Below are 50,404 nucleotides of genomic sequence, written 5' to 3'. Positions count from 1 at the left end.
CCATCGTGGTTGACGGGGCCTGATAGATCAAAATCAAAAGCAGTGCAACAGCAACAGCAAGATCAAAAGCTGTTGGATTTAGTGCGTATCCACCAGCCCCAATTCCCGCGCTTGCGCAATCGGATCGCTGATGGCTTTGATGCGGTTGGCTTCCGTAATCAGGCGTGCGCGCTCAGCCGCCGGAATATCGTCCAGCGGCAAGCTGGCCACCCGTTGTTCGTAACCCGCCAACACCAGCACCAACAACTCATTACGCTGATGCCGTGGCAACGCGCGGGGCGATTGGGTGACGGGGGCGATGGTGTCCAAGGCCTGCTGCGCCTGGCCGCCAAGGGCGTAGGCCAGGGCCAGGTTGCAGCGGCTGTCGAGGTCGTCGGGTTGCAGGCTCAGGCTTTTGGCGAACGCGGTTTGTGCCGCGACGGCCTGGCCGTTCAACACCTGGGCAATGCCCAGTCGGGTGTAGGCGACCGGCGACTGGCTGGCCTCGGCGGCCTGGCCCAGGGCGGTCACGGCGCGTTGGCTTTTGCCAAGGCGCAGTTGCGCGGTGCCCAGTCCCAGCAGGGCGTCGGCGTTGTGCGCCTGGAGGCCGAGGGCCTGTTGGAAGGCGCGCTCGGCACCGACCGCGTCGTTGCCGTCGAGCCGCGCCTGGCCGAGTTTGAGCCACAAGTCGATGCTTGCGCCTGGTTGCTGGGCCGCACGTTCGTACAGCGCCGCCGCGCTGGCGTAGTCGCCGCGTTTGTTCAGGTCGTCGGCCAGCTTCAGCGAGCGGTCGGAATCGCTCGGCGCAGTATTGGAACAGGCAGCCAGCAACAGGCTGCCGGCAAGCAAAAAGTGTTTGGTCATCGTCACAACTCGTTGGGCGAAGGCGGACGTCATGTAAGCATATTTTCCATGGCGCTCCTATGTCTGTCGGTGCTGTTGGGTGCCTCGATCGCCCACGCCGACGAAGAGCCCGAATGGTTCGCCAAACCCTACGCCTATGTGCTGGTGGACCAGGACGTGCGCGCCGCCCTCGAAGAATTCGGCCACAACCTCGATATCCCGCTGGTGCTCTCCGACAAGGTCCGCGGCAAGGCCCGCAGCACCGTGCGTGCAGCCACCGCCGGGGAGTTTTTGCAGACGCTGTGCAGCACCAATGGCCTGACCTGGTATTTCGACGGCAACCTGCTGTACCTCAATGCCAGCGATGAAATCACCACCAGGCTGTTCAAGGCCAACGCCCTGAACCTGGATCAGTTGCAGGCCTATCTGAACAACCTCGATGTGTTCGGCCAGCAGTTGTCGATGCGTAACGGCCCCGAGGGCGATGAAGTCTTCGTCTCCGGGCCGCCGCCGTACCTGGCGCTGGTCCAGCAGCATGTGGATCACCTGCAGCCCAAGGCCGCCGCGCCGGTGGTGGCGCGCGAGCACGGCGTGCGGGTGTTTCGCGGCGCCCAGGTGAGCACTGAAACCCCTTGATTCACCCCAACCCCAGTAAAGGAGCATGACCATGTCCGTAACCGCCGTAGACAGCAACCTCGCCCCCGGTGGCGCCAGCCCTGAAGCCAAGTTCAACGCCGCGGTGGACAACGCCAAGAGCGCCGATAAACCGGAGATGACCGACGCCGAATTCACCGATGCCCTGATCACCCAGGCGGTCACCATCGGCGGCCAATTCATCATCATGCCCAAGGCCCAGGAAATGCTGAATGACGCCATGTCCGATGACGACGAAGAGTAGGGCGCACCCATGACCATCAGTCTCGCTGCCAGCGCCACGGCCTTGCCGCCGTCCGCCGGCGCGGGGCCCGCCGGGGCCTCGCAGAATCTGTTCGAGCACATGGCCAATACGGCCAAGGGCATGCCCGAGGGCGCCAGCCCCCATCAGATCGGCTCGGGGCTGATGGAGCGCCTGAACAGTTTTATCGACCGCTCCCGGACCTTTTCCGAGCGCGCCGATTTGCTCACCAATAACCCCTCGGCGCCGCCGCAAGTGGCCGCTGCGGATATCCGCACCTCGGGTGCCTCGCCCACCGCAGAACCGGGCAAGAAAGTCGCCGAGCAGCAGGTCGACCAGATCGTCCATTCACTGGGCAAGATGTTCGACTACTCCATCGAAACCCAGATGGTGGTGCGCGGTGCGACGCAGATTTCCGGTTCCGCCAACACGCTGCTCAAGGGTCAATAACGCCATGCCAAGCCCGAATCGTGCCCTGCGCCTGCTGCTGATCGGCGTGCTCGCCAGCCTCTTGCAGGCCTGCGACATGGACCTCTACACCAACCTCAGCGAGCGCGACGCCAACGCCATGGTCGCGGTGCTGCTGCGCGACGGCATCCCGGCGACGCGCAAGGTGCAGGACAACGGCCAGTTGAAAGTGGTGGTCGACGAACAGCGCTTCGCCGAGGCCATGACCCTGCTGGACAACGCCGGCCTGCCGCAGCAGAGCTTTTCCAACATGGGCGAGGTGTTCAAGGGCAATGGCCTGGTGTCGTCGCCGGTGCAGGAGCGGGCGCAGATGATCTATGCCTTGAGCGAAGAACTGTCCCACTCGGTGTCGCAGATCGACGGCATCGTCTCGGCGCGGGTGCACGTGGTGCTGCCGGACAATGACCTGCTCAAGCGGGTGATTTCGCCGTCGTCGGCCTCGGTGCTGGTGCGCTACGACCCGGGCACCGACATCAACACGCTGATTCCGCAGATCAAGACCCTGGTGGCCAACGGCATTTCCGGCCTGAGCTATGACGGTGTGTCGGTGACGGCGATCAAGGCCGCGGTGTCCATCAGCCAGAACCCGGCGCAACCGCGACTCGCGCGTTTCATGGGCCTGTGGCTGTTGGAAGACAACCTCAACCAGGCGCGGTTGCTGTTTGGTGGCTTGCTGTTGCTCGCCCTCGGCGCGGGTGGTGTGTTGGCCCGCCAGCAATGGGCGCGGCGCCAGGCCCAGGCGTTGTATGTGCTCAAGGAGGGTGAATGAGCCTGGTTGAGCGTTGGCAGGGGCTGATCGCCCAGCCGTTGCAGTTTGTGCGCGAGCAAAGCCTTGGCGAGTGTTTTGGCGAAGGCCTGCCGGTCGAGGTGCTGCAAGCCCTGCATGGGCAGCCGCGTTTTCGCTCGCGGCTGGAGCAACTGCTGGCCAGCCATTATCAGCTGGCGCCGCTGGCGCATCTGGTCACGCCGCCCGCCGCTGATTTGCCGGTGCTGCTGCTGAGCCCGGCGCAATTTGCGCGCCTGCCCAGGCTGTGTGGTGCGATCTGGCATGGCTCGACCCTGAGCCGGGAGATCCGCCGCGAAGTGGTCAATGAATTGCGCGAGGGCCTTGGCCAGGAAGCCTTTGCCCTGGCCCTCGCGCACCGGCAGTTGGGCGGCGCGGCCGACCTGCTGCGCGAGCCCGCCGAGTTGATCGACGCCATCGACCGCGATGGCCTCACCTGTGTCGCCGCCTGGCTGCAAGCCCAGCCTGCCGAGTTGCAAGGCTGGCTGCCCCTGCGGTTTGTCGCACCCAAGGGCTACAGCGGGCGCTTGCCCCGCGACCTGGAGATCGTCCAGACCGTCGCCGCCCGGTTACTCGCCGAGGAGCTTGCCCATGAGTGAATTACCCAGCCGTCCGGCCGCGCGGATTTTGCGCGCCGATGAAGCGGCGTTATGGACCGATGGCTTTGCCTTTGTGCAAGCCGCCAGGGCGCACGCCGAGCAGATCAAGGCCGACAGCGACCAATGGCTGCACACCGCCCGCGCCGAAGGTTTTGAAAGTGCGCGCCGCGAAGGTGCCGAACAGGTTGCACAGTTGCTGCTGGAAACCCAGGCCCAGGTCCAGCATTACCTGGCCGGGCTTGAGGCGTCGCTGGCGGACCTGGCCCTGGGCATCGTGCGTGAAGTACTCGGCGAACTGGACGACACCGACCGCGTGGTGCGTTGTACACGCCAGGCCCTGAGCGCGTTTCGCCAGGGCCAGGCCTTGACGTTGTGGGTGCCGCCCGCCGACGTGAATGCCCTGCGCCCACAGTTACTCAAGGACGGCATCGCCGTGGAGGCCGATGCGCAACTGGGCGCCGGCCAGGCCCGCCTGAGCAGCCCGGCGGGTTCGGTTGAGCTGGGGCTGGAGGCGCAACTGCAAAGCCTGCGCCGCAGCCTGTTGCCCTTTGCCGAAGAGGGCGTGGCATGAACCTCGATCAACTGCTGCCGCGCCTGACCGAGCGGCTGTCCCAGGCCCGCTTGCGTCCGATGCAGGGCACGGTGCTGAGCATTCGCGGGGTGTTGCTGCGGGCCAGCGTGGCGGGCGCGAGCATCGGTGAGCTGTGCCACCTGCGCGACCCGGTCAGTGGTCGCAGCCTCAGCGCCGAAGTGATCGGTTTTGATGGCGACGAAGCGATCCTGTCGCCCATCGGTTCCATGGAAGGCCTGTCGACCCGCACGCAAATCATTGCCACCGGCGAAAGCCTGGGTGTGGCCGTGGGCGATGCGCAATTGGGGCGAGTGATCAGCCCCATGGGCGAGTTTCTCGACGGAGACGGTGTACCGCCAACCCTGAACCTGCAGACCTACCCCTTGCATGCCGAGCCACCGGCCCCGTTCTCCCGGCAATTGATCGTGCGCTCCATGGCGTTGGGCATCCGCTCCATCGACGGCTTGCTGACCCTCGCCCAGGGCCAGCGCATGGGCATCTTCGGCGAGCCCGGTGTGGGTAAATCCTCCTTGTTGGCGAGCATCATCCGCAACAGCGAGGCCGATGTGATTGTCATCGGTTTGATCGGCGAGCGGGGCAGGGAAGTGCGCGAACTGCTGGACGTGCAACTGGACGCCACGGCCCGCGCACGCACCGTTGCTGTCGTCGCCACCTCCGACCGCCCGGCCGCCGAGCGGGTGCGCGCGGCATTTGTCGCCACCACCCTGGCCGAGTACCACCGCGACCAGGGCCGCAATGTACTGCTGTTGATGGACAGCCTCACGCGGTTCGCCCGCGCCCAGCGCGAAATCGGCCTGGCCGTGGGTGAACCGCCGACCCGCCGCGGTTATCCGCCGTCGTTTTTTGCCACCTTGCCCAAGTTGCTCGAGCGCGCCGGCCCGGGCCCTGCCGGCAGCATCACCGCGCTGTACACCGTGCTCACCGAAGGCGACGCCGCCAGCGATCCGGTGGCGGAGGAAGCGCGTTCGATCCTCGACGGGCATATCGCCCTCAGCGCCGAACTGGCGCAGCGCAACTATTTCCCGGCGGTGGACGTGCTGCGCAGCCGCAGCCGCTTGATGGAGCAGGTCGCCGGTGACGAACACAAGCGCCTGGCGATGCGCATCCGTGAATTGATGGCGCGCTACGGCGAGATCGAAATGCTGATCCGCGTCGGCGAGTACTCCGCCGGCAGCGACCCGCTGGCCGACGAAGCGATCACCCGCCATGGGGCAATCGAAGCCTTCCTGCGCCAGAACGCCGACGAACCCAGCAGCCCCGAACACACCTTGATCCGCATGCGCCAGGTGCTGGCATGAGCCCGAAAGCGCAGCAAGCTCCAGTGTGGGAGCTGTCGAGCTTCAGCGAGGCTGCGATGGCGTCAGCACAGCCAACATCAATGTTGCCTGACCCACCGCTATCGCAGCCTCGCCGGGGCTCGACAGCTCCCACATTCGATCTTCATGCACTCAGTGAGTGCGCTGTTGGTATGACGATGGAGAAAAGAACCGATGAAGACTGAACAACTGCGCACCCTGCAAACCCTGCGGGTGCTGCGCGAACAGCGGGCGGCGAGCCAGTTGGCGGCGCAACAGCAACGCTGCGCGCAAACCCACGGCGCCTTGACCGACGCCAAGGAACAACTGCGCCTGCACCGTGAGGCCGTTGCCCATGAAGCCGGCGAGATTTACGCTTCCCTCACCGAAGGCCTGTCGGTGGCCAGTTGGCAGGCCGCCCAGGATCGCCTGCGGGGCTTGGCCGACGATGAGCAGGTGCTTGAAGGCGACGTCAGCCACGTGTCCAGTACCCTGCAAACCCAGGAGCGCGAGCGTGAGCTGTTTCGCCAGGAGCGCCTGAGCCGCCAGCGCCAGTCCGATGCCTGGCAAAGCCTGCTGGACGGGCGTGAAAGCAGCGAACGGGTGGCCGGCGAGCTGCGTGAAGAACAAGGAATCGGCACATGATCGTGGCCCTTGCCGACCCGTTGGCGCCCTGGCTTGAGCACTACGACCCGGCGCTGCTCACGCTGCATAACCAATTGCACCGCCGGCGCCATGCGTGGCAGGGCCGCTGCGCCGGGCAGGATCTGAGCGTCGCCTGGGCCGCCGATCCCCAGCCGCTGAAAACACCCCGGGATGTGTTGCTGTTGCTTGGCCAGTCACCGGTGCGCTTGCGACTCTCGGCTGCCGCCCTGGAACACGTACTGGTGCCGCTGGCGTTGCAGTTCGACGCGCAAGTGCTGCCGGCATTACCGCGTTCGCTGCTGCTGGAACTGGCCGTGCTGGACCTGATCGAGCGCCTCGAACCGTTGCTCGGCCACCCCGTGCAACTGCTCGAAACCAGTGACGACCTGCGGCCTTATGCAGTGCATCTGGCACTGACATTGACCTTCGGCAACCACCCGCCAATGGCCGCCCAACTGGACTTGAGTGAAAGCGCTGCAGTGCTGGTGGGCCAGTTGCTGGAGCAGCACGGCCAGATCGACGCCGACCCGTTGCCGGCGCTGCGCCACACGCTGTCGGTAGTGGCCGGGCGGCAATGGTTGAGCCTCGGCGAGCTGCGCAGCCTGCAGCCCGGCGATGTGCTGATGCTCGAACCCGGCAGCGGCTGGCTGCTGGACCTTGAGGGCCGCCTGCAAGCCCGCTGCCAGCGCGACGGCTCGTCGCTGCAGGTGCAGGAACCTCTGAACACGCCCCTTTTGGACATGGAGAACACAATGACTGACGTCGATGCCGCCGCGGCCCTGGACGATTTGCCCCTCAAGCTGGTGTGCCAGGTCGGCAGCCTGGAACTGACCCTGGCGCAACTGCGGGAACTGGGGGCGGGCAGCCTGCTGCAACTGAATACGCCGACCGTGGATGGCGTCGACCTGATGGTCAACGGCCGTCGCGTCGGCCAGGGCCAACTGGTGAAAATCGGTGACGGCCTGGGCGTGCGCCTGCTGAGTTTCGCCACCCCATGACCGGTTATCAGCCGAACCTGATCGAGATCATCCTGGTGGTTGCCACCATCGGGTTGATCCCGTTGGCGGTGGTGACCCTCACCGGCTTCATGAAAATCTCGGTGGTGCTGTTCCTGATCCGCAACGCCCTGGGCGTGCAGCAGACGCCGCCGAACCTGGTGCTGTACGGCATCGCGCTGATTCTCTCGGTGTACGTCACCACGCCGTTGATTGGCGACATGTACCGCCAGGTAGAGGGCCGCGACCTGAATATCGAGCACGTCGAGCAACTCAAGGACCTCGGCGACGCCCTGCGCCCGCCGCTACAGGCGCACCTGGCACGGTTTGCCAACGAGTCCGAGCGCGGCTTTTTTGTGCAGGCCACCGAGACCATCTGGTCGCCGGAAGCCCGTGCCGACCTGCGGGATGACGACCTCGTGGTGCTGATCCCGGCGTTTGTCAGTTCGGAGCTGACCCGGGCCTTCGAGATCGGGTTCCTGTTGTACATCCCGTTCCTGGTGGTGGACTTGCTGGTGTCCAACGTGCTGATGGCGATGGGCATGTCGATGGTCTCGCCGAACCTGATTTCGATCCCGCTGAAAATCTTCCTGTTCGTGTCATTGAGCGGCTGGTCGCGCCTGATGCACGGTTTGATTCTGAGTTACGGCTGAGGCACGACCCATGGGCCAGGACGTTTTCCTGTCATTGATGAAACAGGCACTGATGACCGTGCTGATGCTCTCCGCGCCTGCGCTGGGGGTGGCGATCATCGTGGGTTTGAGCGTGGGCCTGTTCCAGGCGCTGACCCAGATCCAGGACCAGACCCTGCCCCAGGTGGTGAAGCTGGTGGCGGTATTGTTGACTATCGTGTTTCTCGGCCCGGTGCTGGCCGGGCAAGTGGCGGAACTCGGCAGCCAGGTGCTGGACAATTTTCCCTTGTGGACGCGCTGACCGCCCATGGATGCCAGCCTTACCGCACAGTTTCTCGAAGTCGCCTACCCGGTGATCAGCTCGGCCTCGCTGGCGGCCTGCCGGGCCATGGGCGTGGTGGTGATCACCCCGGCGTTCAACCGCCTCGGGCTCACCGGAATGATTCGCGGCTGCGTGGCCGTGGCGATTTCGATCCCGATGTTCATGCCGGTGTTCGACGCCATGACCTCGATGCCCAACCACGGCAGCCTGTTTATCGCCGGGTTGCTGATCAAGGAATTCCTGATCGGTATCCTGATCGGCCTGTTGTTCGGCATTCCGTTCTGGGCGGCGGAAGTGGCGGGGGAGTTGATCGACCTGCAGCGCGGTTCGACCATGGCGCAACTGGTGGACCCGTTGTCCACCGGGGAGTCGAGTGTGATGTCCACCTTGCTGACGGTGATGTTGATCACGCTGTTCTTCATGTCCGGCGGTTTTATCCTGATGGTCGACGGTTATTACCACAGCTACCAGCTGTGGCCGGTGACCGCGTTTACCCCGGTGTTTGCCAGCTCGGCGTTGCTGGCGGTGCTGTCGATTCTCGACCAGATCATGCGGGTCGGGGTGCTGATGGTGTCGCCGCTGATCATCTCGCTGCTGGTCACTGATTTGATGCTGGCGTACCTGTCGCGGATGGCGCCGAACCTGCATATTTTCGACCTGTCGTTGCCGGTGAAAAATCTGTTTTTCTCGATCCTGATGGTGATCTACATCGGCTTCCTGATTCCGTTGATGCTGGACCAGTTGGCGGAATTTCGCGGCACGGTGGAGCTGCTGAAAACCCTCGCGGGCATGGAGTAGCGCATGGGCGATACCAGCGAAGAGAAGTCCCAGCCGGCCACGGATAAAAAACTCAAGGACGCGCGAAAGAAAGGCCAGGTCGCCAAGAGCCAGGACCTGGTCTCGGGCATGGTCATCCTGTTCTGCACCCTGTGCATTTCCATCCTCGCGCCCCGGGCCCAGGCCCAGGTCACGGCGCTGATCGACCTCACTGCGCAGATCTACATCGAACCCTTCGCCACGGTTTGGCCACGGGTGCTGGACCATGCCGAGCAACTGGTGATCGGCATTACCCTGCCGGTGATGGCGGTGACCACCGGGGTGGTGATCCTGACCAATATCATTACCATGCGTGGCTTTGTGTTTTCCGTGGAGCCGATCAAGCCGGAGTTCAAGCGTATCAACCCGGCGGAAGGCTTCAAGAAGCTGTTTGCCCTACGCAACTTTGTGGAATTCATCAAGGGCCTGATCAAGGTGCATGTGCTGGCCGTGGCGTTCTACGTGGTGGGGCGGCATGCGTTGCAAGCGTTGATGGAGTCGTCGCGGTGTGGCGCGGGGTGTATCGAGTCGACGTTTTTCCTGGTGCTCAAGCCGCTGGTGTTTACCGTACTCGCGGCCTTCATCCTGGTGGGCGGGGTGGATGTGTTGATGCAACGCTGGCTGTTCGGCCGCGACATGAAAATGACCCGCAGCGAGACCAAGCGCGAGCGCAAGGACATTGACGGCGACCCGTTGATCAAGAGCGAACGGCGGCGCCAGCGCCAGGAGATGCAGGCGCTGGCCACCAAGCTGGGGTTGGGCCGGGCGTCGATGATGATCGGCACCACCGATGGCTGGGTGATAGGCGTGCGTTATGTGCGTGGTGAAACGCCGGTGCCGGTGGTGGTGTGCCGCGCTTCGCCGGAGGAAGCGTTGGGGATGTTGCAGGAGGCGTTTGATTTAGGGATACCGCAAGCGCCGGACAAGGGCTTGGCGGAAGCGATTGCGCGCAAGACGGTGCCGGGGGATCCGGTGCCGGATGCTTCGTTCCAGGCGGTGGCGGACTGGTTGGTGGCGGCGCGGTTGATCTGACGATCTTGAGCCGAACACCGATCAAAATGTGGGAGCGGGCTTGCTCGCGAAGGCGGTGTTTCAGTCACTGAAAATGTTGACTGACCCACCGCCTTCGCGAGCAAGCCCGCTCCCACATGGGTTCTGCCGGGTGTCAGTACGTTCAGTTATGGCTTGTCCACATCATGGTACTCACCCCCATACCCATCCCCCACCCGCCAGATAATGTCGTGGTTCTCATTGGTCCATTCCGACGGTTTCAGCGAGTACTTGTAGTCCTCTGAGTTACGGTTATTCCCGTCCCCGATAAAGTCCGGGTGGTCCCGCCGATGGTCGCCCCCGCGGATACTCGACCGCGCATCCCACTCTTCCTTGCGGAAATCAAAAATGCTCTGGTCCTGCGGCGCATCCCGCTGGCCCCAGTCGGACAGGTAGGTCTGCAACCACACGTACGCTTCATCCCCGTTGGGCTTGAGCAGCCCGTCCTGCTTGAAGTCCTGGATCTGGTCCCAGTTCTGCATCGAGATCTTGTGCAGCTTGTGGGACTGCACCGTGCTCAAGATCGCCCCGACAAACGACAACGCGCCGGAGATCAAGAAACCCACCGGTCCCAGGAACGGAATGATCCGCCCGGTCACCCCCAGCGTGCCCAGCACGCCGCCGGCCGCGCCCACCAGGCTGCTGACTCCACCGGCCATCGACAGTGAGCCCGAGGCGATTTTCACCGGGTCTTTCTCGCGCACACCATCACGCAAGGTAAACGCCGCCTGCACCACACTGATCACGCCGCCTGCCACGTCGGTGGCCATGCCGATCACCTTGATCGCGCTGCTGGCGAACTTCGCGCCAAAACCGGCCTCGGCCACGCCGCCGCGGCTGGCAATGCCTTTTTCAATGCCTTCCTGGATCTTCGCCGCACCTTCGTCGCTCCAGCCGCCGCTGTTGAGGGCCTTGCCCACGTCCTTGCCGTCGTCCATGGCCTGGTCGACGATGTCGAAGTACTTTTTCTGCACCGCCTCGGCGTCCTTGGGCAGCGCGTGGTACCCCTCGCCGGGCTTGGCCCACAGGTCGGGCAGGGAACGGTCGAAGCCCATCAGCTTGTAGGCATTGGTGCCGCGCAACTTGTCGTAGACCTTCAGGCCCAGCGTGGCGAAGTGCGAGCCGGTGCCGAGGAAGCCGAGGAAGTCGTTGGCGATGCCCAGGCGTTTCATCGGCGTATCCGCCAGCTTGCCGCCTTGTCCGGCGAGTTGGTAGACGATACGGCCCATGCCGATCGCGCCGCCCACTGAGCCGAGTACGCCGTTGTCCTTGAGGAAGTTGAGGTTCTTCACGAACGAACTGCGGTTCTCTTCGCTGAGGCCCGGCATGATCTCCTTGCTCACGGCCTTGTCGATGTCGCTGAAGCTGATCACGCCGTTTTTCTGCCAGGTGTCGCCGAGGGAAATCATCGCCTTGCCGAAATCGGCGGCGGCGTTTTTGTCCTTGAGCAGTTGGTCGACGAACTTCGAATACACACCCAGCGCCTGGCGCGGCAGGCCGTCGGCACTGCCCTTGAGCATCGACAGGATTGCCATGGTGTTGTCGGTGGTGGCCAGGGCGGTGTTGTCGTCGGAGATCTTGGTGGGATCGTCCATCAGCTTTTCAACGGCATCGGTGTAGCCGTCGATCTGCAGGTTTTGCAGGAAGTTGTCGGCCTTGGCCGGGTCGATATCGGCCAGGGCGGTGTAGGCGGTCTGGATTTCCTGGGTGGCCAGTTCGGTCTTGCCGCTGTCCTGCAGGGACTTGATGTACTGGGTGAAGTTCTCCGAGGAGGTGCTGTCGATCAGGCGCTGCCTGGTCTCATCGACCTTCGCCTGGCCGCCGTCGACCTTGCTCAGGGCTGCGTCGTGGTTGGCCTTGATGTCGTGCTGGATGGTCGAGTCGCCGAGCAGGTCGTTGATGGTCTGGTCGATGGCCTTGGTGTCGAAAATGTTGTCGCGTACATCCCGCGAGGTCACGTCGATGGGCGTGGTGGCGATGCCCTGGTTGCCGAAGCCGTGCTCGGGAATGATCGACATGCCATTGTCGGCCATGCTCCTGGCTTCCACCGCCCGCAGGAACTTGGCGCGAGGGTCGTCCTTGCCGATGCTGCCGTCTTTGACCCCGGCGCGGTAGCTGTCCACCAGGGTTTTCATCGACAGGTCCTGCACCGACAGCGGGTTGCCGCTGTCATCTTTCTCGGTGGTGGTCAGGTTGTCGACGGAGACGTCCTTGAGGGGCGGCAGGCCGTTGTCGGTGCGCAGCTTGTCGACGTCGGTGGTTTGCGCGGCGATGTCGCTGCGGTAGCTGGAAATCTGCTCGAACATCTGTGGATTGCTGTCTTCCGACACCACGATTTTCTCTTCGCTGCCCCCCGGCTTGTGCTGGGTGAAGGCGATCAGGCCCGGGCCATAATCACCGGCGCCGCCGACGCTCATGATGTCTTCGGTGGAGGCCAGGTAAGCGTCCGGGGCGGCGAGGGTGTAGCCGTCGCCCTTGGCCTTTTCGATGCCGGCCAGGGTTTGGCCCTTGCTGGTGTAGGCGGCGAAGGCTTCGGGGGTGATGTCCTTGGACACCACCAGCAGTTTACCGTCGGCCTGGTTGACCACCAGGATGCCGTCCATGGGCGCGTCGACCTTGCTGATGTCGCCCAGCTTCAGGCTGGCCTCGTCCTTGCGCAGCAGTTCCTGGCCGGGCAGGGACTGGGCGTTCTTGATGTAGTCGAAGGCCTGCGAGCCTTCGCTGGCGTGCACGGCGTGGAGGAAGCTGTAGAAGGTGCCGCCCGCATTGGGGTTGGGGTTGCCGAGGTCGGCGCCGGGCTGCGGCAGGTCGGCTTCGGACTTGCTGATCGCGTACTTGTGGCCCTGGTGTTCGAACAGGATCACCCCTGCGTTGCTGTCTTCGGACACCACTTTCAACTGGCTGAAATCGAGGTCGCCCGGCAGGCTGGTGACTTCTTCATAACCTTTGGATTTGCCGTCATTGAGGGCTTCCTTGGTCACCCCGGCCTGGGTGTAGGTGCTGAACGCCTGGGGCGTGAGCAATTCGGAAATGACCAGAGTCTTGCCGTTTTCAAGGCTGACCTTGAGGATGCCGTCTTCAGCCTTGCCCACGGATTTGATGTTGGCCAGGCGCACGCCGTCGCCGTCTTCGCGCAGCAGTTGCTGGTCGGGGTTCTTCAGGCTTTCGACGATGGCCTTGCCGGCCGGGGTGCCCTGGGTTTCGGCCAGGGTCTGGAGGAAGGTGTACAGCGGGGTACCTTCGTCGGGCCCGCCCTGGTTGACCGGGGCTACGGCATGGCCGAAGCGCAGGTTCTTCAATACGTCGAAGCCGTCCTGGGCGTTGGCCGCACCCTCGGCGCTGATCTTGTATTTGGCGCCGTCCTGTTCGAAGTAGGTCACCCCGGCGTCCTTGTCTTCGGAAATGACCTTGAGCTTGTCGATGTCGAGTTTGGCCGGGAGGGCGGTGACTTCCTTGTAGTCCTCGGGCTTGAGGGTTTTGTCGCCCGGCCCGGTGCTGGCAAGGATTTTGGCTTTGTTCAGGACGGCGTCGAAAACCCGCTCGGGAGCGTTGGGTTGATCGACGCGGGGCGACGCGGATTTTTCGGGGCGGGTGATCATCGGTTCAGTCCATGTGAGGGGCGCACGAGGACTCGATAGTAGGGGCTGCAAGCGAGTGAAAACGGGTTCGTTGGCAACAAGTCACAAGCTTTCACAGGTGTGAAATTCACGTCCCGGGGTAGCGCGTCTCCATCACGACGGACAATGCATCCGGACGCCAGAATTCCTGGTCGAACTCCACCGGCTGGTCATCCTCGCCGAAGTTCAAGCGTTCCAGATACACGCTGGTGGAACCGGTGGACAATTGCAGCAACTCGGCCTGTTCTTCATTCACCGTGCCAATGTGCATCTCCAGCTCACACCGCGACAGCACCCGGGAAAACCGCTCCCGCAGCAGTTGGGTCAGCGAGGTATTCAAGTCGGCGTCCAGCAGCCCAGGGCACCAGCTGGCCAGCAGCGCGTTGAACTCCAGCAACACCGGCCGCCGGTCGATCCAGCGCCGCCGTTGCAGGAAAAACATCGGCTCATCCGCCGACGCGAGGCCCATCCGCCTGGCCAGCCAATCGCCTGCCGGGCGCAACTGCGCGTGCAGGCATTCGGTGCGCGGCGTGCGGCCCTGGGCATTTACGTAATCCATGAAGCCGCTGATGCGTGTTGGGTCATAGCGGATGCGCCGGGGGCTGACAAACCAGCCGCGACGGTTTTCCCGGTACACCAGGCCCTCGGCTTCCAGTTGCTGCAAGGCCTGGCGCAAGGTGACCCGGGTGCAGCCGAAGCGCTCGATCATCTCCCGTTCGGACGGGAATTTCTCATCCGCCTGCGGCACACCCGCCGCGATATCGTGGGCGATCTGTTCGCGAATGCGCTGGTAGTGCGGTGAAATCGGGTCGAAAGGCATCCTGGGGTTCCGTGTGCAGGCCTGGCGTGGGCGTGACTCTACCGTTCCTGTTGGCGCAGGTCACGCAGTGCCCACCAGCACCTTACTCAAAGCGGAACGAAGCCCCATGGGCCGAGGTTGGCAAGCGGTCACTGCCGTCGGCGCTGAGCCGCGAACGCAGGGTGCCGGTCTGCGGCGTGGTGCGATACAGCCCACGTTTTTGCAGGGCCGGGATCACCAGTTCGACAAAGTCATTCAGCGAGCCGGGGCTGATCAACGGGTTGAGCATGTAGCCGCTGGTGCCGGAGATTCTGGCGTGTTCCTCGATTTTTCCCGCCACCTGCTCCGGCGTGCCCACCAGGATCAGGTCGCTGCCCCGCGTCACGTTGGCGAAGCGTTGCTTGACCTCGCCGGCGGTCAGCGGTTTACCGCTGCCATCGGGTCTCATCACGTAGGAGGTCATGCCTTCGGTGTGAGTGGACAGTGCTTCGCTGTCTGCGTAGCGGCTGATATCGATACCGGTGTCGCCCGCGTAGCTCACCAACTGCGCCTGCAGGTGATAGTTGCTTTGCAGGGTCTCGTATTTCTTTTGTGCTTCGATGGCGGTGGGGGCCGTGATGATGCGCAACACGGTCAGGGATTTGACGTCTTGCTGCCTGCGCCCGCGGGCCTCGGCCTGGCGCCAGATATCTTCCAGCCCCTGGCGTATCTCCAGCGGGTTGGATTTGGCGATAAACACCAGCTCTGCATGTTTGGCCGCGAACTGCCGGCCACGGCCCGACCAACCCGCCTGGATCAGCAGCGGAGTGCGTTGCGGTGAGGGGGACGTGAGGTGCGGGCCGGCCACCCGGTAATGGTCGCCGGCATGCTGGATCGGTCGAACACGCGTGCCATCGGCATAGGTGCGTGCGAGTTTGTCGGCGAGCACCGCGTCATCGGCCCAGCTGCCTTCCCAGAGCTTGTACACCACGTCGAGAAACTCTTCGGCGCGTTCGTAGCGGTCGTCGTGCTTGATCATCTGCTCCAGGCCGAAGTTGCGTGCGGCGCTGGACAGGTAAGAGGTGACGATGTTCCAGCCGATACGCCCATCGGACAAGTGGTCCAGGGTGCTGAAGCGCCGGGCGTGGGTGAATGGGTGTTCATAGGTGGTGCTGACCGTGACGCCAAAGGCGAGCTTTTCGGTCAGGGCCACCAGTGCGGGAATGATCGTCAGCGGGTCGTTGGCCGGCGCTTCCACCGCCCATTTCAACGCCGCCGCTTCGGACCCGCCAAACACATCGTAGAAGCCCAGCACATCGCCGAAGAACATCAGGTCGAGGTTGGCTTCATCTGCCGTGCGGGCCAGGTTCGACCAGTACTTGAGGGTGTTGATGCCCAGGCGTTCATCCGCCGGGTGGGTCCACAGGCTGGGCGCGCCGCCGCAGCCGACACTGGCTTGTTCGTACAGGCCGAATAACAACGGGGTTGGATCAGACATGGTGCTTCCTGCAGGTAAAAAGCGGTTATCGCCCGTGAAGGTAGGCCTTGCCGTAGTGCCGCTCCAGGCGTGCCTGTATCAGTTCCAGGCCAATGGAGAGCAGCCAGTAGATGACGGCAGCGGTGGTGAGCATTTCGATATAGCGGTATGAGGAGCGCCCGTAGGACTGCGCGAGGAACATCACTTCCCAGACGCCCATGACCGAGACCAGCGATGAGTCCTTGAGCATCGAAATGAACTGGCTGGTGGTCGGTGGAATGATGGTGCGCATCGCCTGGGGCAGCACGATCTGCCAGAACGTCACCGCCGGGCCCATACCCAGCGCCGCCGCTGCATTCCGCTGGCCCTGGGACACTCCGATGATGCCGGCGCGAAAGATCTCGCTCAGGTATGCCCCGTAGTTCAACGACAGTGCAATGATCCCGGCGCTGATGGCGCCCGGCACTACGCCCAACTGGGGCAGGCCGAGGTAGATCAGCAAAATCTGGATCAGCAGCGGCGTGCCGCGAAAGAACGAGGCGTAAAAACTGGCAATCCCGAACGCCACCGCGCTGTTCGACAAGCGCGCCATGGCCGTCGCAAACCCCAGGGCCAGGGACAGCCAGATCGAGCAGAAACACAGGAACAGCGTCAGCGCCGCACCCTGCAGAAAGCCGTTGGGCGACAGGTGCAGGCCCACCAGGTTTTGCCACTTGGCCGCGACGATCGCAAACTTCAGGTCGAAGCTCATGAACAGCCCGGCGAACAGGCACAGCATCACGCCCCAGGTCAGCCACAGGCGCACCTGGAAGGGCAACCACTGGTGTTTGACGGGCGGCGGTTTCACCACAGAGGTCGGGGTGGGGAAAACGCTCATTGGGTGATGTCTGCGCCAATCCATTTCTGGGAGATCTTCGTCAGCGTGCCGTCGCTTTTAAGGTCGGCCAGCACTTGGGTCAGCCTCGCGTCCCATTGGGGGTCGCCTTTTTCGGTGGCGACCACGTTGGGCTCGCTGTAAAGCTGTTTGCCGACGACCTTGAAGCGTGGGTCATGCTTGATTCGCTCATTGGCGGTCACCAGGTTGGTGAGCATTGCGTCCAAGCGTTTGCCGGTGCCGAGCGCCAAGTCCTGGAAGGCCACGATTTCATTGTCGTAAGGCACGGCTTGAATCTGGCTGAACGGGTATTCGATTGGCGTGTTGGCGCCATCGATCACCAAGTCTTTGTTCAGGTAGGCCTCGTAGGTCGAGGCGCTGCCCACGCCGACTTTTTTCCCGGAAAGGTCACTGGCCGAGTGGATGGAAGATTCATCGGCGTTGACCACGATGACCGCCGGTGAGGCGTAATACTCGACAGGAAAATTGAACACTTGCCCACGGGCGGCACTTGGGGTCATGGAGCAGATGCACACGTCATAACGCCCTTGCCAGCGGCCTGCTGCGATTACTTCCCAAGAGGGTGTTTCCAACTTCAGGGTGACGCCAAGTTTGTCGGCCACGGCCTTGGCCACGTCGACGTCGAAGCCATCCAGCTGGTTTTGTTCATTGAGAAAAGAGAAGGGCGGATAGTTCTCCATCAGCACGCCAACCAACTGTTTGGATTGCGTGATGCGATCCAGCGTTGCCCCGGCGAACACCGCCGGGCTGGCCACTAACAGGGCCAGGCCCAAGGTCACGACAGTACGTAAATTCATAAATATACCCATGGGATTTTTTATATTTAAACGCGATAAGGGCTTTATGTTTAATGATTTTATGTACTGTAATGCGTTGTTTTAGTTATATGTTTTCCCAACTGTTGGCCTGGCAACAGTTGGGAAACAAACATCGTGTTCAAGCAACTGAAAGTTGCTGTTCCTGTTGGCGCAGGTCACGCTGCCACGACACCAGCCCATACGCCGCCAGCACCACAAACCCGGCATACAGCGCAGCGGTCAGTTGCAGGTCCTTGTACACAAACAGCCCCACGTAGACCGTATCCAGCACGATCCACAGCCACCAGCTCACCACACACTTGCGCGCCGCCCACAGGCTGGCCACCAGGCTGAAAGCGGTGAGCAGCGAGTCGAGCCACGGCAGTGCGGCATCGGTGAAGTGGTGCATGGCGGCGCCCAGCAGCAGCGCGCCGATCACCCCGGCGAGCAGGTGCCGCCATGCTTCCTGGACCGGCAGCCGTTCCACCCGCACCTTGCCCGCGTCGATGCGCCCGGTGCTCCAGCGCCACCAGCCGTAGCCCTGCAACACAGCGAAGACCAGTTGCAGGAGCATGTCGGAATACAGCTTCACGTCGAAGAAGATCCAGCCGTACAGCAACACCGCGACCACGCTGACCGGCCAGCACCAGCGCACCCGTCGGGCGGTGAGCCACACCCCGGCAATATTGAAGATCACAGCGACTATTTCCAGCGGCGTCATACGGTCCCCTCAGGGTCAGTTTTGCAGGTGCAGCGCCTGTTGCTTGAGCTGGCGCTTGCGTTCAAAGGGCAGTTTTTCCTGGTCGCCATACGGCGCGCTGTACCAGTTGCCGTAAGTCGGGTTGGGCAGCACGAACCAGCGCTGGCCGAGCCAGCCCAGGTAGGGTTCGGCGGCCTTGCGCTGGGCGTCCAGGGTGTTGTGTTCGGCCTGCACGAAATCCCCCAGGGAATCACCCGCCAGGATCAGCACGCGGGCGTGTTGGGCGACCCATTGGCGTCGGCAGTTCTTGCCGTAGCCGGCGTGTTCGCAGCCGCCAATGGGCGTGCCGGCAGCCAGTACCTGCTGCTCGCTTTCCACCGGAAAGCCCCGCAGGCGCAGGTTGTTGACGGTGGCCTGGACCTGGCTTTGCTCGCGGTTGGTGATGTAGTACACCGTGATGCCTTTGTGTTTGGCGGCCTGCAGGAACGTCACGGCGCCCGGCAGCGCCTGGGCCTTGGCCTGGTCGACCCAGGTGTTCCAGCGGTCGTAGGAGTAGACTTGGTTGTTGACGACGTCCCGGGCATTCAGCGGGATGTTGTCGAGCACGGTCTCGTCGATGTCGACGATCACCGCTGGCGGCAGCCCGGCCAGATTGCGCGGTGGCAAGGGCAGGGCGTCCCAGTCCGGGGTCTTGAGGGCCACGTCCAGTTGGCGAGTGGCGTTGGCGAACACCTGGCGGTAGATCAGCTCGTGCTCGATGGAGGTCTGGGTCCACAGCACCGCATCCAGCTGGTCGTTGGCGGGCGGTTGCTGCTGGCAGCCGACGAGGGCGGTGGAGAGCAGGCACACACTGGCAAAAATCAGATTACGCATGAACAGTCAGCCTCAAAAATTGACGGTGGCGGATAACCGCGCGGTGCGTGGCGCGCCGAGGAACAGGTAGCCATCGCCCGCCGATTCACCCACATCGCGCCAGTAGCGTTTGTCGAACAGGTTGTCGACGGTCAGGCGCAGCACAGTATCGTAATCACCGACTTTGGTGCTGTAGCGTCCGCCGACATCGAACACCGCGTAGTCGTCGACCTTCACGCTGGCCTCGCGGTTCGCGTACTTGCTGCCGCTGTATTGCACGCCGCCGAGCAGGGCCAGGCCCTTGATTCCGGGAATGCTGTAGTCGCCGTGCAGGCTGGCGCGCAGCTTGGGCACGTTGATCGCCTGGTGGCCGTCGTAGTCGTCGGTACCGCTGCCGCTCACCCGGGCGCGAATCGCCGCCACGCTGGCGGACACTTGCAGGTTGTCGGTCACCCGACCATTGGCCGAAAGCTCCAGGCCGACGTTCTTCTGCTGGCCCTGCTGTACGAAGGTGATGCTGCCGTCATCGTTGGGCCGGTTGTATTGCAGGTCCTGGGTGATCTGGAACAGCGCGGCGGTCAGGCTCAGGCGCTGGAAGTCACGCTTGATCCCCACTTCCAGCTGGCGCGAGGTGGTCGGCGGCAATACCTCATCGGCGTTGCTGCTGAACCATGCCGCGGTGCCGCCCAGGGACAGGCCCTTGCTGTAGCTGGCGTACAGGGTGGTGTCCGGGCGCGGCTTGTAGATCAGCGCCACCTGGGGCAGGAATACGCTGCGCTGGGTATGGCGGGTGGTGTCGCCGGCCTGGTCGTAGGTTTCTTCGTCGAGGCGCACCTGGCGCCCGCCGAGAATGGTTTGCCACTGCTCGTTGAAGCTGATGCGGTCGCTGGCGAACAGCCCGTATTGGCGGCTGTCCAGGCGCCGGTAGGTATGGCCCAGCGGCCCCTCGTAGGGGTCAAGCACCGGCGGCTTTTCGTAGATATTGCCCTCGCCGATGTATTCGTTGACCGATTCACGCCGGTCCACCAGGCGGCGGAAGGCAGTGGTGCCGAAGGTCAGGTCATGCTTGAGAAAACCGGTGTCGAACTGGCCGTTGAGGGCGGCCTGGGCTTCTTCGTTGCTGCGGGTGTCATCGGGGCTGCGGTAGTCCGAGATGTCGTAGTCGCCCTCGGCGCTGAAGTGGTTGGGCACTGCGGTGTTGGCGCAACTGGCGGCGCCGTAGCAACCCCAGGCGAAGGTGCTGTAGTCGTCGATCACCACGCGGCTGCGGGAGGCGCTGAAGCTGGCTTTCCAGGCCTCGTTGAAGCGGTATTCGAACAGGCCGTCGAGGTTCAGCGACTTGATGCCCACCGGGTTCGACCAGCTCTGGTAGCCCAGCAGATCCCGTGGCGACACGTTGTGGGGCACGGTGGTGCCGCCGAGCAATTGGTATCCGGGCACCGAGCGTTGCTCGCGGTTCTGGTATTCGGCGTTCAGTTGCAGCAGGGCGTTGGGGCTGATGTTCCAGTCGAGGGCCAGGGAGGCAAAATCCCGCTGGCCGTCGGCGTGGTCGACGTAGGAACGGATGTCTTCGTGGGCCAGGTTGACCCGCACCCCCACCTGCTGCTCGGCACCGAGCCAGCCGCCGACGTCGGTGGCCAGGTAGCGCTCGCCGTGTTCGTTGGTGGAGACAGTCACCGAGCGCACGTTCTCCGGGCGTTTGCTTACGTAGTTGATCAAGCCGCCGGGTTCGGACACGCCGCTTTGCAGCCCGGACAAGCCCTTGAGCACTTCCACTTGCTGCTTGTTTTCCAGTGCGACGTTCTGTTCGCCAGTGATGGTGCGACCGTTGATCTTGTAGCTGCTGGCCGGGTTCAACGAGAAACCGCGCACCACGAAATTCTCGTAGTAACCCACCGGCGCATAGCTGTCGCCGACCGAGGCGTCATTCTTCAATACTTCACTGAGCAGGCGGGCTTGCTGGTCTTTCAGGCGAGCCTCGGTGATCACCGCCACCGAGGCCGGGGTGTCCAGCAGCGGGGCGTTATCGAAGCCGGCGACAGCGGCCTTTTTCGCCTGGTAGTCGGTGGCCTGTTCACCGACTACGGTGACGGTGTCCAGGGTCGCGTCCTGGGCGTGGGCGGCCGTGGCGGCGAGGGTGATGCTCAGGGCGAGCAGGGTGTGACGGTACGGTGTTGCCATAAAAGGAGCGCTCCAAGGGCCTGCCCGCTGGCGCCTCGCGCTTTATTGGGCGCAAAGGGGCCCTGCGCTGCGCAACGGACGGGTTGCCAGTACGAAATTAAAAAGCCGGGGTCGCCGCAAAGGGCGTCAGGCCGGAGCTGCTCCGGTAGTCATTGGTAAGCGTGCGTCGGCGGCCCATTCCTGCAGCGAGCCGTCGTAGAGTGCGAGGTCCTGGCGACCCAGCAGGGTCAGGGCCAGGGCGTTGGCCGCCGCGGAAATTCCGCCGCCGCAGTACAGAATCAATGGACCGTCGCTGTGCAGCAGCGTGGGTCCGATAGCCACGGCCAGGGCGTCCTTGGGCAGGTAGCGACCCTGTGCATCAAACAGCGTGCGTGCCGGCAGGTTGTGGCTGCCGGGAATGTGCCCGCGCCGGGCGTAGCGGGTGGCTGCGGTGCCGTCGAACAAGGCGCTGCCCAACGCGCAGACGAGTACGCCGGGTGCTTGTCCTGCGGCCACCGCCTCAACGCCTGCGCGGTCGATCCACAGTGGTGCGTAGGTGCTGATCGGCCAGGGTTCGACGACGGGTGTGTTTGCAGGCTGCCCGCTGTGCTGCGGTAACCCCGCCCGTTGCCAGGCGTTGAAACCACCGTCCAGCACGCCGGCGTGAATGCCCAGCCCGCGCAGCATCCACCACAGGCGTGCGGCCCAGAAACCGTCGGCGCGATCGTAGATCACCACGTTGCTGCCGACGCCTGCACCCAGATTCGCCAGTGCCTGAATCAGGGCTTGTGGTGTTGGCAGGGCGAAGCTGTAGCTCGCTTGAACGTCGGCCAGATCGGTCAGCAAGTCGGCATGCCGTGCGCCGGGGATATGTGCGTGCAGCCAACCGGCATGACCGCTGGCGACCCGGTAATCACCGTCAAAACGCGGGGACGGCAGGACGACGGTGGCGTCCAGTATCACCAGCCCGGGCTCCCCGAGGTGGGCATGCAGCCAATCGGTATCGACCAGGATACTCATACGGATTTTCGCCGCAGGTGGTTGAGCAATCGTTGCCCCTGGGCACCGGCAAACCACTGCAGATGGCCCAGCAGGTAGGCGTGATAGGCCACGTCGGCACTGCGGGTGGAACCCACTACGCCTTGGTAGTACGCGATTTCGGACAGGGCAAAATCCACATGCACCAACGGCAGCAGGGCGCTCAGGGTGAGCAGGTCCTGGGCGCTCAATGGCCGGCCCCGGTGATAGCCGGTGAGCAATGCGTCGACGCTGTCGAGGTCCGCTGCTGCCAGGCCACCGCTGTCCAGGTCCAGCCAGGGCACGGCGTTGCGTTCGATGGCGGTCGCCAGGTCGTAGAGGGCGAAGGTGCGGTCGGCGAGGCCGAAGTCCAGCACGCTGGCGACGTTGCCGTCTGCATGCCACAGCAGGTTCGAGGCGTGCCAGTCGTTATGGGTCCAGAGCGCCGGTTGTTGGTGCAGCAAGGGTTGCAGGGGCGCGTGCCAGGGCAACAGCAGCTCGGTCAGCCGTGTGTGCCAATCCTTGTCGGCGAGGTACTCGGTCAGCGCCGGGGTATTGGCGATCGCGGCCAGTGGCGCGGGTTGTTCGATCACCCGGGCGTTGGCCAGCAGTACTTCTGTTTGACGGCGGGGTGCGCTGTAGTGCTCGGCTGCGAGGTGCAATCGAGCCAGCGCCACACCCGCCGCCTGCGCATGTTGAGTGCTTTGGAAGGGCGACCACGACAGCGCATCGCGGTACAGGTCAAGGCCCTCGGCGACATGGTGAATCTCGTAGGTCCATTCACCTTGCGTCGTGGCCGTTGCACCGTGGCGGTTCGGCACCACTGCGGCAACCGGTGCGCCGTGGCGATGCAGGTGGGCGATCAGGCGGTGTTCTTCTTCCAGCCATGCGGCTTGGCGCACGTGTCGGTGATGCCGTTTGACGAACAGGGTGGCGCTGCCGGTATTGATCAGCCCGGCAGCGGAGAACGGTCGCGGGCTGTGCCAATGCAAACTGCGCAGTTGACCCAGTTGCGGGTACTCGTGCAGCAACTGTTGGATATCTGCTTCGTGCAGCGCTGGCCAGTCGGCAGCTACCGGATCAAGCCCCAGGCCATGGGCGGTGCGTTGTGGATTCATGCCGTCGCCCCGGGCAGATAGGCGTTGCTGGTTGCCCCTTGCCACACCTGCGGATTGTCGAGCACCGCGTGCTCGTGCAGCCACTCGGCATAAGGTTTCAGCAGCGCCTGGCGTTGCTCGCCCCAACGACCGTCATGCAGCCAGGTCGGAGCGATTTTGTGCAGGGATGCGCTGAGCAATTCCGCCGGGAAATACGGTGTGGTGTGCTCATAGGCCGCCAGCGCGATGGCTGGCTCTTCGGCCACGGCGAGATAGCCACGGGCGGTGGCCGCGAGGAAATCACGCACCAACCCGGGCTGCTCGGCGAGGGTTTGTTCGTGGGCGCCCAACAGGTAGCTGTGATACGCCGGTGCGCCAATCTGATCCACCGGCAACACCACCCGGCGTTCCGCTTCGATGGGGCTGTGCATCAACGCTTCCCAGGCCCAGTAGCCGCCGAAGCTGGCATCGGCGATGCCTTCGGCCAACTGTTCGGGCCGCAACTCACGTACGCCGCTGTCCACCAGGATCACGCCATCAGGGTCGCCACCGTCGTTGCTCACCAGGTGACGCACCATCGCCAAACCCCGTGGCGTGGGGTTGAGCGCCAGGCGCTTGCCCACCAGGTCTCGTGGGCGGCGGATGCCGGAGTCGGTCAGGGTTTGAATCGACTCAAGGCCCGCATGATTGATCGCCGCGATGCCTTGCAGGGCTTGCCCCTGGCCGCGCCGGACCAGCAGGCGGTTGCTGGGGAAAATGCCGAAGTCCGCCGCGCCGGTCAGCAGGTGCTCAAGGGTGTCGCCACGGTAGGGGTCGTGCACCACCAACTCCACATCCAGGCCCAGCTCGGCGAACCAGCCGCGTTCCCGCGCCAGGTACAAACCCGCCGAATTCGGCCAGGGATGAAAGTACTCCAGCATTACCTTTACCGACACCATCGCTTGCTTCTCCAGCCTGCAGTCTTTTGATGGGGGCGATTTATAAGGGAGCAATCTGGTATATACCAATATCGTTTATTGCTATGGATATAACCGGGACCAAAAAAAACCGCGGCCCAAGCCGCGGTTTTTTACTCATCGCCTGGGTCAATCGGCAACGATGGCGTACGTTTCGATTTCGACTTTCTGCCAGGGGCGCAGCATCGAATCCACCTGAATCAGGCTGCTGGCCGGGCGAATGGCGTCGAACACCTCGCTGTGTGCCTTGGCGACGGAGGCGGCATCGTTGATATCCCGCAGGTAGACCACGGTGCGCACTACGTCTTCAGGGCCCATGCCCGCCTCGGCCAACACCTTGTTGACGGTGACGAGAATGGCCTGGGCCTGTTCGTAAGCATTGCTGTGTTCGTAATCGGGTGAGGCGCAGGTGCCGGAGATGTGCAGGTGGTTGCCAACGCGAACGGCGCGGGAATAACCGAACACGTTTTCGTACTGACCGCCCGAGGAAATAGTTTGCCGCGCTGTGGTTTTACTGGTCATGGTGGTTCTCATGTCGGGAGGGGTTTACCGGTGGAGTCCTTGACGAACAGGATCGAAATCAGGCCGACCACGGCACCGCCGATCAGGTACCAGGCGGGAATCATCTGGTTGCCGGTGATCGATATCAGCCAGGTATTGATCAGCGGGGCCGTGCCTCCGAACAGCGAGACCGCGACGTTGTAGCTCAAGGCGAGGGCGCTGTAGCGCACGCGGGCCTTAAACAGCGAAGTCATGGTGGCCGGCATCGCTCCTTCAAAAAACAACTGGGCGAGGGTCAGAATCAGCAGGGCGGCCAGCAGCAACCCGACATTCTGGGTATGCAGCAGCATGAAGCAGGGGAACGCCATGACGATCAGCAGCACGCAGCCGGTAATGATCATCCGGTTCCGGCCCAGGCGGTCGGCCAGCAAGCCTGAAACCGGGATCAACACCAGCATGACCAGCGTCGCGGCCATCCCCAGGTTCCTGGCGAACGTATTGCTGTACCCGAGTACGTTTTCCAGATAACCCGGGATGTACCCGAGGATGATGTAGTAGGTCACGTTGAACACGGTGACCAGGCCCATGCATTGCAGGATTTTCGGCCATTCGTTGACCAGTAAGCTGAACAGGCTGGGTTCGGCGCCCGTCGCCTTTCGCAGTTTTTCGTTGGCCTGGATTTCCTTGAACACTGGTGTTTCTTCCAGGCCAAGGCGCAAGTAGAGGGCGATCAGGCCGAGCAGGCCGCCAATCGCAAAGGGCACGCGCCAGCCCCAGTCCTGCATGGCTTGTTCGCCCAGGCCCAGGGTAAACAGGCTGACCACTGCACCGCCCAGCAGGAACCCGGAGATGTTGCCGAATTCCAGCCAACTGGTGAAAAAGCTGCGTCGCTCGTCCGGCGAATGCTCGGCGATGAACGTGCAGGAGCCGCCGTACTCGCCACCCGCCGACAGGCCCTGGAGCAGACGCATGAGAATCAACAGGACGGGCGCAAACAGGCCGATGCTCGCGTAACTCGGGATCAAGGCAATGGCGAAGGTTGCGACGGCCATCAGCGTGATGCTCAGCGACAGCGCCGTGCGCCGGCCAAACTTGTCGCCGATGGGACCGAACACCAGGCTGCCCAGTGGCCGAATCAGGAAGCCCGCCGCGAAGGTGGCGTAGATCGCCATCAACTGGGTGGTCGGGTTGTCGTTGTGGAAGAACGTCTTGCCGATGATGCCGGCGAGAGAGGAGTAGAGCGCAAAGTCGAACCATTCGACCATATTGCCCAGTGTCACGCCGACGACCGCTTTGGTCAGCCGTTTGCGTGAGGGTTCAGCCGATGCACGGTCGGCGGTAAACCCTTGATGAATCGAGGAAGCGTGAACTTCGCCCATGATATTGCCCTCTGGAATAATTGTAGTGAGGCAGCAGTCAATAGGGAGTGGCAGGCCCACGTCTGATGCGCGGGGCCTGCGGAGGCTGGGGTCATCGCATATACACGCCCCCGGCGATGCACAATGATTCGCCTGTTATGTAGGAGGGTTTGGCGCTCAGTTGCCAGACCCAGTCGGCGATTTCTTCGACCCGCGCGGCGCGTTTCAAGGGGATCGATTCGATGGCGGCCTCGATGCGCCCGCCGGCACGGGTGCCTTCGGTGTCCACCCAGCCCGGGGCCAGTGCGTTGACCACAATATTGTCGCCGGCCAGTTCGATGGCCAGGGAGCGGGTCATCGACACCACAGCAGCCTTGGAGGCGCTGTAGAGCAACTGGTTTTTCGACACGGTGAACGCATCCACCGAGGCGAAGAACACGATAGCGCCTCCGCCGGCGGCTTTCAGGTGACGGGTGCCGATACGTGCGATGTTCAGTGAGCCCAGCACGTTGATGTCGAATATCTTGCGGTACAGCGCTTCGCTGAAGCTATCCAGGGATGACGTGGGAAAGACCCCCGCCGCATTCACTACGGCTCGCAGCGGTGCCTTGCCGTCCAGGGCGGCATCGAGGGTACGGGCCAGTGTGGCTTCCTGGGTGATGTCGCCGACCACTGGCGAAAAAAAGGGGCTCGCCGGCTGTGTGCTGGGTGTTACGTCCACAGCGACGACGTGCCAGCCTTCAGCCTGAAAGCGCTGTGCGACGGCCTGGCCCATGCCCGAGGAAGTCCCGGTGACGATAACGCTGGAGTGCGGTGCAGTGTTCATAAGGGCTATCCGATCAGGCGTATTGAGGAAGAGGGGTGCCGGGTTGCAGAGCCAGTTCCAGCACATCCAGTTGGCGCTGGGTGTCCTGGTAGTTGCTCAGCCATTCGCGCTTGACGATATCGATGCGTGAGTCGGCCGGCTGCAACTGGGCAAACTTCGCCGCCAGGCCTTGCATGCCACGCTCGCGCAGGGTGAGAAAGCGCATCACTAGCCGGGTCTGCTCGCAATACACCGGCCATTGCGGGCCACGTGGGGCGCCCAGGCCGATGTAGAACAGGCCTTCCAGGTTGGTCGGCAAGGTCATCGCGGCGGTACGCAGCGGAACACCGTCACGCCATTGCAGCAGGCGTTCATCGAGGAACGGCAGGCGCGTGTTGAAACCGGTAGCCCAGACGATGGTGTCGTAATCGACCTGGCTGCCATCGGTGAACGTGACAGTCTTGCCCTGGATGTTCTCGATACCCGGTGCGACCTTGATTCGGCCGTGCTGGATCCAGTACAGCAGCAAGGTGTTGACCACCGGCGGTTGCGCATCCAGGTCGTAGGTATCCGGTGCCGGTAGCCCGGGGTAATTCTTGTGGGTGCCGACGCTGGCCATGATCAGCATGTTCATGAGCATGTTCTGCTGTTCTGGCGGCAATTGCCCCAGCAGCGGCAGCTCGCCCCGGGGCAGGCCGAACAGGGTCTTGGGCTGGAACAGCTGGCCGCGTCGGATCGCAATGGTGGTGTCCAGGCGAGCCTGGGCGGCATCCACTGCGAGGTCGCATCCGGAGTTGCCAAACCCCACCACCAGCACCTTGCCTTGCACCTGCTGCACGTTGCGGTATTCGCCGGAGTGAATCGACACGCCGGTGAACCCCTTGCTTACTTGCGGGATCTTGCAATCCCACAGGTGACCGTTGGCCACCAGCACGCCGCTGTAGTGTTTGTGGGTGCCGTCTGCCAGGGTCACCTGCCAGCCCGCTTCGCCGTTCTCGTCCAGGGGCTTCAGGCTGCGCACTTCGGTGTTGAAGGTGATCTTTTCGCGCAGGCCGAAGGTGTCGGTGTAGGCGTTCATGTACGCCTTGACCTGATCGCGGCTCGGGTACACCGGATAGTCAGCGGGCATCGGGAACCCGTCAAAGAAGGAACTGCTCTTGGGGGTGATCAGGTGCAAGGCATCGTAGTCGCTGTTCCAGTGACCGCCGATGTTCGCGGACTTTTCGAAGCAGTCCACCTCGAAACCGGCGTCGGTCATGGTCTTCAGCGCCGCCAGCCCTGCGGCCCCGGCACCAATGATGCAGTAGTGATTGGACATGCTGGCTCCCCATTCAAGCGCCTGTTGTGGCGTCGCTGGCTGGAGTATCCCGCTCGGCAAGAGGTGGATGAATGGGCTAAGTCATGTGTTTCCTATAGGTGATCCCTATGGCTAGAGCGTCTCCAGGTGCGCATACAGGTTCTGGATGCGGCTCAAGTGGCTGCGCATCAGGTTGATCAGCACCCGGGTGGGCGGCGAAATAGGCGTGTCGTGGCGATGGATAAAGCCGAATACCTCGAAGATCGCCGGGCTGATCGGCACCCAGCCCAAGCGATCATTGAAGCCCAGCTGATGCAGGATCGGGCGCGTGGCAATCACATCGCCGAGTCCGCGCGCAGCCAGCTCGAAGCCGGTGATCTGGTGCTCCACTTCGATGATCGGGTCCAGCACCTCGCCGCCCTTGGACGCCAATTGCCCCAACAACCGGCGAATCGGGTCGGCGGTGCGCCAGCGCGCCTCGGTGAGAATCAACGGTGCCACCGCCAGGTCGCTGATGGTTTTCGGGCCCTTGAGTCGCTCCGGGTCGGCACTGATATAGCCGACCTGGGCCGACCAGACCGGCTCGCTGACGGTCAGGTTCTGCTGCTTGATCGGCAGCATCACCAGCCCCGCTTCAATTTCGCCCTGGCTCACCAGCTCGGCGATTTCCGAGGAGTTGTAGCCGACGATCTTGATCCGCATATCCGGGTGCTGGGTGCGGAACTGCTCGATCAGGTCCGTGAGGAAATAGTGGTGGGCGGTGCCGAAGGTGCCAAAACTGGCCACGCCACCGGACAGTTCACGCACAGCCTGCACCGCTTCATAGCCCTGGCGTGCTGACGTCACCATGCCTTGTGCAAATGGCTGCAGGCGGCGTCCGGCTTCGGTGAGCATCAGTCGGCGATTGGTGCGGATGAACACGTGGGTACCCAGGTGCTCCTCCAGCCGCAGGATCTGCTCGGACAATGAGGGTTGGGAAATATGCAGGCTTTCCGCCGCCTTGGAGAACGTACCGTGCTCGATGGCGGCGAGAAAGTAGTTGAGCTGTTGTAAGGTCATCGCGCTGAACCGTTACCTGTTTGGCTCAACATGACACAGATCAAAGCTGTCGCGAAGAATCAATCACGCCATACGGGCATGCCATGTTCGTCAATTGTCCAGTGCGGGTGGCGCGGTCGCAGGCAGACGCCACCTACCCAGCGTTCTTCCGTTGCATGATCCGGCCAGTAGGCTGCGCCGTTCAGAACCTGGCGACCCAGCGCAGTCAGCGCCAACACCCGCTGTGGCCATGGCAACTGGGCCCCGGACTCGATCAACAGGGGATTCTCGCCATCGATCAACGGCCGCATCAGCGCATGAAACATCATGTCTCCCAGGTACGGCAGTGGTTCACGCTTGCCCATCAGCTCGGCGAACACCCGGCCAAACGGCACCGGCCCGGCTTCATCCACGTATTGCAGGGACAGGCGCTCGGTCAGGGACAAACCGTCCTGCACACCTGGTAACTCCTGCAACTGTCGGCGCAATGCCGGGGCCAGGAAGGGCAGGGAGGTGGAGCTACTCCGGGCCAGTTCCGCCAGCTTGATCGGCGAGCTGGCGCAATACGCCAGCCAGGCCTGTCGCGCCAGTTGCAGCATGTCCTCGTCGACCTGTCGGCGCTGCGGCCACAACCACGCCAATACTTCAGGCGCCAGTTGGCCGATGCCGATAAAACGCTGCACCCCGGGGATACGATCGACTTCGATCAACTCCAGTTTTTCAGGCAGATGCTCAAGCCCAGCCAGCGCGCGAATCAGGAACAATTGATCGTACGCATCCGCCTCACACCACAACACGCTGTGGCCGGCGCTGCCCAGTTGTTCAAGATGGTGATATTCGTCCGCATGCCGGCGCGCCACTTCGGCCTCATCCATGGCAAACACCTGGCTGATATAGCGGCTGCGAACGGCCTGGTATTGCTCGGCAGGCAGGTCCTGCACCGGGCCCATGCACAATGGGTCAATCAGCATCCGGAAGCGGCCCTTGAACCCCGCCACGCCCAGGCTGTGGGCGATATCGTTGCCGCAGCGCCAGTGGGTGGTGCGGGCTTCATCGCTGGCGTCGAAACCTGGATGGCGGGCGGCAAAATCCACCGCATCGACGTGGGCCTTGAGCTTGGGCCAGCTGGGAAAACCGAGTTCCTTGGCGATCGACCATTGGGCATCGGATAAGGTCGGGGTTGCGGCGGCATCGGCGCTTTTCAGGCGCTGCAAAAGTTCCTTGGCGCGCTTGCGTTGCTGCTCAAGGTTGATACGGCCGTTAGTGGACGAGAATGATTGCGACATACGATCTCCTTGTACAAACCTTGTCCGCTTTAAGGTTGGGAGTCGTAGAAATGTGATATTCAGTCAAGGTCTTGGGCGCAGCCCTTTCCGCGGATGGTGGCGTAGATGGCGCCAGGCGGGAAATATAGGCAGTGCAATGATTGATTGCAAGCCGCCTGGTGGATAGCGCCGGGGTTTTGCACAGGAGACGTTCATGAAAGTTGGTGTGATTTCCGATACCCACGGCTTGCTCCGTGCCGAGGCCCTGGCGGCCCTGGAAGGGTGCGAGCAGATTGTTCACGCCGGGGACATCGGTAGCCCGGAGATCCTTGAGTTGCTGGCCTCGATTGCGCCATTGCATGTGGTGCGCGGCAATAACGACCTCGACGCCGCGTGGGCAGAGCATTTGGCTGACCGGCTGGATTTTGACCTGAACGGCTGGCGGGCGTTGCTGGTGCATGACATCGCCGATGTGCCGAAGGAGCTTGATCCGGGCATCCGGCTGGTGATCACTGGCCACTCTCACAAACCATTGATCGAGTGGCACGGCGAGCGGCTGTTTCTCAACCCTGGCAGTGCAGGGCGGCGACGTTTCAAGTTGCCGGTGACCCTGGCGTTGCTTGAGGTGCGCGAGAAATCCATCAAGCCGCGCCTGGTGTCGCTGGAGCCCAAGCGCTGAAGAACGCTGAGGCGAGGGAGCTTGCTGTGGCGAGGGAGCTTGCTCCCGCTGGGCCGCGAAGCGGCCCCAATAAAGCCACTGCGATACACCAAAAACAAGCACCGTTAATTTCTTGGGGCCGCTTCGCAGCCCAGCGGGAGCAAGCTCCCTCGCCACGGGGGACGTGCCCTGTCTTACCATTGCGTCTGAATCAGGAACAAGGATCATCAACGCCATGAGCGTATTAGTCGAAACCCGGGCGCTCACGCGGATGGACGAGCGCCGCCAGCTGCAACTGCTGCAGCCCACGAACTTCCAGCTGCACCGCGCCGACCGCCTATCCATCACCGGTTCATCCGGCTCCGGCAAAAGTGTATTCCTTCGGGCACTCGCCTTGCTCGACGCGCCCACCTCAGGGGATATCCTCTGGAACGGGCAGCCCATCGCCAACGCGCAAGTCCCGCAGTATCGCAGCCGCATCAGCTACCTCTCCCAACGCCCGGCGCTGATCGAAGGCACGGTGGAAGACAACTTGCGTTTCCCCTACAGCCTCAAGGCCTTGCATCACTTGAGTTTCGACCCGCAGGCGGTCAAGGCGCTGCTGGCCCACGCGGGCAAGGAGTCGGGCTTTCTGGCAAAAAATGCCGGGGATTTATCCGGTGGTGAGTCCCAGGTGGTGTCACTGATCCGTACCCTGCAACTCAATCCCGATGTGCTGTTGCTGGACGAACCTACCGCCGCTCTCGACCCGGCCTCGTCCGGGGAGGTCGAGGCGTTGATCAGTGCCTGGGCCGAAGCGGATAGCGCTCACGCCTATATCTGGGTGTCCCACGACCTTGAGCAGGCGCAACGCATGAGCACCACCCATTTGCATATGGACGCCGGCGTGCTGACGGGGGCCGTGCAGCCATGAATTATCACGACCTCACGGCACTGGACATGGCCATCGCCGCCTCGCTGATCCTGATCAACGGTGCGCTGTCGCTGTTGTTGCGGCTGGGGCTGGAGCGTCAGCTGTTCTGGGCGGCTGTGCGCACGGTGGTGCAGTTGTTGGCGATCGGTTACCTGCTGGGCTGGGTCTTTGAATTTGCCTACTGGTATGTGGTGCTGCCGCTGATGTGCCTGATGACTCTGATCGCCGGGCTCTCGGCTGCAGGGCGTGGGAAGCGGACTTATGCGGGGCAGCGGGCCGACAGCATTGTGTCGGTGTGGGGCAGTTCCTGGTTGGTGACGGCTGTTGGCCTGTTCGCGATTATCCGGATTCACCCGTGGTACGAGCCGCAGTATGCGATTCCGATCCTTGGGATGATTCTGGGTAATACGCTTACCGGGGTGTCTCTGGGGATTGAGCGTATGACTCAGGAGCTGACCTCCGGCCGCAATACCATCGAGATGATTCTGGCCCTCGGTGGTTCACGCTGGGAGGCGGCGCAGGATGCGATTCGCCAGGCTGTGCGGGCCGGGATGATTCCGACGTTGAACCAGATGACAGTGGTGGGGATTGTGAGCTTGCCGGGGATGATGACTGGCCAGGTGCTGGCCGGGGAAAGTCCGGTGGACGCGGTACGTTATCAGATTGTGATTATGTTTTTGATCGCTGCGTCGTCGGCGTTGGGCACGGTAGGTGCGGTGTTGCTCACCTACCGTCGACTGTTTTCAGCCAGCCATCGTTTCCTGCGGTTCAGGCTCGAAGAGCGGGTGTAGCGCAGGCGCTATCGGATCCCCAAAATGCACCGCAACCCTGTGGGAGCTGTCGAGATCCGGTTCAATCACCCACACCAAAATCCAGCAACACCTTCATCGCCTGGCTCTTGTCCGCCGCCAGTTCAAACGCCTGCACCGCCTCGCTGAACGGCACGGTGTGGGAGATCACCGGACGCACATCAATCACCTGGCGATTGAGCAAATCCACCGCCTGGGCAAACTCCGAATGGAAGCGGAAGGTGCCCCGCAAGTCGATCTCCCTGCTCACCAGCATATTCAACGGCAGCGAGACCTCGCCACCCAGACCTACCGTCACCAGCACGCTGCGCGGGGCCATGCACTCCAGGCCGTTGCGCAGGGCCTGGGCACTGCCGGAGACTTCGAACATCACGTCGAAGTAGCCTTTTTCGGCGGTATACCGCTTCAACGCGTCGGCGTCTTCCGCCAGGTTATGAGTACGGCTGGCGCCCATTTTTTCGGCGCAGGCCAAGGGCCCGGCGGCCAGGTCCACCGCAACAATTTCCCCCGCGCCCGCTGCCCGCAGGCTGCCGATCAACAGGTTGCCGATGGGCCCGCACCCGGTGACCAATACCCGTTTGCCGAACACCACCCCGGCACGCTGGATGGCATGCAAACCCACAGACAACGGTTCAGCCATTGCACCCTCGGCAAGGCTCACATGATCGGCCAGCAGGTGCGCCTGGTGCGTTTCGATCACCAGGCTTTGTTGAAACGCACCCTGCACGTGAGGGAAGGGCATCGCGCTGCCGTAGAAACGCATGTTCAGGCAATGGTTCGGCAGCCCTTGATGGCAATAACGGCAACCCCCGCAAGGCCGCGACGGCGAGACCGACAAGCGTTGGCCAATCTTGAACGGCCCGTCTTCACGGCCCACCGCCTCGATCACCGCCGACACTTCATGGCCCAGCACCATCGGCTCGCGCAGGCGCACAGTGCCGAAGCCGCCGTGCTGGTAGTAATGCAGGTCCGAGCCGCAGATCCCGCCTCGGGCAATGCGCACCCGCAGTTGGTCGGGCGTCAGTGCCTGGGGTTTGGTTTGCGGTTCTACCCGCAGATCTTTCGAGGCATGGCAGACAATCGCGTGCATGAAATTCTCCAGGTTACAGCGAGGCGGTGATGCCACCGTCCACGTACAGGATATGACCGTTGACGAAACTTGCCGCGTCGCTGGCAAGGAATACCGCAGCGCCCGCCAGTTCGGCGACGTCACCCCAGCGCCGGCTCGGTGTGCGCTGCACCAGCCAGTCGCTGAATTCGGGGTTGGCCACCAGGTTGGCGTTCAGTTCGGTCTTGAAATAGCCGGGGCCGATGCCATTGACCGTCAGCCCGTGGGGGCCCCAGTCGATGGCCATGCCTTTGGTGAGCATTTTCAGCGCGCCTTTGCTGGCGGCATACGGGGCGATGCCCGGGCGCCCCAGTTCGCTTTGCACCGAGCAGATATTGATGATGCGCCCCCGCTTGCGCGGGATCATCGCCCGGGCCACGGCCTGGCCGACCAGGAAGGCGCTGTCCAGGTTGGTGCTCATCAACTCGCGCCAGTGGGTTTCGCTGTAGTCCTCCAGCGGCCCGCGACGTTGCATGCCCGCGTTGTTGACGAGGATGTCCAGCGGGCCCAGGCGCTCTTCGATCTCCGCCACGGCGGCCAACACCGCCGCGCCGTCGGTGACATCGAACGCCTGGGTGTGCACCTCCAGGCCTTCCGCCGCCAGCAACGCGGCACTGTCACGCAAGGTGCTGCGGTTGCGCCCGTTGAGCACTACCCGTGCGCCAGCCTGGGCCAGGCCACGGGCGATGGCCAGGCCGATGCCGGCGCTGGAGCCGGTGATCAAGGCCAGGCGGCCGTCGAGGCGGAAACTGTCTAAAACACGCTGCATGGGGCGATCTCCGAAGACTGAGACAGGTGATCAACACTATCAATCCGAGTGCGGGGTGCCGCTCTCATTGTTATACGTCAAACCCTGTCATATCGTGCATCACGGGCCTTACTTCAGCGCAGCCCGGGCCCGGCGTCCAATTTTCATTTGTGATGGGGTGATCAATAACCGTGATAACCGGAGCCAACCTGATGGAACTCAAGCACCTGCGTGCCTTTGTCGTGCTCGCCCAGGAACTGCATTTCGGCCGGGCGGCCGCGCAGCTGTCGATCGTGCAACCGGCGCTGAGCATGCAGATCAAACTGCTCGAAAGCGGCCTGGGCGTGCGCCTGCTCGACCGCAACCGGCACTCGGTCACACTGACGGAAGCCGGGCGGGTGTTTCTGCCGGAAGCCCTCGCCACCCTGCACCAGGCTGCCCGCGCCGCCGATGCCGCCCGGGCTTCGAACCGCGGGGAGATCGGCCGGGTGCGCCTGGGGTTTGTCTCGTCGGTATTGCCGCAATTGCTGCCCGGGTTGATTCGTGCGGTGCACCAGCGCTACCCGCGAATTGAACTGGAGCTCAAGGACATGCCCGGCCCGGATCAGGCGGCTGCGTTGAAAAACGGCCAGCTGGATTTCGGCCTGATGCGTTTGCCGGCGGCCTATCCCGGCGTGCAGACCCTTGAGGTGTTGCAGGAAAGCTTCGTGGTCGCCTTGCCCGGCGAGCATCCGTTGGCGACCCAGGAAACCATTCAGCCGACGGACTTGCTCAAGGTGCCGGTGTTCATACTGGCCCGGCGTTATGCACCGGGTTTCTACGATGAATTCGTGCAGGCGATGGGAATGCCGCTGGAGATCGCCTCCGAACTCGGCGAGTTCACCACCATGCTGGCGCTGGTCTCGGCCGGGCTGGGTGTGGGTGTGTTGCCGCTGCAGGCGGCCCGGGCGCTGCCGGCCAATTGCGTGTCCAGGCACCTGGCGTTGGGGGCGTTCCGGGCCAGGACCGGCCTGGCGTGGACCGAGCTCGACAGCCCGGTGAAAACCACCCTGTTCAACCTGATCGACGAGTTGTTTGGCGATTGATTGTTTCATCCGGTGAAATGCTGGATTGTAAAAACTGGCTATTCTGCTGCGTGCCGTAGCGGTGGAACATAAGCGTTATCGACCCGATCACCGGGTCGAGTCCCTGGCACATCGCGGAGCCCGTCATGATCAAACTGTACCGTTACCCCTTGTCTGGCCATTCCCACCGGGTTGAGTTGATGCTGTCGCTGCTGGGCGTGCCCGCTGAGCGGGTGCACGTCGATCTGAAGCAAGGCGCGCACAAAACCCCTGAGTTCCTGGCCACCCTCAACAGCTTCGGCCAGGTGCCGGTGATCGATGATAACGGCGTGGTGCTGGCGGACTCCAACGCGATCCTGGTGTACCTCGCCGGCCAATATGGCACCGCCCAGTGGCTGCCGACCGAGCCTTTGGCCCAGGCCCGTGTGCAGCGTTGGCTCTCGGCTGCGGCAGGACCACTGCACACCGGGCCGGCTGCGGCGCGATTGATCACTGTGTTCGGTGCCGCGCTGGATGCCGAGGCGACCATCAGCCGCTCCCACGCATTCCTCAAAGTGGTAGAGCACCAGTTGGAGCAGAGTCGTTTTCTCACTGGTGACCTGCCGACGATTGCCGATATCGCGCACTACACCTACATCGCCCATGCGCCGGAGGGGAATGTCGCGCTGGACGACTATCCGCAGGTTCGCGCCTGGCTGGGCAGTATCGAGGCGCTGCCGGGTTTTATCGGTATGCAACGCACGGCTGTGGGCTTGGCCAAGGCTTGAAGATTTTTGTGGCGAGGGAGCTTGCTCCCGCTGGACCGGGTTGGCGCGCCAGTGCGCAGCGCTCCCAGGATTTTGGGGGCGCTACGCAGCCCGGCGGGAGCAAGCTCCCTCGCCACCACAGCTGCGAAGCCACTGGGCTGGTGTACTCCATTCGATTAAGGGGACTCATGGACCGTTTCCAGGAAATGCAGATTTTCCTCGCCGTCGCCGAAGAACAGGGCTTTGCCGCGGCGGCCCGGCGCCTGAATATCTCGCCCCCCAGCGTGACCCGCGCGATTGCCGCGATGGAGGCGCGTATTGGCACCCAGTTGCTTTCGCGCACCACCCGCAGCCTGCACCTGAGCGAGGCCGGCCAGCGTTACCTGGACGATTGCCGGCGCATACTCGCGGAGTTGACTGAGGCCGAAGAAGCGGCAGCAGGCAGCTTCTCGATCCCGTGGGGGCACCTGACGGTCACCGCGCCGGTGTTGTTCGGCGAGTTGTTCGTCGCGCCAATCCTGGGGGAGTACCTGGACCTGTTTGCCCAGGTCAGCATCAACGCCTTGCTGGTGGACCGTGTGGTCAACATGACCGATGAAGGCGTCGATGTGGCCGTGCGCATCGGGCATTTGCAGGAACCCGGCCAGCAGGCGATCAAGGTCGGCGAGGTGCGTCGCGTAGTGTGCGCGGCGCCGGCTTACCTTGAGCGGCACCGGCCACTGCACCCCGGGCAACTGCGTGAGGCGAAGATTGTCACGTCGTCTTCCAGCCAGTTGGTCAGCGAATGGCAGTTCAGGGAAGGCGGCCAGCCGTTGAGCGTGGCCGTTGAGCCGCGCCTGGTGGTCACCGCCAACAACGCGGCGATCAACCTCGCGCGCCTGGGCTGGGGCGTCACACGGGTGTTGTCTTATCAGGTGGCCAGCGATGTGCGTGCAGGCGCACTGGAGATCATCCTGCAAGACTTCGAACCGCCGGCCTTGCCGATCCATGTGGTGTTCCAGAACAACGCCCGGGTACCGGCGAAGGTCAACACGTTCGTGGATTTTCTGGTCAGCCGGCTGGGGCAGGATGCTGCGCTCAACCCATCGATGCAGCGGCCGGCCTGATGGACCGTTATCGCGACATGCAGATCTTCCAGGCGCTGTCCCGGCAGCCGAGCCTGGCCGCGGCTGCCCGCTCCCTGGGCATCTCGGGGCCCACTGTGATCCGCGCGATTGACCGGCTGGAGACACGCTTGCGGGTGCCATTGGTACAGCGCAGCACCCGGGGCATTCGCCTCACCGAAGCCGGGGCGATGTTCATGGCCGACTGTTCGCGGATCCTTGACGGCGTGAGCGCCGCCGAAGCATCTGCCCAGGGTGCGCACGCGCAGGCCGAGGGAAACCTGCGGGTGTTTTTTCCGTTGCTGTTCAGCCGTTATGTGATGGCGCCGCTGTTGGCCGGCTACCTGGAGCGCTATCCCGGAGTCCGCCTGTTTGCCCATTACCACGATCATTATCCGAACCTGAATGAAGACGGCCTGGACGTGGCAGTCCTGGTGGGGGAACTGCCCGGTTCATCCCTGATTGCCCGGCCCGTGGGCCATGTGCGCAACATCGTCTGCGCCAGCCCCGGCTATCTGCAAAGCCATGGCGAACCGGTGCAACCGGAGGCACTCAAGGAGCATCGGCTGGTCGCCAGCCAGGCGTATTCGAATTGGGTACAGTGGGATTTCCAGGGCGCCAGCATCAAGGCCCGGGCGCGTCTCGGTTGCACCACGGTGCAGGGCGCGATCAATGCGGCGGTGCAGGGCGCAGGGTTGATCCGGTGCTTGAGCTACCCGGTGCACGAGCACCTGGCGAGCGGGCAACTGCGTCGAGTATTGCAGGCCTATGAACCGCCGCCGCTGCCGGTGCATGTGGTCTACCGCGAAGGGCGCAACGCTTCGATGCGGGTGCGCAGTTTTGTCGATTTCAGCGTGGCGGCATTGCGTGAACATCCGGCGTTTCATTCACCGAGGGCTTGATCATGAATCACCAGGACGCGTCCCCCGTTTCGCCATGGCATGCCGGCGAGCGGCAGTTGCAGCAAAGTGCCGGCGTGGCCGAGCGCATGGAGGTGATCGGCGCGAAGGTGATACGGGATCACTTGCCGGAGCAGCATCGGGCTTTTTATGAGTTGTTGCCCTATCTGGTCGTGGGGGCCGTGGATGAGCAGGGGCTGCCCTGGGCCACGCTGCTGGAGGGCACGCCGGGGTTTGCGTATTCGCCGGACCCCTACAGCTTGCGTATCGACAGCCTGCCTGCGGAGAGTGACCCCGCCGGGAGCGGGCTGAAACAAGGCGCGTCGGTCGGGCTGTTGGGCATTGACCTGAATACGCGGCGGCGTAATCGCATGAACGGGGTTATTGGGGCTGCCGGCGTCGACGGTTTTACCGTGGCGGTGGTGCACACGTTTGGAAATTGCCCGAAGTACATCCAGTTGCGTGCGGTGGACCCGGGGGCCCGGGGGCAGCGCGCTGCTAAAGGTATTGTGCGGCGCGCGAACTCGCTCGATGACGCTGACCGGGCGCTGATTCGCAGCGCTGATACGTTTTTCGTCGCCAGCTATGTGGACCTGGAAGGGGATGCGGCCAAGCGTTCGGTGGACGTTTCACACCGAGGCGGCAACAGTGGGTTTGTGCGCGTGGAGGGAGAGGTGCTGACGATTCCCGATTTTACCGGCAACTCGTTTTTCAACACCTTGGGCAATGTGCAGGTCAACCCGGTTGCGGGCTTGCTGTTTGTGGATTTTGCTACGGGTGATGTGTTGCAGGTGGTCGGGCGGGCCGAGGTGATTCTTGAAGGAGATGAACTGGCCACGTTCGAGGGGGCTGAGCGGTTGTGGAAGGTGACCGTGGAACACGTGGTCCGAAGGGATGCGGCGCTGGCGCTGCGTTGGCAGTTCGAGGGGTTTTCTCCCTACAGCCTGGCGTTGGGGCCGTGGAAAGCCTGAGAGTGCTGCCGAGCCACTCGTGCGACTGAGTTAAAACTCAATTGCGCGGTAGGCGGTGTTTGGTGTCGGGGAATGACGCGATACTCCGTCGGGTTTTTGCCTGCCCTATAAAGGGCTGTCCCGAGGTTTCCCAATGAATGCACCAAGCCGCCTTGCGCTGCTGATCACCGCCACGGCTGCCCTCAGCGCCTGTGGCGATTCCTCCAAACTGCCGTTTCAGGCCGGTGTGGGGCCAAGCCCGCAACTGCCCGAACCCACTGCATCACTGATCCCGACACTCAAGGTTTCCAAGGCTGTCGGCTGGCCCGGTAATGCCCAGCCAACGGCGCCCGATGGGTTCACGGTAACGGCGTTGGCCGCGGACCTTGACCATCCGCGCTGGGTGTACACCTTGCCCAATGGCGACGTGCTGGTAGCCGAGAGTAACCATCCGCCCATGCCTGAAGGTGCCACGGACGGCGGCACGGGTTTGCTCGCCTGGGCGCGTCGTACCGCGATGGGGTTTGTGATGGGGCGGGTCGGTGCCGATACGCCGAGCGCCGACCGGATCACGCTGCTGCGGGACGCCGACGGTGATGGGCGTGCCGAGGTGAAGAGTGAGTTTCTCGGTGGGCTGACGTCGCCGTTTGGCATGGCGTTGGTGGGGGATGAGTTGTATATCGGCAATGCCGATGCGGTGGTCAAGGTGCCTTATGTTCGGGGCCAGACTCACATCGATGCCGTGCCGGTGAAGGTCACTGATCTGCCGGCCGGGATCAATCATCACTGGACCAAAAACGTCCTGGCCAATCCTGAGGGTACCAAGCTTTATGTGACCGTCGGGTCCAACAGCAATGTGGGTGAGAACGGGCTTGACGCCGAGGAAGGGCGTGCTGCGATCTGGGAGTTGGATCTTGCCAGTGGGCAGAAGCGTCTGTTCGCCAGTGGGTTGCGCAATCCCAATGGGCTGGCGTGGAAACCCGGCTCTACGCAGTTGTGGACGGTGGTCAACGAGCGCGACGAGATCGGCAGCGATCTGGTGCCGGATTACCTGACGTCGGTGCGGGACGGCGCGTTCTACGGTTGGCCGTGGAGTTATTACGGGGCTCACGTTGACAGCCGGGTGCAGCCGCCGCGTCCGGACAAGGTCGCCCAGGCGATTGCACCGGACTACGCGCTGGGGACTCACGTTGCGCCGTTGGGCCTGACTTTTTCCGATGCGCGGGGGATGCCAGCGGTGTTTGCCGATGGGGTGTTTGTGGGGGAGCATGGATCCTGGAACCGTAATCCGCAGGCGGGGTACAAGGTGGTGTTTATTCCGTTCCGGGACGGAAAGCCGTCGGGTGTGCCTGTTGATTTCCTGACTGGGTTTTTAAATGGTGATGGAGAGGCTCAGGGGCGTCCGGTGGGTGTAGCGTTGGACGGGCAGGGCGCGTTGCTGGTGGCGGATGATGTGGGGAACAAGGTGTGGCGGGTGGCACGGGTAAGGCCTTAGGGTTTTGCTCTTACAGCGGCTCACGGTCCACTGTAGGAGCTGGCTTGCCGGCGATGGCATCAACTGGGTGTACCTGATGCACCGAGGTGTCTGCATCGCCGGCAAGCCAGCTCCTACAGCAAAGCGGCTTTGCTTTTGCTTTTAACACTCAGGTCGGCTTTCAGGCCGCCGTGCTCTTGCTTTTGCTTACTTTGGGGCTTTTCCAAAGTGAGCCGCTGTAAGAGCGGAACCATAAGCCGCCGTGACCGAAGAAACGGATATGCCCCCACCCCCATCCCCACCCCCAGCAGAATCACCCTCCCACCCCCCACCCAACGCCGTATACAAATTCACCTCCGCCACCAACTGCGCCAACCGATCAACAATCAACGCCTGCTGCGAACTGAACAACGACCGCTGCGCATCCAGAAACACCAGATTACTGTCCACCCCACTGCGATACCGGTGCTGAGCCAGGTCGTAATACGTCTGGTTGGCCCGAACAAAATCCCGCTGCGCCGCCAGTTGCTCGTTATACGTTTGCCGCGCCGCCAGCCCGTCCGAGACTTCCTGGAACGCGGTCTGAATCGACTTCTCATACTGCGCGACATAAATGTTCTTCTGAATCTTCGCGTAATCCAGGCTGGCCCGCAGGCTGCCCGCATTGAAGATCGGCAGATTGATCTGCGGCTGGAACCCCCAACTCCCCGAGCCCCCCTGGAACAATCCCGACAGATCCTTACTCGAGGTGCCCGCGTTGGCCGTCAGCGTAACCGAAGGAAAAAACGCCGCCCGCGCCGCGCCAATATTCGCGTTGGCCGCCTGAAGCTGATACTCGGCCTGCACAATATCCGGCCGCCGTTGCAGCAGGTCCGACGGCAACCCGGCCGGCACCCGGGCTACCAGGTCGTCGGACAGCGGCTGTGCCGGCAAAGAATCCGGCACCGGCCCACCCACCAGCAACGCCAGGCTGTTGAGGTCCTGGGCCACCTGCCGCTGGTAGCGCGCAATGCTTGCCCGGGTACTTTCGACACTGGTCCGGGCCTGGATCACATCGATCGACGTCGCCTTGCCCGCCGTTTTACTGCGCGACGTCAGACGCAGGCTGTGCTCGTCCGAGGCCAGCGTCTGCCGGGCCAGGGCCAGCAGTTCCTGGTCGGCGCGCCAGGTCAGGTAAGCGTTGGCGACGTTGGCCACCAGGCTCAGTTGCGCGCTGCGCCGGGCTTCTTCAGTGGCCAGGTATTGCAGCATCGCCTGCTCACTGAGGCTGCGTACGCGGCCGAAAAAATCCAGCTCGTAGGCGCTGACGCCCAATGTCGCCGAATAGGTAGAGGTGATCGCAGACTTGCCGGTGGTAGTGGCGCGTCGCGGGACTTTCTGGCGGTTTTCGGCACCCGTGGCAGACACCGCCGGGAACAGGTCGGCACGCTGGATGCGGTACTGCGCCTGGAACGCTTCGACATTCAGCGCCGCCACCCGCAGGTCACGGTTATTCACCAGGGCCTGGCCAATCAACTGCCGCATCACCGGGTCACGGAACAACTGTTGCCAGTCAGGCCCGGCGGCCGATGGCCCCACCCGGTCCGCGTTATACACCGGGAAGTGCGCCGGGGTCGGTGCCTCGGGCCGCTGATAGTCCGGGATCAACGAACACCCGCCAAGCACACACGCCACGCCGAGCATCAGTTTTTTCATCACGCGCCAACCATCCATTTGGCCAGGCCATGCCGGCCACTCACGCCCAGTTTGGCCGCCGCGCGCTTGAGGTAGGTTTCGATGGAGCTGTTTTTCACGCTGAGTTTCTCGGCCATCTGCGGCACGGTTCCGCCGGTCAACAACCCCAGGCAAACCTCCTGTTCCCGCGCCGATAAGGTGATGTCACTGAGTGACAGGCGTTTATAGAATTCGCGCTGCAATTGCGACTGCTCCAACGGAGTTTTAGAGGGCTCGGGCGCTACCGGCGGGGCCTGTCGATTGATCTGCGCGTGGCGCTCGATCAACGGCAGCAAGGTTTCCGAAAGGCTCTTGAGAAACGACAGCTGCGCCAGGGAAAAGGCGCGTTGGGTGTGGGGCCGGTAGAACGAAATCACGCACCGCCGATTGGCCTGGCGCGATACCAGGTTGCACTGATGGGAGGTGCCGCGGGTGTGGGTGCTGTCGGCCTTGGCATTCATCTGGATCAACAGCGGGTCGTTCATGCCGAGCATTTTTTTCAGCAGCGGATGATCGTCGCGGTGATGCAGGGTGCGCGGTGGCGGCAGGTCCTGCTTCAACCCGTCGCTGCCAAGTAACTTGATATCGAGCACGCGGGCCTGGTGCTCGTCGAGGGTCCATTCACTGAGGTCCACCAAGTGAACCGGTACCAGCTTGTTGACCAGTTGCAGCATGTTCGCTGCGAAGTGTTCAGTGCCGGTGCTTGAAATCAACTCTCCCAACTCGAAATAAAAATGCGGATTTTCCATATTCCGAATACTGCTGGTCAGACTCATAGCCATCTCATCCTTGATGTCGAAAACCGTCAACGGTTGCCCGTACGTGTGCAGGCCTCCCGTTCTCCTTGAACCTGGGTCGGTGCTCGAGGCTTCATTTAGCCACGTGGATTTGTCCTACGTATGTAGCGGAAACGAGGGACACAACCTGCCATAAAAAGCGCGCCATTATTTCGTCATTTCCGACAGGGATATAGGCTGAAGCTGCAGGGTAAAAGGATTTTAGAGTTTGTTAACTAGTTGATATAAAACATATTTGCTCAATTTTCTCGACATTCCCGGCTATATGGCATCGGCCAGATGTAGCCAATCTCCTACATCCATTTAATCGTTTCAGCACTGAACCATCAGCCAACCCCGGCGCGGTACCCAGGCTGTCCGGGTTTCGGGTGACATACGGCCCTCCGGGGCGATGCTTAAATCCCGTTGATTTCGCCTCAATGGGGCGTTGTGCGCCTTATCGACACCTCACATGAGAAGGATCTTATGACGTATTTCCCCCTGACCGCCGCCCAGCGGGATATCTGGCTCGACCAACTGCGCCTCGGTGACTCGCCGCTGTACAACATCGGGGGTTATATCGAACTCACGGGCACCGTGAATCCCGCATTGATCCAGCGAGCCATCGAGCACCTGGTGGCCAAGCACGACGCATTGCGTACGGTGTTGCAAGTGGCGGCCGATGGCTTGCCACGGCAGGCGTTTGCCGAGGCCATGGCGGTATCGGTGCCGCAGCATGACGTCTCGCGCCAGCCGGATCCCCGCGCGGCCGCCGAGGCCTTGTTGCAGGCGCAGATGGCGCGAACCTATGCGCTGGTCGACGAGCCGTTGTTCCGCTTCTTCCTGGTCAAGCTCGATGACCAGCATTACCGCCTCGGCACCCAGGCTCACCACCTGATTCTCGATGGCTGGGGCTTTGGCCAGATGCTGCAATCTCTTGCCGGGATCTACAGCTCCCTGGAGCAGGGCCGACTACCGGACCTGTCGGCGCCGTCCTATATCGACTTCATCGACAACGATGAACGCTATCGCGAGTCGGCCCGTTACGCCCGGGACCGCAGCTACTGGCTGGACAAATACCAGGCGCTGCCAGAGCCGCTGCTGACGCGCCGTTACCAGGCCAAGGGCGATGCGCCGAGCAACACCCTGGTAGCACCGTTTCCGGCGGCGCTGCTCAATCGCATGGCGCGGGCGGCGAACCATTACCAGGCGTCGGCGTTCCATGTGTTATTGGCGGCGATGTACCTGTACTTCAGCCGCACCGGCCAGCGCCAGGAGTGGGTGGTGGGGCTGCCGATACTCAACCGTTCCAATGCACGCTTTCGTTCGACCCTGGGGCTTTTCACCCAGGTCAGTGCCGTGCGCTTGCAGTTCAGCGACGACCTGCCTTTCAGCGCCCTGGTGCGTGGCGTGCGCGACCAGCTCCAGCAGGATTTCCGACATCAACGTTTCCCGCTGAGCGAGATGAATCGCGAGCTGGGTTTGCTGCGCGCCGACCGCGGCCAACTGTTCGACCTGTCGGTGTCCTATGAGCAGGATGACCATGAATTTCGCTACGGCCAGGCGTCGGCCCGGGCGATCAAGGTGTCCAACCACCATGAGCCGTTGCCGCTGGCGATTCACTTGCGCAGCAATCGCTACCACGACACGGCGTGCCTGCACTGCGTCTACAACGAGGCGTACTTCCAGGCACACGAGGTGCAGGCCCTGGCCGATCGCCTGGTGTATGTGCTGGAGCAGGGGCTGGAAAACACCGCGCTGCCCCTGGCTGACTTCTCGCTGATAACGCCCGAGGAAACCGCGCAGTTGCAACGCTGGAACGCCACCGCCCAGGCCTATCCCGCAGCGCAAACCCTGCATGGGCGCGTCGAGGCCCAGGCCGCGGTGACGCCGCATGCGGTGGCGGCGGTGTATCAGGGGCAGCGATTGACGTATGACCAATTGAATCAACGGGCCAATGCCCTGGCGCGGCAGCTATTGGTGCTCGGGGTAAAGCCCGACGACCGTGTGGCGATCGTCGCCCGGCGCGGCCTGGAGACGCTGGTGGGCTTGCTGGGGATTCTCAAATCCGGCGCCTGTTATGTCCCGGTGGACCCGGCCCATCCTGCCGAGCGCCTGCACTACCTGCTCGATGACAGCGCGCCGGTGGCGGTGCTGACGCAGACGGATTTGCTCGAGCGTCTACCGGTATTGAGCGTGCCGGTCATCAATCTGGATCACGCCACGGCGCAGTTGGCGCGCAACCCGCAAGTGGCGATGACACCCGCCAACCTCGCTTATGTGATCTACACCTCGGGCTCCACCGGCCTGCCCAAGGGCGTGATGGTGGAGCACCACACCGTGGCCAACCTGGTGGACTGGCATTGCCAGGCCTTCGATTTGCACGCGGGCAGCCATACCGCCAGCGTTGCCGGTTTCGGGTTTGACGCCATGGCCTGGGAGGTCTGGCCAGCGCTGTGCGTGGGCGCGACCTTGCACTTGCCGCCGGCCCACGACGGCGCCGAAGACATCGACGCGCTGCTGGCCTGGTGGCGCGCGCAACCACTGGACGTATGCTTCCTGCCCACGCCGGTGGCCGAGTATGCGTTCAGCCAGAATATTGAACACCCGACTTTGCGCACGCTGCTGATTGGTGGCGACCGCCTGCGCCAGTTCAACCAGGCGCGCAGTTTCGCGGTGATCAACAACTACGGTCCCACTGAAGCCACCGTGGTTGCCACCTCGGGCCTCGTTGAGGCCGGGCAGGCGCTGCACATCGGCAAACCCATCGCGAATGCCGCGGTCTACCTGCTGGATGAGCAACAGCGGCCGGTGCCCATCGGTACTGCAGGCGAGTTGTACGTCGGCGGGAAAGGCGTGGCGCGGGGCTATTTGAACCGCCCGGACATGACCGCAGAGCGCTTCCTTGATGACCCATTCAACCCAGGCCGCATGTACCGCACCGGCGACCTGGCGCGTTGGCTGCCGGATGGGAATATTGAATATTTGGGCCGCAACGACGACCAGGTAAAAATTCGCGGCGTGCGTATCGAGCCGGGGGAAATCGAGTCCGCCCTGGCGGGTCATGAAGGGGTCACCGAAGCGGTGGTGCTGGTACGCGAGGGGCAGCTGTTGGCCTGGTTCACCGAGCATGCGCCGGTAGCGATTGAAGCGCTTCGCGCCCATCTTAAATCACGCTTGCCGGATTACATGGTGCCGCAGGCCTACGTAAAGCTGGACGCGTTGCCCCTGACGGCCAACGGCAAACTCGACCGCAAGGCCTTGCCGGCACCCGGTGCCGATGCATTTATCAGTCGAGTCTACGAGGCCCCAGAAGGTGCTACGGAAATCGCCCTGGCGCAGATCTGGGCCGACGTGCTGCACGTCGAGCAAGTAGGGCGGCATGACCATTTCTTCGAGTTGGGCGGCCATTCGCTGTTGGCGGTCCAGTTGGTGCAGCACATGCGCCAGGTCGGGTTGCAGGCCGACGTGCAGGTGCTGTTCGGCCAGCCGACCCTGGCCGCACTGGCGGCAGCGGTCGGCCAGGGCACCGAGCTTGAGGTGCCGGCCAACCGTGTTCCGGCAGGTTGCCAATTGATTACTCCGGACCTGCTGGCGCTGGCCGAACTGGACCCGCCGACGATAGAACGCATCGTCGCCGCGATCCCCGGCGGCGCCGCCAATGTGCAGGAGATCTACCCGCTGGCGCCGTTGCAGGAAGGCCTGCTGTATCACCACATCACCGACGAGCGCGATCCGTACCAGCAACACGCGATGTTCAGCTTTGCCCGCCGTGAACAGCTGGAAGCGTTCGCCCAGGCGCTGCAACAGGTGATCGACCGCCATGACATCCTGCGCACCAGCCTGGCGTGGGATGCCCTCGAACAACCGATGCAAGTGGTGTGGCGCAAGGCGATTCTGGACGTGCAATCGGTGGCCCTCCAGGGGGACTCAATTCTCGAACAACTGCGCGAACGCCAGCGGCCACTGGACTTGCGCAAGGCGCCGCTGATGGCCCTGGATTACGCCGAAGACCGGCAGAACCGCCGTTGGGTGGGCATGCTGCGTTTCCATCATCTGGTGAACGACGCCACTTCCACGCAAGTACTGATGGCGGAAATCCAGGCTCATCTGCTTGGCCAGCAACAGCAATTGCCGGCGCCGGTGCCCTATCGCAACGTGGTCGCCCAGGCCCGGTCGGCGGAACGCCAGGCCGGGCACGAAGCGTTCTTTCGCGAGCGGCTGGCGGATGTCGACGAGCCGACCCTGGCCTTCGGTTTACAGGAACGCCAGGCGGATCGCCGTGACACCGAGGAAGCCGACGTGCTGCTTCCCGACGCACTCGGCCAGTTGTTGCGCGAGCAGGCCCGCACCTTGGGTGTCAGCGCGGCGAGCCTGTTTCATCTGGCGTGGGCCCAGGTACTGGGTCGCGTCTCGGGCCGTGACGATGTGGTGTTCGGTACGGTTCTGCTGGGACGCCTGCAGGCCGGTGAGGGCGCGGACCGTGCCCTGGGCATGTTCATCAACACCTTGCCACTGCGGGTACGCCTGGCCGGGGTGACGGTGCGCGAGGCGATCAGGCAGACGCAGCAGCAACTCAGCGCCTTGCTCGCCCACGAGCAAGCGTCCCTGGCGTTGGCCCAGCGTTGCAGCGGCGTCACACCGCTGTTCAACAGCCTGCTGAATTACCGGCATGTCTCGGTCGAGGCACTAGAGGTGCTGCAGCCCGGCATCGAATTGCTGAGCAGCGAAGACATCCTCAGCTACCCACTGATGCTGACGGTGGACGACCTGGCCAGCGGTTTCCGGCTCAAGGCCAAGGCGCCCCGCAAGGTCGGTGCCCAGCGCCTGCTGGACTACCTTGGCACGGTGCTGGCGGGATTGGTGGAGACGCCCGAGGCGCCGCTGTTCGATGTGCAGGTGCTGCCCGCGACCGAACTGCAACAGCAACTGGTGGACTTCAACGCCAGCGAAACCGACTACCCCGTGGACCAGACCGTCCACGCCCTGTTCGAAGCCCATGCCCGGCACACACCTCACGCGATGGCGGTGCAGGCCGGTGAGCAGCAACTGACTTACCGCCAGCTCAACGAGCGCGCCAACCGCCTGGCCTATCACCTGCGCGAGCGCGGCGTGCAGCCGGATTCGCGGGTCGCCTTGTGTGTCGAGCGCGGGTTGGACCTGGTGGTGGGCTTGCTGGCCATCCTCAAGGCGGGGGGCGCTTATGTACCGTTGGACCCGGGCTACCCTCGCGAGCGTCTCGCCTACATGCTGCAAGACAGCGCGCCGGTCGCCTTGCTGGTACACGGCGCGACCCGGGATTTGCCGGGGGAGGTGTCGATACCGGTGATCGACCTCGACCACGGCGCCTGGCAGCAGGCGCCTGAAGGCAACCCGCGAGTGCCGGGGCTGAGCGTGCGCAACCTGGCGTACGTGATGTACACCTCCGGCTCCACCGGCACGCCCAAGGGCGTGATGATCGAGCATCGGGGCCTGGGCAACCTGATGCACTGGGGCTCGCAACTGTGCCCGAATGCCGAGGGTGGCGCGTTGTTGCAGCGGGCGCCGTTCAGTTTTGACGGTTCGGTGTGGGAGCTGTTCTGGCCGCTGACCAATGGCATGCGCCTGGTCCTGGCGCGTCCCGATGGGCACCGTGAGCCGGCGTACCTGGCGCAGGTGATTCGTGAGCAACAGGTCAGTGTGATCAAGTTTGTGCCGGCGATGTTGCAGCAGTTTCTGGAGCTGGAGGAGTCTGCGCTTTGTACCAGCCTTACCGACGTTTTATGCGGTGGTGGGGAGCTGACAGAGGCCTTGGCCCGTGGGGTTCAGGCGCGGTTGCCCAAGGTGCGCTTGCATAACGTCTACGGACCGACCGAGGCGACGGTGGACAGCAGTGCCTGGACGCTGGAGCCGGGTGCGCCGGTGCCGGGGGTGCAGTTGCCGATTGGGCGGGCCATCAGTAATACCCGTCTTTACGTATTGGATGAGCATGATCGGCCGGTGCCGCTGGGGTGCAGTGGGCAGTTGCATATCGGCGGGGTGGGCGTGGCTCGCGGGTATCTGGGATTGGCGCAGATGACGGCGGAGCGGTTTATCGACAGTCCGTTTGTGGCGGGGGATCGGTTGTATCGCACGGGGGATCTGGTGCGGTATTTGCCGGACGGGAATCTGGAGTTTCTGGGGCGCAATGACTTTCAGGTGAAGCTGCGTGGGGTGCGGCTGGAGCTGGGGGAGGTTGAGGCGCGGTTGGCGGCGCATCCTGCATTGCGCGAGGTGGCGGTGTTGATCCGGGATGAGCGGTTGGTGGCGTATTTCACTGTTCGTGATGCGGTGCCGGGGCTTGAGGCGTTGCGCAGTTACATGGTGGAGGGGTTGCCTGAGTACATGGTGCCTTCGGCGTTTGTGCGGGTGGAGGTGTGGCCGCTTAATCCGGCGGGGAAGCTGGATCGCAAGGGGTTGCCGGAGCCTGGGGTGGAGGCGGTGTTGAGTCGCGCCTATGAACCGCCTCAGGGGGAGGTGGAGACGGTGATTGCTGGGGTTTGGGCGCAGGTGCTGAAGCTGGATCGGGTGGGGCGTCAGGATCATTTCTTTGAGTTGGGGGGGCATTCGTTGTTGGCCGTGGGGGTGGTGGCGCGGCTGCGTAAGGCGGGGTTGGAGGTGGATGCCCGGTCGTTGTTCAGTCAGCCGACGGTGGTGGGGTTGGCGGGGGTGGTTGGGACGCGGGTGGAGCGGGTGGAGGTGGTGCCTGCTTTGGGGATTCCGCAGTTGGGGCGTAGACGTAGGATTTGAGTGGTGGTGTGGTGTGTATATCCGTTATTTAGGTAACGGCCACCTATGGTTCCGCTCTTACAGCGGCTCACTTTGGAAAAGCCCCAAAGTAAGCAAAGGGCTCTGCCCCGCCTGTCGGCGCCTCGCTGGGGCTCGGCGTTCCCTCACTCC

45 protein-coding genes are annotated in these 50,404 nt (G+C 63.1%); 23 read left to right on the top strand and 22 right to left on the bottom strand.

Annotated features, from left to right (window positions below; all coding sequences use genetic code 11):
* Positions 1-78 precede the first annotated feature (78 nt).
* Positions 79-843: a tetratricopeptide repeat protein gene (locus tag HX818_RS26335; protein WP_134326973.1), complete on the bottom strand. Its 765-nt coding sequence runs from the start codon at positions 841-843 to the stop codon at positions 79-81.
* Between the two features lie 48 nt (positions 844-891).
* Here HX818_RS26335 and HX818_RS26330 point away from each other — a divergent pair, with 48 nt between their 5' ends.
* From HX818_RS26330 to HX818_RS26270, 13 genes are all read left to right on the top strand, one after another.
* Positions 892-1,458: a type III secretion protein gene (locus HX818_RS26330; protein ID WP_102369493.1), complete on the top strand. Its 567-nt coding sequence runs from the start codon at positions 892-894 to the stop codon at positions 1,456-1,458.
* A 31-nt stretch (positions 1,459-1,489) separates the two neighbouring features.
* Complete coding sequence (locus tag HX818_RS26325; protein ID WP_003208330.1) at positions 1,490-1,720, top strand: hypothetical protein; 231 nt, start codon at positions 1,490-1,492, stop codon at positions 1,718-1,720.
* Between the two features lie 9 nt (positions 1,721-1,729).
* Positions 1,730-2,167: a hypothetical protein gene (locus HX818_RS26320; protein WP_003208328.1), complete on the top strand. Its 438-nt coding sequence runs from the start codon at positions 1,730-1,732 to the stop codon at positions 2,165-2,167.
* A 4-nt stretch (positions 2,168-2,171) separates the two neighbouring features.
* Complete coding sequence (gene sctJ, locus HX818_RS26315) at positions 2,172-2,954, top strand: type III secretion system inner membrane ring lipoprotein SctJ (RefSeq protein ID WP_003208326.1); 783 nt, start codon at positions 2,172-2,174, stop codon at positions 2,952-2,954.
* On the top strand, positions 2,951-3,568 hold the full coding sequence (locus HX818_RS26310; protein WP_003208324.1) for a hypothetical protein: 618 nt from the start codon (positions 2,951-2,953) through the stop codon (positions 3,566-3,568). The genes sctJ and HX818_RS26310 overlap by 4 nt, the downstream gene beginning before the upstream one ends.
* Positions 3,561-4,139, top strand: a complete 579-nt coding sequence (locus HX818_RS26305; RefSeq protein ID WP_177009714.1) for a FliH/SctL family protein — start codon at positions 3,561-3,563, stop codon at positions 4,137-4,139. The genes HX818_RS26310 and HX818_RS26305 overlap by 8 nt, the downstream gene beginning before the upstream one ends.
* Entirely contained in the window at positions 4,136-5,458 is a 1,323-nt protein-coding gene (locus HX818_RS26300; protein WP_177021011.1) for a FliI/YscN family ATPase, read from the top strand. The genes HX818_RS26305 and HX818_RS26300 overlap by 4 nt, the downstream gene beginning before the upstream one ends.
* Before the next feature lie 192 nt (positions 5,459-5,650).
* Positions 5,651-6,100, top strand: a complete 450-nt coding sequence (locus tag HX818_RS26295) for a hypothetical protein (RefSeq protein ID WP_177021010.1) — start codon at positions 5,651-5,653, stop codon at positions 6,098-6,100.
* On the top strand, positions 6,097-7,098 hold the full coding sequence (gene sctQ / locus HX818_RS26290; RefSeq protein ID WP_177021009.1) for a type III secretion system cytoplasmic ring protein SctQ: 1,002 nt from the start codon (positions 6,097-6,099) through the stop codon (positions 7,096-7,098). The genes HX818_RS26295 and sctQ overlap by 4 nt, the downstream gene beginning before the upstream one ends.
* On the top strand, positions 7,095-7,748 hold the full coding sequence (gene sctR / locus HX818_RS26285; RefSeq protein ID WP_003208316.1) for a type III secretion system export apparatus subunit SctR: 654 nt from the start codon (positions 7,095-7,097) through the stop codon (positions 7,746-7,748). The genes sctQ and sctR overlap by 4 nt, the downstream gene beginning before the upstream one ends.
* A 10-nt stretch (positions 7,749-7,758) precedes the next feature.
* Entirely contained in the window at positions 7,759-8,028 is a 270-nt protein-coding gene (sctS, locus tag HX818_RS26280) for a type III secretion system export apparatus subunit SctS (protein ID WP_003208314.1), read from the top strand.
* A gap of 6 nt (positions 8,029-8,034) precedes the next feature.
* Positions 8,035-8,847: a type III secretion system export apparatus subunit SctT gene (sctT, locus tag HX818_RS26275; RefSeq protein ID WP_003208312.1), complete on the top strand. Its 813-nt coding sequence runs from the start codon at positions 8,035-8,037 to the stop codon at positions 8,845-8,847.
* Positions 8,848-8,850: 3 nt separating this feature from the next.
* Positions 8,851-9,897, top strand: coding sequence for an EscU/YscU/HrcU family type III secretion system export apparatus switch protein (locus tag HX818_RS26270; protein ID WP_003208311.1), 1,047 nt, complete (start codon positions 8,851-8,853; stop codon positions 9,895-9,897).
* A 146-nt stretch (positions 9,898-10,043) separates the two neighbouring features.
* Here the strand turns inward: HX818_RS26270 and HX818_RS26265 are convergent, their stop codons facing one another.
* The 17 genes from HX818_RS26265 to HX818_RS26185 all read right to left on the bottom strand — a co-directional run bounded on the left by HX818_RS26265 (position 10,044) and on the right by HX818_RS26185 (position 30,546).
* Positions 10,044-13,514, bottom strand: a complete 3,471-nt coding sequence (locus HX818_RS26265; RefSeq protein WP_177021008.1) for a hypothetical protein — start codon at positions 13,512-13,514, stop codon at positions 10,044-10,046.
* A gap of 106 nt (positions 13,515-13,620) precedes the next feature.
* Positions 13,621-14,352, bottom strand: a complete 732-nt coding sequence (locus tag HX818_RS26260; RefSeq protein ID WP_177021007.1) for a UTRA domain-containing protein — start codon at positions 14,350-14,352, stop codon at positions 13,621-13,623.
* A gap of 82 nt (positions 14,353-14,434) precedes the next feature.
* The gene (locus tag HX818_RS26255; protein WP_177021006.1) at positions 14,435-15,808 is read right to left on the bottom strand and encodes an LLM class flavin-dependent oxidoreductase; all 1,374 of its coding nucleotides are present in this window, start codon (positions 15,806-15,808) and stop codon (positions 14,435-14,437) included.
* Between the two features lie 25 nt (positions 15,809-15,833).
* The gene (locus HX818_RS26250; RefSeq protein WP_008433156.1) at positions 15,834-16,664 is read right to left on the bottom strand and encodes an amino acid ABC transporter permease; all 831 of its coding nucleotides are present in this window, start codon (positions 16,662-16,664) and stop codon (positions 15,834-15,836) included.
* Positions 16,661-17,479 (bottom strand): ABC transporter substrate-binding protein, encoded by an 819-nt coding sequence (locus HX818_RS26245; RefSeq protein ID WP_177021005.1) that lies wholly within the window; start codon positions 17,477-17,479, stop codon positions 16,661-16,663. Before HX818_RS26245 ends, HX818_RS26250 begins: the two co-directional genes overlap by 4 nt.
* Before the next feature lie 139 nt (positions 17,480-17,618).
* On the bottom strand, positions 17,619-18,200 hold the full coding sequence (gene pnuC / locus HX818_RS26240; protein ID WP_177021004.1) for a nicotinamide riboside transporter PnuC: 582 nt from the start codon (positions 18,198-18,200) through the stop codon (positions 17,619-17,621).
* Positions 18,201-18,215: 15 nt separating this feature from the next.
* Positions 18,216-19,052, bottom strand: coding sequence for a 5'-nucleotidase, lipoprotein e(P4) family (locus HX818_RS26235; protein WP_177021003.1), 837 nt, complete (start codon positions 19,050-19,052; stop codon positions 18,216-18,218).
* Between the two features lie 12 nt (positions 19,053-19,064).
* The gene (locus HX818_RS26230; protein ID WP_102369484.1) at positions 19,065-21,212 is read right to left on the bottom strand and encodes a TonB-dependent siderophore receptor; all 2,148 of its coding nucleotides are present in this window, start codon (positions 21,210-21,212) and stop codon (positions 19,065-19,067) included.
* A 126-nt stretch (positions 21,213-21,338) separates the two neighbouring features.
* Positions 21,339-22,211: a sulfurtransferase gene (locus tag HX818_RS26225; RefSeq protein WP_102369483.1), complete on the bottom strand. Its 873-nt coding sequence runs from the start codon at positions 22,209-22,211 to the stop codon at positions 21,339-21,341.
* Positions 22,208-23,326 carry a phosphotransferase gene (locus HX818_RS26220; protein ID WP_177021002.1) on the bottom strand — a complete coding sequence of 373 codons (1,119 nt, stop codon included), beginning with the start codon at positions 23,324-23,326 and terminating at the stop codon, positions 22,208-22,210. Before HX818_RS26220 ends, HX818_RS26225 begins: the two co-directional genes overlap by 4 nt.
* The gene (locus HX818_RS26215) at positions 23,323-24,243 is read right to left on the bottom strand and encodes an ABC transporter substrate-binding protein (RefSeq protein WP_177009725.1); all 921 of its coding nucleotides are present in this window, start codon (positions 24,241-24,243) and stop codon (positions 23,323-23,325) included. The genes HX818_RS26220 and HX818_RS26215 overlap by 4 nt, the downstream gene beginning before the upstream one ends.
* A 147-nt stretch (positions 24,244-24,390) precedes the next feature.
* A complete protein-coding gene (locus HX818_RS26210) occupies positions 24,391-24,783 on the bottom strand; it encodes a Rid family hydrolase (protein ID WP_003208292.1) in 393 nt (130 codons plus the stop codon).
* 8 nt (positions 24,784-24,791) lie between these two features.
* Positions 24,792-26,141, bottom strand: coding sequence for an MFS transporter (locus HX818_RS26205; protein ID WP_177021001.1), 1,350 nt, complete (start codon positions 26,139-26,141; stop codon positions 24,792-24,794).
* A gap of 91 nt (positions 26,142-26,232) precedes the next feature.
* The gene (locus HX818_RS26200) at positions 26,233-26,946 is read right to left on the bottom strand and encodes an SDR family NAD(P)-dependent oxidoreductase (protein ID WP_177021000.1); all 714 of its coding nucleotides are present in this window, start codon (positions 26,944-26,946) and stop codon (positions 26,233-26,235) included.
* Between the two features lie 13 nt (positions 26,947-26,959).
* Positions 26,960-28,243 (bottom strand): NAD(P)/FAD-dependent oxidoreductase, encoded by a 1,284-nt coding sequence (locus HX818_RS26195; RefSeq protein WP_177020999.1) that lies wholly within the window; start codon positions 28,241-28,243, stop codon positions 26,960-26,962.
* A gap of 111 nt (positions 28,244-28,354) precedes the next feature.
* Positions 28,355-29,281: a LysR family transcriptional regulator gene (locus HX818_RS26190; RefSeq protein ID WP_003208286.1), complete on the bottom strand. Its 927-nt coding sequence runs from the start codon at positions 29,279-29,281 to the stop codon at positions 28,355-28,357.
* A gap of 59 nt (positions 29,282-29,340) precedes the next feature.
* Complete coding sequence (locus tag HX818_RS26185; protein ID WP_102369479.1) at positions 29,341-30,546, bottom strand: DUF1835 domain-containing protein; 1,206 nt, start codon at positions 30,544-30,546, stop codon at positions 29,341-29,343.
* Between the two features lie 193 nt (positions 30,547-30,739).
* On the opposite strand from HX818_RS26185, the gene HX818_RS26180 reads away from it, so the two are divergent.
* From HX818_RS26180 to fetB, 3 genes are all read left to right on the top strand, one after another.
* Positions 30,740-31,204 carry a metallophosphoesterase family protein gene (locus HX818_RS26180; protein WP_003208282.1) on the top strand — a complete coding sequence of 155 codons (465 nt, stop codon included), beginning with the start codon at positions 30,740-30,742 and terminating at the stop codon, positions 31,202-31,204.
* Positions 31,205-31,418: 214 nt separating this feature from the next.
* Positions 31,419-32,096 carry an ATP-binding cassette domain-containing protein gene (locus HX818_RS26175; protein WP_003208280.1) on the top strand — a complete coding sequence of 226 codons (678 nt, stop codon included), beginning with the start codon at positions 31,419-31,421 and terminating at the stop codon, positions 32,094-32,096.
* A complete protein-coding gene (gene fetB / locus HX818_RS26170) occupies positions 32,093-32,887 on the top strand; it encodes an iron export ABC transporter permease subunit FetB (RefSeq protein WP_003208279.1) in 795 nt (264 codons plus the stop codon). Before HX818_RS26175 ends, fetB begins: the two co-directional genes overlap by 4 nt.
* Before the next feature lie 61 nt (positions 32,888-32,948).
* Here fetB and HX818_RS26165 read toward each other — a convergent pair whose 3' ends face one another.
* The gene (locus HX818_RS26165) at positions 32,949-33,995 is read right to left on the bottom strand and encodes an L-idonate 5-dehydrogenase (RefSeq protein ID WP_177020998.1); all 1,047 of its coding nucleotides are present in this window, start codon (positions 33,993-33,995) and stop codon (positions 32,949-32,951) included.
* Positions 33,996-34,008: 13 nt separating this feature from the next.
* A complete protein-coding gene (locus HX818_RS26160) occupies positions 34,009-34,782 on the bottom strand; it encodes a glucose 1-dehydrogenase (RefSeq protein WP_087692542.1) in 774 nt (257 codons plus the stop codon).
* Between the two features lie 191 nt (positions 34,783-34,973).
* On the opposite strand from HX818_RS26160, the gene HX818_RS26155 reads away from it, so the two are divergent.
* The 6 genes from HX818_RS26155 to HX818_RS26130 all read left to right on the top strand — a co-directional run bounded on the left by HX818_RS26155 (position 34,974) and on the right by HX818_RS26130 (position 41,018).
* On the top strand, positions 34,974-35,846 hold the full coding sequence (locus HX818_RS26155) for a LysR family transcriptional regulator (RefSeq protein ID WP_177020997.1): 873 nt from the start codon (positions 34,974-34,976) through the stop codon (positions 35,844-35,846).
* A 125-nt stretch (positions 35,847-35,971) separates the two neighbouring features.
* Complete coding sequence (locus HX818_RS26150) at positions 35,972-36,592, top strand: glutathione S-transferase family protein (RefSeq protein WP_003208271.1); 621 nt, start codon at positions 35,972-35,974, stop codon at positions 36,590-36,592.
* A gap of 167 nt (positions 36,593-36,759) precedes the next feature.
* A complete protein-coding gene (locus HX818_RS26145) occupies positions 36,760-37,677 on the top strand; it encodes a LysR family transcriptional regulator (RefSeq protein WP_003208270.1) in 918 nt (305 codons plus the stop codon).
* Entirely contained in the window at positions 37,677-38,576 is a 900-nt protein-coding gene (locus HX818_RS26140; RefSeq protein ID WP_177020996.1) for a LysR family transcriptional regulator, read from the top strand. Before HX818_RS26145 ends, HX818_RS26140 begins: the two co-directional genes overlap by 1 nt.
* Before the next feature lie 2 nt (positions 38,577-38,578).
* Positions 38,579-39,544, top strand: a complete 966-nt coding sequence (locus HX818_RS26135; RefSeq protein ID WP_177020995.1) for a pyridoxamine 5'-phosphate oxidase family protein — start codon at positions 38,579-38,581, stop codon at positions 39,542-39,544.
* A gap of 133 nt (positions 39,545-39,677) precedes the next feature.
* A complete protein-coding gene (locus HX818_RS26130) occupies positions 39,678-41,018 on the top strand; it encodes a sorbosone dehydrogenase family protein (protein WP_087692536.1) in 1,341 nt (446 codons plus the stop codon).
* 186 nt (positions 41,019-41,204) lie between these two features.
* Here the strand turns inward: HX818_RS26130 and HX818_RS26125 are convergent, their stop codons facing one another.
* Positions 41,205-42,692 carry an efflux transporter outer membrane subunit gene (locus HX818_RS26125; RefSeq protein ID WP_256350181.1) on the bottom strand — a complete coding sequence of 496 codons (1,488 nt, stop codon included), beginning with the start codon at positions 42,690-42,692 and terminating at the stop codon, positions 41,205-41,207.
* Complete coding sequence (locus tag HX818_RS26120) at positions 42,692-43,486, bottom strand: helix-turn-helix transcriptional regulator (RefSeq protein ID WP_177020994.1); 795 nt, start codon at positions 43,484-43,486, stop codon at positions 42,692-42,694. The genes HX818_RS26125 and HX818_RS26120 overlap by 1 nt, the downstream gene beginning before the upstream one ends.
* Positions 43,487-43,972: 486 nt before the next feature.
* Here HX818_RS26120 and HX818_RS26115 point away from each other — a divergent pair, with 486 nt between their 5' ends.
* The gene (locus HX818_RS26115) at positions 43,973-50,254 is read left to right on the top strand and encodes a non-ribosomal peptide synthetase (protein WP_177020993.1); all 6,282 of its coding nucleotides are present in this window, start codon (positions 43,973-43,975) and stop codon (positions 50,252-50,254) included.
* Positions 50,255-50,404: the final 150 nt, after the last annotated feature.

Origin of the sequence: Pseudomonas sp. F9001 (assembly GCF_013385435.1) — a bacterium.
Lineage (GTDB): Bacteria > Pseudomonadota > Gammaproteobacteria > Pseudomonadales > Pseudomonadaceae > Aquipseudomonas.
This window is presented reverse-complemented; position numbering and strand designations above follow the sequence as displayed.

Coding starts and splice junctions, on each gene's coding strand:
- HX818_RS26335 (WP_134326973.1), bottom strand. CDS start 843: ATGACCAAACACTTTTTGCTTGCCGGCAGCCTGTTGCTGGCTGCCTGT.
- HX818_RS26330 (WP_102369493.1), top strand. CDS start 892: ATGGCGCTCCTATGTCTGTCGGTGCTGTTGGGTGCCTCGATCGCCCAC.
- HX818_RS26325 (WP_003208330.1), top strand. CDS start 1,490: ATGTCCGTAACCGCCGTAGACAGCAACCTCGCCCCCGGTGGCGCCAGC.
- HX818_RS26320 (WP_003208328.1), top strand. CDS start 1,730: ATGACCATCAGTCTCGCTGCCAGCGCCACGGCCTTGCCGCCGTCCGCC.
- sctJ (WP_003208326.1), top strand. CDS start 2,172: ATGCCAAGCCCGAATCGTGCCCTGCGCCTGCTGCTGATCGGCGTGCTC.
- HX818_RS26310 (WP_003208324.1), top strand. CDS start 2,951: ATGAGCCTGGTTGAGCGTTGGCAGGGGCTGATCGCCCAGCCGTTGCAG.
- HX818_RS26305 (WP_177009714.1), top strand. CDS start 3,561: ATGAGTGAATTACCCAGCCGTCCGGCCGCGCGGATTTTGCGCGCCGAT.
- HX818_RS26300 (WP_177021011.1), top strand. CDS start 4,136: ATGAACCTCGATCAACTGCTGCCGCGCCTGACCGAGCGGCTGTCCCAG.
- HX818_RS26295 (WP_177021010.1), top strand. CDS start 5,651: ATGAAGACTGAACAACTGCGCACCCTGCAAACCCTGCGGGTGCTGCGC.
- sctQ (WP_177021009.1), top strand. CDS start 6,097: ATGATCGTGGCCCTTGCCGACCCGTTGGCGCCCTGGCTTGAGCACTAC.
- sctR (WP_003208316.1), top strand. CDS start 7,095: ATGACCGGTTATCAGCCGAACCTGATCGAGATCATCCTGGTGGTTGCC.
- sctS (WP_003208314.1), top strand. CDS start 7,759: ATGGGCCAGGACGTTTTCCTGTCATTGATGAAACAGGCACTGATGACC.
- sctT (WP_003208312.1), top strand. CDS start 8,035: ATGGATGCCAGCCTTACCGCACAGTTTCTCGAAGTCGCCTACCCGGTG.
- HX818_RS26270 (WP_003208311.1), top strand. CDS start 8,851: ATGGGCGATACCAGCGAAGAGAAGTCCCAGCCGGCCACGGATAAAAAA.
- HX818_RS26265 (WP_177021008.1), bottom strand. CDS start 13,514: ATGATCACCCGCCCCGAAAAATCCGCGTCGCCCCGCGTCGATCAACCC.
- HX818_RS26260 (WP_177021007.1), bottom strand. CDS start 14,352: ATGCCTTTCGACCCGATTTCACCGCACTACCAGCGCATTCGCGAACAG.
- HX818_RS26255 (WP_177021006.1), bottom strand. CDS start 15,808: ATGTCTGATCCAACCCCGTTGTTATTCGGCCTGTACGAACAAGCCAGT.
- HX818_RS26250 (WP_008433156.1), bottom strand. CDS start 16,664: ATGAGCGTTTTCCCCACCCCGACCTCTGTGGTGAAACCGCCGCCCGTC.
- HX818_RS26245 (WP_177021005.1), bottom strand. CDS start 17,479: ATGAATTTACGTACTGTCGTGACCTTGGGCCTGGCCCTGTTAGTGGCC.
- pnuC (WP_177021004.1), bottom strand. CDS start 18,200: ATGACGCCGCTGGAAATAGTCGCTGTGATCTTCAATATTGCCGGGGTG.
- HX818_RS26235 (WP_177021003.1), bottom strand. CDS start 19,052: ATGCGTAATCTGATTTTTGCCAGTGTGTGCCTGCTCTCCACCGCCCTC.
- HX818_RS26230 (WP_102369484.1), bottom strand. CDS start 21,212: ATGGCAACACCGTACCGTCACACCCTGCTCGCCCTGAGCATCACCCTC.
- HX818_RS26225 (WP_102369483.1), bottom strand. CDS start 22,211: ATGAGTATCCTGGTCGATACCGATTGGCTGCATGCCCACCTCGGGGAG.
- HX818_RS26220 (WP_177021002.1), bottom strand. CDS start 23,326: ATGAATCCACAACGCACCGCCCATGGCCTGGGGCTTGATCCGGTAGCT.
- HX818_RS26215 (WP_177009725.1), bottom strand. CDS start 24,243: ATGGTGTCGGTAAAGGTAATGCTGGAGTACTTTCATCCCTGGCCGAAT.
- HX818_RS26210 (WP_003208292.1), bottom strand. CDS start 24,783: ATGACCAGTAAAACCACAGCGCGGCAAACTATTTCCTCGGGCGGTCAG.
- HX818_RS26205 (WP_177021001.1), bottom strand. CDS start 26,141: ATGGGCGAAGTTCACGCTTCCTCGATTCATCAAGGGTTTACCGCCGAC.
- HX818_RS26200 (WP_177021000.1), bottom strand. CDS start 26,946: ATGAACACTGCACCGCACTCCAGCGTTATCGTCACCGGGACTTCCTCG.
- HX818_RS26195 (WP_177020999.1), bottom strand. CDS start 28,243: ATGTCCAATCACTACTGCATCATTGGTGCCGGGGCCGCAGGGCTGGCG.
- HX818_RS26190 (WP_003208286.1), bottom strand. CDS start 29,281: ATGACCTTACAACAGCTCAACTACTTTCTCGCCGCCATCGAGCACGGT.
- HX818_RS26185 (WP_102369479.1), bottom strand. CDS start 30,546: ATGTCGCAATCATTCTCGTCCACTAACGGCCGTATCAACCTTGAGCAG.
- HX818_RS26180 (WP_003208282.1), top strand. CDS start 30,740: ATGAAAGTTGGTGTGATTTCCGATACCCACGGCTTGCTCCGTGCCGAG.
- HX818_RS26175 (WP_003208280.1), top strand. CDS start 31,419: ATGAGCGTATTAGTCGAAACCCGGGCGCTCACGCGGATGGACGAGCGC.
- fetB (WP_003208279.1), top strand. CDS start 32,093: ATGAATTATCACGACCTCACGGCACTGGACATGGCCATCGCCGCCTCG.
- HX818_RS26165 (WP_177020998.1), bottom strand. CDS start 33,995: ATGCACGCGATTGTCTGCCATGCCTCGAAAGATCTGCGGGTAGAACCG.
- HX818_RS26160 (WP_087692542.1), bottom strand. CDS start 34,782: ATGCAGCGTGTTTTAGACAGTTTCCGCCTCGACGGCCGCCTGGCCTTG.
- HX818_RS26155 (WP_177020997.1), top strand. CDS start 34,974: ATGGAACTCAAGCACCTGCGTGCCTTTGTCGTGCTCGCCCAGGAACTG.
- HX818_RS26150 (WP_003208271.1), top strand. CDS start 35,972: ATGATCAAACTGTACCGTTACCCCTTGTCTGGCCATTCCCACCGGGTT.
- HX818_RS26145 (WP_003208270.1), top strand. CDS start 36,760: ATGGACCGTTTCCAGGAAATGCAGATTTTCCTCGCCGTCGCCGAAGAA.
- HX818_RS26140 (WP_177020996.1), top strand. CDS start 37,677: ATGGACCGTTATCGCGACATGCAGATCTTCCAGGCGCTGTCCCGGCAG.
- HX818_RS26135 (WP_177020995.1), top strand. CDS start 38,579: ATGAATCACCAGGACGCGTCCCCCGTTTCGCCATGGCATGCCGGCGAG.
- HX818_RS26130 (WP_087692536.1), top strand. CDS start 39,678: ATGAATGCACCAAGCCGCCTTGCGCTGCTGATCACCGCCACGGCTGCC.
- HX818_RS26125 (WP_256350181.1), bottom strand. CDS start 42,692: ATGAAAAAACTGATGCTCGGCGTGGCGTGTGTGCTTGGCGGGTGTTCG.
- HX818_RS26120 (WP_177020994.1), bottom strand. CDS start 43,486: ATGAGTCTGACCAGCAGTATTCGGAATATGGAAAATCCGCATTTTTAT.
- HX818_RS26115 (WP_177020993.1), top strand. CDS start 43,973: ATGACGTATTTCCCCCTGACCGCCGCCCAGCGGGATATCTGGCTCGAC.